A 57,671-nucleotide genomic window follows, 5' to 3' on the forward strand; every position below is an offset into this window, starting at 1 on the left:
ACACCGCAGTTTGAAGAATTAGAGGGTCTATATAAAAAATATCAGGATGAAGGCCTTGTTATTCTTGGCTTCCCATCAAATCAGTTTAAGCAAGAAGTTGCGACCGCTGAGGAAGCGGCATCACAATGTCGTTTGACATATGGGGTGACGTTCCCTATGCATGAAATAGTGAAGGTCAATGGGAAGGATGCACACCCTATTTTTGAGCATTTGACATCCCATTCAAAAGGCTTTCTCGGCAACAGTATAAAGTGGAATTTCACAAAATTCCTTGTGAGTCGTAATGGTGAAGTCGTTGGACGCTATGGATCAGCTGATAAACCAAGTAGCTTTGAGGATGATATTAAAAAAGTATTAGCATAAAAAAGATAGAGGAAGGATTCACGCACAAGTTTGTGTGTGAATCCTTTTTTTGCTCTGTGAAAGGTGGAGATGTCGATAAAATTCAGAAGTTGGGGGATAAAACGTGAAAGTTGGTAGATAAAATTCAAAAGTTGGGTGATAAATCCCAAAGGTGTTCCGATAAGACTCAAAAGTTGGATGACATTTTGTTAAAACGTATGTCATGTGGATCAGTTGATTGGAGTAGAGAAAAGTAAGAGGATTCACGCACAAGTTTGTGTGTGAATCTTTTTTTGCTCTTTGAAAGGTGGAGATGTCGATAAAATTCAGAAGTTGGGGGATAAAACATGAAAGTTAGTAGATAAAATTCAAAAGTTGGTAGATAAAATTCAAAAGTTGGTAGATAAAATTCAAAAGTTGGGTGATAAATCCCAAAAGTGTTCCGGTAAGACTCAAAAGTTGGATGACATTTTGTTAAAACGTATGTCATGTGGATAGGTTGATTTAAGGTTGTTGTAAGCTTGCGACAATTTTGTTGTAAGTTTGGGGTCGTATACTAAAGTCAGAAAGAAGAGGTGAGCGTTTATGACGCCATTATTAAAGGTACAAAATGTAGAAAAAACTTACGGCAAAGGCGCAAATACATTTACAGCGCTATCGAATATATCATTTGAAGTAGAAAAAGGAGAGTTTGTTGGTGTAATGGGGCCTTCAGGGGCTGGGAAATCGACGCTACTAAATGTGTTAGCGACAATTGATACACCGACGACTGGTGAAATCATTATTGGTGATACAAACTTAGCGCGCATGAAGGATGCAGAGTTAGCAGATTTTCGTCGCGACAATCTAGGTTTTATCTTCCAAGACTATAACTTACTCGATTCTCTAACAGTTCGTGAAAATATCGTACTGCCACTTGCGATTGCAAAAGTGCCAACAAAAGCAATTAACGCAAAGGTAGAACGCATAGCTACACTGTTTGGGATAAAAGAGTTACTCGATAAATACCCATACCAAATTTCTGGTGGACAAAAACAACGTACAGCATCATCACGTGCATTAGTTACAGAGCCGAAATTAATTTTTGCGGATGAGCCGACTGGTGCTCTTGATTCAAAATCAGCAACAGACTTACTTGAAAGTTTAAGTGATTTGAATAATTCTCAAGCGTCCACTATTATGATGGTTACGCATGATGCATTTGCAGCAAGCTTTTGCCAGCGCATTCTATTCATTCAGGATGGACAGCTTTCTAAGGAAATTCATCGTGGTACTCAAACGAGAAAGCAATTCTTCCAAGAGATTTTACAGGTGCTTGCTGGCATCGGAGGTGGAGTAAATGACGTTATTTAGTTTAGCGCGTAAAAATATTCAGCGTAATTTGTCGAACTACTTTTTATATATCGCTTCGATGGTTTTTAGTATCGTCATCTACTTTACGTTTGTAACATTAAAATATAATGATGATATTTTAGCCTCACAACAATTTTCACAGCAAATTAAAGGCTTGATGAGTGGATCATCTGTTGTGTTGTTATTCTTTATCGTCATCTTTATTGCGTATTCCAATTCGTTTTTTATGAAAAAACGAAAAAAGGAAGTAGCACTTTACTCGCTATTAGGTGTACGTAAGCAGAAAATCGGCTTAATGCTCTTTTTTGAGAATTTAGTGATCGGTTTTGTCTCTTTAGTACTAGGGATTGTTCTTGGATTCTTTATGTCACAAGGGTTATTAATGATTTTAGTACGTTTAATGGGCTTTGAGGTTGTAGGAAGTTTAACATTTTCCCCTGAGGCTCTAGTAAATACAACATGGATTTTTGCACTACTATTTTTATTCACATCTTTACAAGGCTATCGTGTCATCTATCAATTTAAATTGATTGACCTGTTCCATGCTGAGAAGCAAGGAGAGAAAATTCCACGTGCATCATTCATAGCAGCTATACTTGGGACAGCGTTACTTGCATTTGGTTATTATACAGCGTCTGAAGATATCTTTACGAGTAACATTTGGAGATTCTTCACAGTTCTAGGTACTCCACTTATGGTTATAGGTGTGACAATTGCAGGGACATATTTATTATTCCATAGTGTTAGCGTATTTGTGTTAACCGCGTTGAAAAAAGCAACTTCTTGGTCATGGAAAGGCTTGAATTTAATTGGTGTATCACAATTATTGTACCGTATTCGAGCAAATGCTAAATCTCTTTCAATCATCGCTATTTTAAGTGCGACAACGATCACAGCAGGTGGCGGCGTTTTCGGAATGTACTACAATGCGGAAGCCAGTGTACGTCAAGCGCTACCTAATACATTTATGTGGAAGGGCGATACGATAAAATTCTCTCAAGAAGACGTCTTATACAACGAATCGCTTTCTGTAAAAAATTTACGCGTGGATAATGAATTTTCGTTTTTTGAATATACATTATTAAAGGAATCTGACTATAATCGTCTAGCAAAATTGCAGGGGAAAGATGAACAACTGCACATTGCAAATGGTTCAACAGTTTTACTTGATGCAAGCTTCGATGAACGTTTTTCACATGATTTTACGGGTGAAGAATTTAAATTGGAGAACGGGGAATCATTCCATGTTGATAAAATGTATACAGAGAGTGTATTAAACTATGTTGGAGCTGGTACAGTCCTCGTTGTAAATGATAAAGTGTTCGCTGCAACAAATGCAGAAGGTGTTAAAATACAGGTAGTTGGTATGGATAATGACTTGAAGCAACAGGCTATTTCAAAGGAAATTTACAATCAACTATCTACTGAACAGCAAGAAGGGTTTTCAAGTGTTCCGCAAAGTTATGAGGCAGGTTTAGCTACTGTAGGATCACTATTATTTGTAGGAAGCTTTTTAGGATTAGTATTTTTAGCAGCGACAGGAAGTATTATTTACTTCAAAGTTTTAACCGAGGCAGAGGAAGATCAACCTAAATATGCAATTTTAAATAAAATCGGTGTTAACAAAAAACAAATATTAAAAACAGTCGCAGGGCAGGTTGCCGTTATTTTTAGTGCACCACTCGTTGTCGGCATCGTCCATAGTGCATTTGCGCTACTAGCCTTTTCACAGCTATTTAGTATGGATATAACTAAACCAGTAATACTGTGGATGATTGCGTATTCAGCAATTTACGGCATATATTATATCTTTACAGTTCGTTCATTCTATAAAATTATTAGACAGGGGAATTAATATGAAAAAGGTTTTCTTAGGTATAGGAGCATTGTTCTTATTGTTCGTAGCAGGACTTGTTGTTCTGATGACCGTTGATTTTAACCGTTTAAATAAAGAAGCATACTATGTTCATATCACTACTGATGGTGAAGTAAAGGAATATAAGTTAGATAGTGGAGAAATTATGAAATCGTATTGGTACGAGATACCTGCTTATGACGAAAACGGTAAAGAGCAAACATTAAAGTTTTCAGCTCAGAAAAATTTACGACACGATGCTTACATGAAGCTTTATGTAAAAAAAGAAACGGAAGTTACTTCATATGATGAAGTGAAATTCGACGAGCTACCTGCAAAAGTACAGGAGCTAATGAAGAAATAACAAGAAGGAGTAGTCCCTAGTATCGGGCTACTCCTTTTTTTCTTCTTGTAATTGAATGCTGACAGTTGTCCCTTGTTGTTCTTCAGAGGTAATATTTACAGTTCCTCCGTGCGCTTCAATAATATCTCTAGCAATAGCAGTACCTAACCCAGTACCATGTGTTTGCTCAGTATTTGTACCTCGATAATAGCGCTCAAAAATATGTTCAAGGTCTTCTGCAGCAATGCCGTTACCGTTATCAGAAATCGTAATAGAATGATCATCAACAAGAACATTGACTGCAACATCAGAAGGATTATGGAGCAATGCATTGTGTAAAAAATTCATCACCGCTCGTCGCATAAAGTGCTCGTCAATGTGATGCTTGATGACTTCTTTAGTTGCATTAAATTCAATATTAGCCTGCTCATATTGTGGAGTATTAAGTGTATCAATAACGATTTCGCGAATAAATTGCACCATATTTACCTCGGTTAAGCTTAGGGGAAGCTGCTGATGTCTTAATCGCATAGTTAAATTTAAATCATCCAATAAATCTTGCATATGCAATGATTGTTTTTCGATAATCTGAGCATATTCCGTTTGTTCATAAGGAGTTGATTTTCCATCATTCAGTAGCTCCGCATAACCACGAATTGAGGCAAGAGGTGTTTTCATATCGTGTGACACATTACTGATCCATTCCTCGCGCATCATCTCTAATCTTTTACGTTCCTGCTCATGTGCAGCAAGCTCTCTCGATACTTCATTTAAATTTTCAAAAACTGGTTTGTAAACACCACCAGGCATTTTACTAGGCATATGCTCACGATTCTTTAAATGACGAATACGTTCAATCATTGCATGTAGAGGTTTGGTCAACGTACGACCGAAAAGCCATCCAACTAGTGTAGCTACTAATAGGTCGGCAATAACAATGAATAATCCAAACTTGCCAATAAACTGTAATACTGATGAGCCAGAAAAATGCATGACTAATCTTGTAATACCACTACCCTTAATACCAATAAGATAACTAACATCATCTTTACTGCCTACATACACCGTAGTGTCACCATCAAACTCTTTATATTTATATACTTGAATTAAATCGATGGGTGCATAATGGGATTGAGCCTCATCTGGTGCAAAATGAGATTCAAGGACCTGACCATTAACATCAAGTAATTGAATCCAAGCATTTCGCTGATGTAAGTGTTGCAGCCCCTCTTCATTTACTGAAGGCGTACCATTATTAATTTCAATATACTTCTGGAAGTCCCGGACAAAGCTTTCCTCTGTAGTTGCCTGTACACCATCATAATCATTTGATAGTCGATAAGTGAGAAGCCCGACTAGAATGGCCGTATTGACGAAAATGACAATAATAACAATAGACAGCACAGACAGAAGGAATCTAGCTGTTAATTTCCATTTCATGCTTGCTCCTCTTTTGGAACGACAAATTTATAGCCAAGCCCTTTTACAGTTGTAATATACATAGGTTTTGATGCATCATTTTCAACCTTTTCACGCAGACGTCGAATATGCACCATAACAGTGTTGTCTGAGCCGAAAAAGTCCTCTCCCCATACACGTTCAAACAGAGTTTCTTTACTTAAAATTCGATTAGGATTGTTCATAAAGCAAGCCATCAAGCCGATTTCCTTCGCCGTTAGCTCTAATAAAATGCCGTCTTTATGTACTTCCGTTTCATCCCCATTAAGCAAGAATGGACCAACTTGAATCGATTTCGCGGAAGTTACTGGCGCTGCTTCCTGCGTTTGATAACCAGCTCTGCGAAGCTGTGCTTTCACACGATAGGCGACCTCTTTAGGACTAAAAGGTTTCGTAATATAATCGTCCCCTCCGATCGCAAGTCCTAAAATTTTATCAATTTCCTCATTTTTCGCTGACATGAAAAGCACCGGCACATGCGACACTTCTCGAATACGTCGACATAAATCGTAGCCCTCGCCATCAGGAAGCATCACATCAAGAAGTACAATATCGGGTTGTGTCTGTTGAAAGCTCGTCCAAGCTTCTTGAATGGAGCCAGCTGTATGAATTTGCTTATAACCTTCTTTTTGTAGGCTGACTTTTAGAAGGTTTGCTAAATCTGCCTCATCATCCACCACTAGAATAGTTGGTTCTTGCATTGTTCACACGTCCTTTCTTTTTTATTATTGTAAATCGTCATTAGAATTTTAAGAATAGTGTATAGCTAATAAGTTTTGCAGTAGCGCGATAAACAATTCCTTATTACCCTAAAAAGATTCTTCAATATAACGTGGAGTTGATTACCGTTCCGAATGAGCACTTGGACCAAAAGGATGTTGGTCACGAAGGCGTTATCACAGGAAGTGATGGTCTTAGCCTTCGTTCCTCTACTTACTCGCTCCAGGATCTCATTTGTGACACTGGTCGCCAAGTCTTCACTCCAATCAACTCATATAGATGGTACATGTTTTAACAAATTTCATCCCTGATTTTTTGTGATGAGTCCTAAAGAAGTTTGATCTAACTAATCAGAATAGAGTCGTGGGTGATAAATTTCCTTAAGAAGTGGCCATCTTAGCTTGGGATCTTCAAACAGATTGAAGTTCCTTATGTGACTCATTATAAATGAAACTTGCTTGAAAGAGGAGATTGAAACATTACTGAAGGTTTTTTAAGGAATCATTATTCTTCACAGAAATAGTTGAGAGTTTTAGTGACTGAGTTTCGATATAGTTAGTGAAGAAGCTTTTTCAAATAAACATAAAGGGGGCGAAATGGTGAGATGTACATCTAAAAACTTCATAAGCCGTTTACAAAACCAAAAAGAAGATGCGCTTGAGTATGTAATTGAACATTATTCTGGCTTCGTACATGCGATAGCATATAAAATTCTTTCCGGTATTAACAAAGATTCTATTGATGACTGTGTTAATGATGTATTACTAGCCATTTGGCAAAATGCAAAGCAATTTAAGGGCGAATCAGAGGATTTCAAAAAATGGATAGGGATGCTGACAAAATATAAAGCCATAGATTTATTCCGTAAGCTTGAAAAACAACAGCAAAGAGAAAAAGGAGACGAGGAGCTCTTGCAAAAGCCTGATATAAAAGATATACAGCAGGAGCTTTTGAAAAAGGAGCAACGAAATGATTTACTAATGGCTATTAGTCACTTGGAAAATATTGATCGAGATATTTTCATGATGAAGTATTATTTGCAATTAACGAATCCTGAGATAGCTGAAGCGCTGCATTTATCAAAAGCAGCCGTAGAAAACCGGCTTTATCGAGGGAAGAAGAAGCTAGCATCAACAATACAGTTGAAGGAGGCAATTATATGACTAAAAGTTATAAAGAGTGGCTGGATCTGGATGTGGATCAAATTGAACCAATCGAATTATCTGCACAGCGAAAAATGAACCTTAAACAAACGGTTTTAAAGAAGCAAGCAACAAGAAAGCGTATGCCAAAATGGGTGCGTCATATAGCAGCGGCAGCAATAATTGGCATCAGTATGGTAACTACCGTAAGTATTGCTTTTCCTACATTTGCTTCACAAATTCCGTTTATGAAAAACATTGCTAGCTATTTTGATAATAAAAATACTATGCTTGAGAATTTTGATAGTTATGCAACGGAAATTGGACAGGTTCATTCTAGTAATGGCTTATCTATGATGATAGAAAATGCTGTGTATGACGGTACATCACTGACAATTTCTTTTGCACTTGAAACAGATAAAGATTTAGGAGATTCTCCGTTTATAGAAGGAGATTTCATGGATATCAAAGGAGCTGTGGGTGGTGGAGGAAGTAGTCGACTTGAAAAGATAAGTGATAATAAATATGTAGGATTAGCAAATACAACACCTTATTTTGATAAAGAGGCACCAGATGAATTAGAAGTAACATGGAAACCAGAAGCTTTTCTAAACGTGAATAACGATACAAAAGTGGAAGGGGATTGGGCATTTAATTTTAAGGTCTCTAAGTTAGCAGGTGAGCTACAGCTAGTCAATGAAACTGTTTCAAACTATGATGTCACAGCTCGATTTACGGCCCTTGAAAAAAATGATATGTCTACTGTTATTAATTTTGATTATGAAGCAAACCCAGAAGTTATAAAAAAGTGGCCGGAAGTTACAGTTCAATTTGATGAACTACGAGATAATTTAGGCAATACGTATGTGGTAAATGGAAATGGTGCTTCAAGTCGCGACGGTGGTATTTCTTATAAATCAAGTGCTACTGTCCAGGCTATCAATCCAACTGCTACATCCATTACATTTGTTCCTGTTATTTATTTCTCCTTGGGCTCAGGAAAAGGCTCGGAATTAAAAGAGATGGATCCTGTGACAATCCCATTAAATTAACAGTACCCGTTGAAAACGTATGAAGATTGACCATGTGAAATTCGCACTAAGATATTAAATATCCACAAAATATAATAAAGATAGACGAAAGGGTTTTTGTGCCATCAAAAAGCACAAAGACCCTTTATTATTGTAAATTATCATTAAAATTTTAAATACATTTGTACGAGTCTGAGCTTTTTTATGTCAAATGGTTGAAAATGCTTAAAATAAACGGCATAATTTTCCATGTGATCAATAACCATTCTATTGGACTAAAATCATGCATTTAGTTATATAAAAAATACAATGAGAAAGACGGATTTCAATTTTTCCATACATACGATTAATGACATTTTCCTCGAAATGGCAGGAACTATCAAACTTGATGTCGAAATTAAGTTTTACAATCGACAAATCACTACAAAAATTTATATAAAGCATTAACAAAAATCCGTATACATAAAATAAAAAACAGGAGCGTGACGAAAGAAATGACAAGCGAATTGCAAATGCTAGAAAAAGAAGGAATACAAAGCGAAGATCTTGTACAGCAGGCGCAAGCCGTCGAAACATTATTCGTAAATGAGTTCATAGATGGTATTTTAGATCCACAACAGAAAATGCTTGGACCTGTCAAAGACGGTGGCACAATTATTGCTAATACGACGCCAGGCTGCTGGGGCCCGATGCTAACACCAACGATTCGTGGTGGGCATGAAGTAACAAAGCCTGTATTTGTAGAAGGGGCAGAGGTAGGAGACGCCATTGTTATTAAGATTAAATCAATCCAGGTAACATCAATAGCAACAGCATCTGGGCATGATGAGGCAATTTTGGATCGATTTATTGGGGACCCGTTCGTATCAGTAAAGTGTCCAGGCTGTGGTAAGCTTCATCCTAGTACAGTTGTCAAAGGGATAGGTCGGCAGGCCATTCGCTGTTCGACATGTGATACAGAAACATCACCTTTTAACATGACGAATGGTTATACTATGGCGTTAGATCATAAAGGTAATATTGGTGTGACTGTTGGGCGAGAAGGGGCTCGCCGTATTGCACTTGATGCTAAAAATTATATGCGTACACCTGAAAATTCTGTGCAAAATCCTGCGGTTGCATTAGCACCAAGTGATTTGATTGGTGTTATGGCAAGAATGCGACCTTTTTTAGGGCAGCTTGGAACGACACCTTCAAAGGCGATGCCAGACTCCCATAATGCTGGTGATTTTGGTTCGTTTTTAATCGGTGCGCCACATGAATATGCATTTACGCAGACTGAATTAGATACACATCGTACAGATGGCCATATGGATATAAGCCGTGTTCGTGAGGGGGCAACAATTATTTGTCCAGTAAAGGTTCCGGGCGGTGGTGTGTATATTGGTGATATGCACGCAATGCAGGGGGACGGAGAAATTGCAGGACATACAACGGATGTTGCTGGTATTGTTCAACTTCAGGTAAGTGTGTTAAAAAAAGTAGCTTTGGATGGCCCTGTTTTATTGCCAAATACAGAGGATTTACCTTATACGGCTAAACCTTTTACAAAGGAAGAAAAACGTCGTGCACGTGAGCTTGCTGAGGAATTCGGCGTGAAACAAGTGGAGGAAGTATTCCCTGTATCAATTGTTGGCTCCGGAACATCATTAAATGAAGCAACAACTAATGCTATAAGTCGTGCTGCAAGGCTTTTTGAGATGAGCGAGCCAGAGGTTATGAATCGAGCGACGATTACAGGCTCGATTGAAATCGGCCGTCATCCAGGAGTTGTAACAGCAACCTTCCAAGTACCTAAAACAGCACTGAAAAAAGCACGAATTTATAAGCCAGTGAAAAAACAATATGATTAAATGCATACCAAAAAGCCCGAAAAGAAAGCAAACTAGAAAATTTCTTAGTTTGCTTTTTTGTGTTATAGGTGAAAAAACTATTTTTGCATCTGCCGCTGCGCTTTCGATGCAGAAAAAAATCCGTCAATTTTGACGGGTTTTTTTTGTAACTATTTTGTTGGTTGCTCGTCTACTGTTGTGAGAATGCTTTTTCTCGATTGTATTGGTGAATGATGTATAGCTTTTTTAGTTGTACGTACTATGGCGCTAGCTTTGGGTTGGCGTAGGCAATGAGCTATTTGTGACAATACGAATGGGCTACCAACTTATGAATGATTGTCCAAAGGGCTCATTTGCTGCTCTCCTTTTAAACAGCAAATTTAATCTTTCCCATCTTGAGGTATTTGACCTTTAGATGGCTTTTTTTATGCGTTGTAGTTAAAGTTTTCGATTTTACGCGAATATTTTTGTTGTCATTTCTTTTATCCATATCACGATTTCTTTAGCATATGTTGGATAAGATTTGTTATATTGAAGAAAGAGTGATTAAACTTTTAGGCAAGTATTTTACATGATAGGGGAAGATCTTTGTTGGTTGAATTTGATGGGGGGCTCCAGTAGCATGCTGTTGGATTGTGATGAGCGGTTATTCATGACATATAAACAAAGTGGTGAAAAGGGTGCTGAAAAGTTACTTTCGAAATGGTTAGAAGCAGAGATTGATTCACCAGTAGACCCGAAAATTCTAGGTACTGCACTTTCACCGAGTTTATTTTTAGTGAATGAGGAAACAGCGATGAATATTGCGTTTTCAACTGCACGAAAATATTGGGGTCGTGTAACGACAGATATGCAAACTTTTTTTAATAACCATGGTTTGGATACTAAATTTGTTAATGAACGTCTCAATGCCTTTTTTTATACGCAAAAAGGCAAGGAGACCTTTTTTGAGCAGCTTTTTGCACAGCATACAATGGACTTAGAGCGATTAATCTGGCTAATTTTCGGGAAACGAATGCAAATTACAATGCCAGTTAACGAACTACAAACTATATTTTTATATAAATTTGAAAATGAATATTTTGTGCATATGATTTATAAAGAAGAAGCCCAATTTTGGCATTGGCTTTTCATAAAAAAAGTTTATTCACTATTTATCCACAAACCATTAGAACAATTCACATTTATCCATGAAATGATGGGGCATATTGAGCAATCCACAAGAAAAACCTGTGTACATGTGGATAACTTTGTGAATAATTACAGAGAAACTCTTGATAAGTGTATAACTTATGTGGATAACAGTAATTCTACTTGCTTGGCTAAAAAACAGTTACATCTTTACCAAATTGTAACGTACTATCGTTTATCGCAAGGGGATTATCGTTGTGTTAAAGCGCTAATTACTTCCTTTGAAGCGGATTGGCGTTATTCAATGTATGCACTGACAGAGAAAGAAAAAGTTCTCATTGCCTATCTTCTGTTTCATATAGCACATCAGGAGCAGAATCCTGAAACTGTTATTCACTACGGAGAGTATTTATTAGAAGATGAACGACTTAATAATTACGCGATAGAGATTTTGTTGGAGTATAAGGACTTATTGCCGAATCGTAAGCCAACACCTCCGGCCATTATTAAAAATTATGAACTTAATTTTTTAGAAAACTTGTATGCAGTATTGCTTGATCATTATGTAAAAATGGGGCGTTATCAAGAAGGGCTCCTGCTTTTAAAGGAACATGTACTAGCATCCAATAAAAAAATACATGCCTCTTTAGTACAGGGGAACTATAGTAATGAGCAATTTATTGCGATTGAGGCATCAGTTCAGCAGGATATTGCTCTCCATGTGAATAACTCATTACAGCATATTGGCTTGTCTGTGGAAGAATGGCGCCGACATTATCGTCAGCTAGAAACGCCTTGCTATTTGGTAGCACAGAGCGCATCCTTGCATATGCTCAATATTTTAAAAGTTTTATTTGTGACGGAACAGTATGAGCTGTTTGAAAAATTAATGGAAATTTATAAAAAATATTTACTTATTGATGACCATTTTGAAAAGCTACGAGTCTTTATAAGTGCATATGTTTAACTTACTCCAGCGGGTGTACAAACATCCGTACCTGTCGCTACGCTTTCGGCACAAAAAACATCCGCTAAAATAGAGGAACTCAGTCTAAGAACGCCACGTCCTGTGGCAATTTATCTGTGCGAAAGCAGTAGCAACATGGTTGTATCTGTGCGAAAGCGAAGCGACAGCAACAACAACAACAGCACACGACGGAGTGACCAACATCTTGCCGAGGCATAATTGATTAGAAATAAAAAAAGTGTCTAATGTGTTTTTTTATAACATTAGACACCTTTTTTATTTCGTGTAGTTGGCCTACGATATTATTCTAAAACCCCTTTGTCCTTTAAGTCAGCAATTTGCTCGACACTATAGCCGAGTGAAGACAACACTTCTTCATTATGTTCTCCAAGCTTGGCACCGACATGCTTGTACTGAGGCTTAACACCGTCAAACTTAAAAGCAGATGCAATTTGTTTTTGCGTAGTACCGTCGCTTTTGGGAATATCAACAATCATATCACGAGCCCTAAGCTGAGGATGCTCGCATGCTTCTGGGAAAGTTAATACTGGTTCGACACATCCCTCGAAATCCTCGTTAAATACTTCAAGCCATTCTTCGTAAGTCTTCGATAAAAATGCATCATGGACAGCTTCTTTAAAACGAATTTGTGTGTAGTATGAATCATTAAAAGTATTATCAATGAGCTCAGGAATATCAAGCGCTTCACAGAGTAATCTGCGGAATTGAGGCTCAAGACTTCCTACCGAGAAAAATCGGCCGTCCTTTGTTTTGTAAAAGTCATAGTAGCTACCACCATTTAAAATTTCTTGCTCAGGCTGAGGTACACGACCACCGCCAATATAGGCAGATCCATACATAGCATTGAGTGAAAATACAGCATCGGTCATGCTTATATCAATATATTGTCCTTCACCTGTTTTTTCACGATGTAAAGCAGCAGCGAGTACTCCGATTGCTGAATGCATCGTGCCCCCAGCCATATCAGCAAGCTGAATACCCATTGAGACAGGTTTTTTATCTTTATGACGTGAATAATCAAGTATGCCTGCTAATGATAAATAGTTATTGTCATGTCCCGGCCGATTGCTATATGGTCCAGTTTGTCCATAGCCTGTAATAGCACAATAAATAACCTTAGGATTTACTTCTTTTAGAGCTTCATAGCCGATGCCAAGTCGTTGCATGACACCAGGCCGAAATCCTTCGATAATTATGTCGTACTCTTTCACGAGTGACTTAACAATTTCTATAGCTTCAGGCGATTTTAAATTTAATGTTAATGACTTTTTAGAACGATTCAAATGTTGATGAATATACGCCTCATGATCATCGTCGTAAGGAGGCATAATACGTGTTAAATCTACGCGCTTTGATGATTCAACGTGAATAACTTCGGCACCAAGATCAGCAAATATCATTGTCGCCATTGGTCCCGGTAGTAATGCAGAAAAATCGAGAATTTTTAACCCCTTTAAAATACCCAAATCTCCCAACCCCTTTTTGTGTAGGCTACATTGTATTCAAGAATGCATTGTAGCGCTTTTCTCATAATCCCCATTTTGTGAAAAGCATGTATCACCACTGTATTAATACAGGGTGGTGATAAATTATCAGTATTATAACAGAAGAATTGATGGCTTGACTATGTTAAATTTTATTATAAAATATTTAGTTGAAAAATTATATGTCAGAATAACAATAAAAGTAAAAAAATTCAGAATGTATGGATATCTCCATAATAAGGGGGCGTTTTCGTTCCGATTGGTCCAAACCAATCAATTAATAAAATATACGTTTTAATAAATTTCACTCTCATTTTTTGGAATTGGAGAGAATGGAAATTCTTTATCAAATTTCAGACTGTGATAAAGTTAAAAAAATCTCTATGCAATAGATTTCTGCATAGAGATTTTTGTGTATATTGGTTATCGTCAATCAACTTCAATCATTCAAATTACTTCGAATAAAAGTTAACTGTATAATAGGGTGCACCGTTATCCTTAAAGCAGACACCGACAAAAATATGTGTAAATTCTTTTCTTAAAATATTTATACGATGTCCTTTTGAATTCATCAATGCTTCGTGGGCAAATATACTATTGGTTTGACCTTGTGCTATATTTTCGCCATACCAATAGTGATTAACTCTACCAGCAGTGAGGCGGTCATTGGAATGATTACCCTTATGATCTTCATGACTAAAAAATTGGTGTGTAATCATATTGCTACTATGCTGCCGAGCAATAGGGTTACATCTTTTATCATAAATGAGTGGTTGCAATCCTTCTGTAATCCGCTCATGGTTAATAAGATCAACCATTAAATCTTCAAGTCCTGTTCGTAGTTCATTGGAAGGCTTACCATAATAACCACGTTTACTTAATTCAGTTTTGGCATTAATCCAAATAATAGAACGAACAATATTGTTTTTGTGTAAATCATAGAAAAAAGTAACATAGTGATCAGCTATCAAATAGGTCCCGTGTGTAGTATTACCGTCGCAATCATTGTAATCGAGCAAATAGCCTGTATTTTGATAGTGAATAGCTCTAAGTGGAACACCGTATTTTCTATTCACATCTATTCGAGTAGCACCGATAGGAATACCAAATACGCTATGCCCAGTGCGTGTTTCATAACCTCCGACCTCGTTGGAATTATGCCTTCCTACGAGGGAAAATTGGGAGTAGTCCATCTCTACTCGGTGCCATTTCATTTTATATTCACTTTGAAAGCTGGATAGTGACAAAGTTTTTTGTGTATTTGTTATTTTTGTACGAGCTGACTTATTTGAATGGAGAGCAGTATTCGTCCATAGAGCCATACTAAAACCAACCATTATTGGAGCTACTTTACGTAACAACATATTTAAACCCTCTTCTAATAATAAATTTATAATAAAAATCTATCAAAATAATAAAAGTTCTATAGATATAAAATACTATATTTTTGTCTCGTTAACGATGCTAAAATCCTGGAACTTTCCCTACTATATGGCTTGCCATCTAAACGTGGGTTGATTTCCGTTCCGGTTGGGCGCTTTGCCGCTGACGCTTCGCTTTCGCGCAGATAAAACATTTGTTGTTGCTGTCGCTACGCTTTCGCACAGATAAAAAAATTGTTGCTGAGGGCGTCCGATGAGCCGCTTGGGCCAACAGATGTTTTTTGCGCGAAAGCGTAGTGCTAACGTAGCGGCAGCAAAAGGGTTTCGTTCTGTGCGAAAGCGTAGTGCAACGAAGCGACAGCAACAGCACCGATGTTGGTCACGAAGGCGTTATCACAGAACGTGATGGTTTTAGCCTTCGTTCCTCAATTTGCTGATCCCCAAGGAGTCGCCCAGCCGACACTCCAATCAACTTATATACAAGGTAAATTTTTCTCTCGAATTTTTATGCTGAGTCTACTATATTGCTTTTGTTATAAGAGGGCCATGAAAGTACTATTTTTACAAATACTTTTCTCTCATTAAAAGAAATTTTCTTAATAAGGAATTTTTTTGTGTTTTAATAGAATAATAGAGGAAATTATAAACTAGGGGTAAAAGATAGAAAATGAAGCCAAATCAAATAAAGTTAAAGTATTTAATCATGGGTGTTGCCATGGCTGCTTTTTTCTTAACAGGAATCGGTAGTATTTGGAATGGTTACCGTATGAATGTTGACTCGATTAAAGAAAATACGCTTGAAACGAATCGAGTATATGCACAAAAATTAGCAACAACCGCAAGTTCCTATCTTGAAGAAGCTTTTCAGACTTTAGGATATAGTGCCAGTACGATAAAGACGAAAATGTATGATGAAAATGCATTGATTCAGGAAACTGAGCGTTTGAAAAAGCAAAATAACATGTTTAACTCTGTACTTATTACAAATGCAGAAGGTCATGTATTATCTATTTCACCACCATCTGAGGAGGTTCAAGGTAAAGTATTAACTTCAGTTGGAGCGAAAGAGGCTTTATCTAAAAGGGAACCTCTTGTCTCAAAGCCTTATAAGGGAATTACAGGGCGTCTCCTTATTTTTATATCGTATCCTATATTTTCAGGGACAAATGAATATTTAGGAATGGTAGCTGGGACAATTTATTTAAAGGAACGAAATGTTTTTAATGAATTACTCGGAGAGCATTATTATCATGATGGTTCATATGTGTACGTAGTTGATTCAGATGGGCGCGTTATCTATCATCAGGACCCAAGTCGGATCAATGATAGCGTTATTGATAATGAAGTTGTTCAAGCAGTGGTTTCTGGAAAAAGCGGGGCTCAGCAAGTAAAGAATACTAAAGGAGTTGAAATGCTTGCGGGTTATAGCGCTGTACCTTTAGCAAGCTGGGGAGTAGTTGCTCAAAGACCGTTAAAGGTAGCATTGGCTCCTTCATTTGATAGAGTACAGGATGTAGCTATAAAATCCATTCCGCTTATGCTAATTTCGGTTTTTATTGTCCTTTGGATGGCAGCACGTATAGCTAATCCCTTACAGCAATTAGCTACTTTAACAGAGGAGAGCATGGAATCGAAAAATGTAGAAGGCTTGAAATCTGTACGTAGTTGGTATTTTGAAGCGCACTATCTAAAAAGTGCACTCATTCGGAGTTTAACATTTTTACAGGGCCAGGTGTCCTATTTTAAAGATCAATCTACAACAGATCCGTTAACGGGTGTAACTAATCGTCGCACAATGGATGCGATGCTAGCTGAGTGGCTTGAGAACGATTTGCCACATGCCCTAATTTTACTTGATTTAGACCATTTTAAAAGTGTCAATGATACGTATGGGCATGCAGTAGGTGATAAGGTATTACAATTTTTAGCTCAAAATATGAAAGCAGTCGCTCGTGAGGGAGATGTTTGCTGTCGATACGGTGGTGAGGAATTTGTGATGTTATTGCCAACCACTACTGCTGAGGAAGCGGCACAGGTGGCTGAACAACTCCGCGATATGTTGGCACATACTACAAGTCCTTGTGGTCGCCCAGTTACATTATCAGCAGGAGTTGCAGTGTATCCACAAATGGCTGACACGACAGAAAAGTTAATTGAAGCAGCGGATGATGCGCTGTATCTTGCAAAACAAGCTGGACGGAATCGAGTCATGGTAGCAGAGCAAGAAAATAAATTAAAAAATATTTTAAAATAAGCATACATTTCTAATTTTTGGGGTACATGATTAATGGAACGATCATTTGGGCAAGCTACGTTTAAGTCATTCCCCATATGACTTGTATTTCCTGTTCAAATGATACGTAAACTCGGGACACATCTCTCGATCGACTTGACAAGATGTAAGGTTATCCCCCTTTCCCTTATGACATCGCAAGTACGACTAGATGTACGCCTATATATCGTTAAGGCCAAGTAAGCACCGATGCTCCTTGGCTTTTTTATATGGGGATAAAAACTGAAATTGTTCCGATAAAAGCCAAAATTGTTCCGATAAAATGATATTTTGTTCCGATAAATCTTCAAAGTATACATATAAAAATGAATTCATCACAATAACGTTCCGACCGAGTCGCTTCGTTGTTGCTGTCGCTTCGCTTTCGCACAGAAAACATCCGCTGCGCTCCAGGGTCTAATATCCCCAATGAGTCGCCTAGTCTTCACTCCTAACTTTGATAACAAACTTTTTATTACCGATTTTTGTTAACGATTTTCTTCCAGAATTTTAGAATTATCTATGAAGGTTCACTATATACCTGTCGATATAAAGGGTATGATGAAAATGATATTTTGAACGTATCAAATACATAGATGAAAGGAAGAGTGGAATGGATAAAACAAAAGTCCAAAAAGTGAATAAAGCACTTATAGCAACTGTGTTTGCTACTAGTGGGATTGCTGTTGTAGTGCCACCACCACAAAAAGCAGCTGCTGCGGCTAATTCACCATTCACGGATATTGACCAATATTCAAGCCATTACGACAATATTTTAAAATTATACTCACAAGGTGCGATTAGTGGGTATGCAGATAAAACCTTTCGGCCAGATCAAAATGTAACACGTGGTCAAGCAGCAAAAATGCTGGCAACTGTTTTAAACTTAGATTTAAAAAATGTACAAGATCCATACTTTAAAGATGTCCCAAAAAGCAGTGAATACTACAAGTATATAGCCGCATTACAAAATGCAGGAATCATGGGTGGGTATTCAAATGGTACATTTATGCCTAATGAAGTAATTACGCGTGGGCAATTAGCGAAAATTTTAGTGCTTGGCTTTAAGTTTGAAGTAGCATCTAATTACAACCATAGTTTCACAGATGTAACTAGCCAAACAAGCAACGCTATTTATATTCAAACTTTAGTAGATTTAAAGATTACAGAAGGGACAACACCTGTCACTTTCTCACCATATAATGCGGTAACACGTGGACAAATTGCATCCTTTATTGTGCGTTCACAAGAGAAAAAGGGCAATGCCACATCTTTCAAAATTACAGGTGTTGAAGACGATTATGTCTACATAAATGGTGAGCCTTACTCAGTACCGAAAAGTCTCTCGCATATTTTTAGCGAAGATAATGCCGCGGTATTAAAAGGTGCACTTATTGAAGGGGATCTTTCAGGCAAAACCATTCGCTCTGTTTCGAAGCTAACGTTGAACGCTAGCGGGACAAGCTCAAGATTTCTAGAGTTTGATGGTAATCATGGGTCCTTTGGTGCGACAATCGTTGTCAATGGGAACTATATTGAATTTTCAAATGTTACATTAACTGGCACAATGCTTGTTAATGAAACAGTACGTCCACCTTTACAATTAGGCGTTTCCTACTATAAGCCATTATCGCTTGGCCCTATAGCAAGCACAAATACGGCATTTATCAATTGGTCTAATCCAGATAATCCAACTGATGAAGGCTCGTCATCATCCAATAACGGTCCGACAACAGATCTTCAAAATTGGACAGATCAGAATTCCGACAAGAATCCTGATAAAAACAAACCATTTGTGAACTGGTCTAAAGATAAAGTGACGATGAAAAATGTTGAAAAACATATTGAATTTTATAACAGCACTGTATCACGCCTAGTTGTCTCTCAAAGTGGTACAAAAATCGAAACAAATATGAAGCTACCACGTGTAGACATCATCGGGAATGTCCGTGAATTTGAGATTCAAGGTAATATCGGCACACTGAATCTTGATACAGAAACAAAGCTGACAATTTACGGCGATGGCAATATCGACTGGATTAACTACAATAGCTATACAGATTTAGAGCTATATCTAGATGGTCGTGTAGGTGTTCTGTATGTTGATAATGTATACGGTTGGGTTGATATTGGAGATTACACGTATGTTGACAAAGTGATTATACCGAAGGGCGAGGGACCGAATAATATCTTCGACGACTTCTTAGAGGATAAAGATAATATTGGCAATATTGTAGATGAAGACGGTAAACCAGTCGATAAAGACGATATCGATAATCAAAAACCAGCTGATAAAACAAAACCTTTAATCGACATTACGAATGTAACAGTTCTAAATGGTAGTGATGTTCAGGTAGACTTCACTTCAGATAAAGTTGGAACTTACTACTATATTGTTCGTGAAAAAGGCGCTGAAGCACCAACGAAAAAAGAAATGGTGAATCGTATTTCTACTGACAATGCGGCAAATGGAACAGGCGCAGCGGTGAATGGCAAAAACACTATTAAAATCACTAATTTAGGTGAGAAAAAAGAGTATGTCGTTTATGTGATGGTTGTTGACGGGGCGAAAAATGTTTCGGATATTAAATCACAATCATTCCAAATGAAAGATGGAACACCGCCAGTTGTTAAATCTTTAACAGTTACACCTTTACATGGTGGTAAACGTGCAGAGTTTACATTTACAGCGAGTGAACCAGGAGACTATTACTACTATGTACGTAAAAAGACAACTGCAGCTGATCCAACAACAGCAGATATTGTTGCTAAACCAACAGGTAAGGGCAAGGCAGTCGCAGGGAAACTTGGAATTACTGAAATTCTAACAGGCTTAGAAGCTGAAACAGAGTATCAACTTTATGTAGTGATGAAGGATGATTCAGGCAACTATTCAAAAGATCCTGCTGCAGTGAAGGAATTTAAAACGGGGGAACTTGATAATATCAATCCATACGTTGAAAAGACAAAGCTTGAACCTGCCGCTGGAAAGGAAAATCAATTCTACATTTATTTAAATGAAGCATTAGACCCTGAAAGCGCACGAAATGTAAATAACTACGATTTATCAGGAACAGTTATCGTCAATATGACAGGACAGAAAAAAATTAAACCTTCTGCTGTAGAATATAAAGAAGGCGATAAAAAAGTATTATTAACCATTCCATCAGAAACAGGTTTTGTTTATGGAGATACATTACGTGTAACAGTATTACCTGGTGTTAAGGATTTAGCAGACAATGAATTTGAAAATGCCAATACTGTTGAACCTGGTAAAACTGTTCGGAACTTTGCAGAATATGTGCATGAAAATTATGTTCCACCAAAGATTCTAGAATTAAACGTTATTGGGAAGCCAGATCAAGATGAAAAATATAAACGAGCTGAGGTAGAATTTAAGCCAAATAAAGCAGGGACGTATTATTACATGGTGTTACCTGATACAGTCGAAGACAATGGAGAAACAAAAACATTTGAGCAATATTTAAAAGATAAAGGTATCACGGAGAGAGATTTCTATAATGAATTTGCGAATGAATCATCATTAAAATCAGGGTACTTCCAAATAGGTGGAAAAGATATATATATTGAAATTGGTTCTGGTCCGGCCGACTTAGAAGCTGATACAAAGAAATTCCCGATTGTTATTGATAAAGATAAACTAAATCCATTTATAAGCTATTCGGTTCATATGATATTAAAAGACCGTGGCGGCGAACTTTCTAAAATAACTTCTAAAGAAATATTTGGGGACTCAAGAGCACCATTAGTTACCGAGATAGCAGTGAAGTCTGGTACTACTAAAGGTTATGATGATACGAAAGCCACTGTAAGTTTCAGTACAGATGAGACAACAAAGCTTCATTACTGGTTCGTACCAAAGAAAAACGCTGATGGAACAGATAATCCAGATGCAAAGTTAACTATTAACACGGCAGCAGAAAGAAAAACATTAGAAGACAAACTGAAATCAAGTCCTTCAGTCACAAAAAGTGGAAAAGGTGCGTCTGGAACTTTAGATATGCCAGGAGTTACTTTAACACCACATACCGAATATGTTGTTTATTTAGGTGCACAGGATACGTATGGTAACTTTACTGTGTATAAAGCCAATGAAGACGGAGACAATCACGATGAAACAAATGCTGGTTGGATGAAACAAGACTTCTATTCCGATGGCACACCACCACGTTTCGAAATGACAGTTGATAAAGAAAAGAAACGTAATATTGTATATCGTAATCCAGATGATACGTTTACGATTACATTCAGTGAAGCCATCATGCGTGATGAAAATGGCGATTCTTCAATTAAAGATCTAAGTTTATTAACAATTACAGACGAAGATAACAAAGATATTACCTCACAATATCAATTTGTTAAGTATACACAGGGTACAGCAACAACAGAGGAAAGTCAGTTAATTATTAAACCAACTGCCTCAGGTACGGCGGATAAAACATTTACCGTTAAGATGAAAGATGAAGCACGTGATTTCATTTTCAATGATAAAGGTAATAAGTTTGATATAGCTGACTTCGGTAAGTATGTATATCAAGGTAAAGATGCATATAACACGATGAGTTATGCTAACTTAACAGGAAATATTGGCGGCGTACCAGCAGAATATAATTCAACAACAATGGATGTTTCTGTAAACATTCTAACACTGCTTGAATTAAACCAAGAATACTTCTATGCGGTTACTGCTGCGAATAAAACAACATTAGACCCACAATTAATATTAGATAGTGTTAAAAATAATAAACCAGCCGATAATGGAATATTATCATTTGGTAAAGGATCAGTAAAAAAAGCAGCAGATGGTAGTGCAATTTTACCTCTTGTAGCTAATCCATCAACTGATCCAGGGATTAAGAATGTGTTTAAAACGGGTCAAAGAGTATTCTTATTCACAAAAGATCAATATGGAAATATTGTTTGGGCTTATCAAAAAGAGACAAATGGTACAGGCCATACCCCACAACAATATGTGGAAATTCAGTATTCACCTAAACCATAAAAAAGAAGCAAAGCTAGAGAATTCTTATGTTGAATTCCCTAGCTTTTTTTCATCAAATATTAACAACTACAACGCAGTATACCCACCATCCACAGTAAACACGCCTCCTGTAACAAAAGAAGAAGCCTCTGAAGCTAGGTATAACGCTATTCCACCTAATTCATCTGGTGTCCCAGGTCTGCCCATAGGGGTTAGGTTCATCCAAGTATCAATCATATCTCCACCTTGTTCAAAATAGGGCTTTGTCAGCCAGAAGCGGAATTTAAAAAAATAATGCTTAAAAATTCTAAGGTCAATCTCTTACTAGTAAATCACACTAAATTTGATAAAGCAGCATTTTTAAAGCTATTTGATTTTAGTGATATCGATGTTCTTGTAACAGATAAAAAACCATCCGCTGAATGGATAGAGAGACTGAAAGCAAATAATGTACAGCTAATTTATTGAATCACTAATATTGATTAAATAAAACGAATTCTATCATCAATCCAGATGTGAGAAGTAAGACTTCATAGTAAGCCATCATCAAAAGTTAATGTTCTTTAATTTTGGAGTGCCTGCTCAGCTTGCCATTTTTTCAATAAAGAGCTGGCCGAATAATTTATAGAATTACTAATAAAACATACAGTACCCAAAAGAGACGTCTCAAAATCAATTGAGATGTCTCTTTTTATGTTTAGAAGAAAATAAAATCCGTTATACCGCATTATTATCCGTCTATTGGTAGAGAAGTAGGACTAAAAAAATTAAGATAACTATATTTCTAAGTGAGAAAAATTATCAAAAAGGAGATCTTAGATAAACATATTAAATAGTTTCTTTAATTTAAGAGTCATAGGCATTCATTAATGAAAGGGGAATAAAAATGAAAAATTTTTGGGCATTTGTTATGACTGGAATGCTATTAATCGTTACAACTACGGGATTTGCCCGTATGGCTTACGGAATTGTATTACCTTTTATGCAGGAAGGGCTGTTATTAACTACATCACAGTCAGGTTTATTAGGTACGATGCTCTTTTTAGGTTATTTACTTACGGTAGGTCTGTCTGGAATGCTGACGATGCGTATTGGGGCGAAAAACGTGCTGTTGGTAGGTGGAGGCTTAGTTATTGCGGGTTTAGGAGGTCTTATTTTTAGCCCGAACTTTTGGTGGGCTGCTATAGCTTTATTTTTAGCTGGTGCTGGTAGTGCTCTCGTCTATACACCACTACTATCAATAGCAGTTATCTCATTCCCAAAGAAGAGAGGGACAGTGATGGGGTTACTAATGAGTGGTGCGGGAGTAGGGATGTTATTGTCTGGATTAATCGTGCCCTTTATGCTTCAGCATTTTCCTGAGCTTGGCTGGCGAGGAGTGTGGTTAGTATTTGAAATAATCACAATCATAGTCGTATTAGTGGCATTTTTTGTGATAAAGGCACCACACTCGGCAGAAAAGAGTTCTGTACAAGAAAAAACTAAAGTCTGGAGAAGTAAAGAGCTATACCTCATAGCTGGAATTTATTTTGCCGTTGGACTTGTTTATCTTATTCCGAATTTATATCAAACAAGCTATATGAGAGACATCGGGCTTTCTAATGCAGTGGCAGGCTCAATTTATGCTGTTGCAGGGATCGTTTCTATTGGTGGTGCGCCATTATGGGGAATGCTAGCGGATAAGATAGGCGTAAAAAAAGCATTAATGGCAGCGTTGCTTTTATCAATTGTTGGAGATGTTTTTCCAATGCTATTTCCTAATGTAGTTGGATTTATCGTGTCTGCTATTATATGGGGCTCGTCGCTTGGAGGTGTCCTTGTGCTCATTCAAATGAAGGCAAGCCAGGAGGTATCGGCAAAATATGTGGCATCAGCGATTGGCTTTATTTCTATCTTTTATGCTATCGGTCAAATGATTGGGCCTGGACTTGCAGGATGGCTTATAGAATATGCTGGGGGATATGTTACTGCTTATGGTTTTGGAGCTACTATCTTCTTTTTGTGTTTACTGCTATCAATGGCACTTACAACTAAAGAAGAATAGCTAAATCGCAGTTCATTTGCTATACTTTGGTTATAATTGATAATCATTCTCAATAAACTGAAGGGTGGTGATGAACACGTTGAATACTAATTTCCATGATAATTTTAATGAATTTTTTCATGCATTGGAAATATCAAAGGTACATGAATGCCCGTTTGTATTCCAACCAAATATGCAGGAAGGAGCTATACATCGTTTTATTCCCCGTCGAGATTTAGAAGTGGTTATATCTGATTACTCATTTTATCGAGAGCACCAAATGCAAATAGTTACAAAACAGCCTATGGTTGAGCTTAGTCTTTGCTTACAAGGTAATAGAGGTGTTTACATCTCAGGCTCAGAATATGAAATTTCTTCAGGAACATGCTCGCTTCAATTTATAGAGCAGGTGGGGGCAAATTTTATGTTTCATAAAAACCAATCCTATCAAATGGTTGGAATTGGTATTCCGGTTTCAACTTTTAATCATTTTATGAGTGAAACTAGTAAAACTAGTGAGGAATCCCAAAATTTCTCTAAAATTCTTGGTGGGAAACGATATAGACTCTTTCAAGAGAGAATTAACGCATCTTCCTTAATTATTGTTCAGCAAATGTTAGATGCTATAGCAGGTAAGAACATGACCAATTTAGAGCTAGAATGTCGAGCATTACAGCTATTATCAATGACATTTCGTTCTCAACTAGTTGATAATTCTCTTAGCCCTGTTATGTTTTCAAAAAGTGATAGAACCAAAATACAGCAAGCTCAATCAATTATTACAGAGCGTATGTCTAATCCTCCTACACTTATTGAACTATCACGTTTAGTTGGTTTAAACGATTACAAATTAAAAAAGGGATTTAAAGAGATGTTCGGAAAAACAGTGTTTGGATATTTACGAGAAAAAAGGTTAGAGAAGGCATTTCTTTTATTACAAGAGGGAACTATGAATGTAACAGACATTGCGAATGCAGTGGGATATTCTAATCCTAGCTATTTTGCGGAGATTTTTAAAGAGAGATTTGGAATTAATCCTAGAGAAATATTAAGAAACCTTAGTCGAATGTAGCGTCCTAGATTATAAAAACACCTTAAATTGAGTAAATCAATTTAAGGTGTTTATTATGGGAATAGCCTTTCCATTTATAGTTTCTTGCTCTATCGTTTTATGAAAAATTAAGCCCTTATGTGGTGTAAATACGTATGTGATACCAAATAAGGGATATTTGGTTTAAGACCATCCATCATCACACCCAACCAAACGCTCGAGCAATTGTTGCTGTTAGCCATGTTACGCCAATGGCAATAACCGTTGGAATTAAAAACGACATAAATGTCCACTTTGCACTTTTTGTTTCTTTATAAATATTGACTAAAGTCGTTCCACAAGGGAAGTGTAGCAGTGAGAATAACATCATATTTAAAGCTGTTAGCCAAGTCCAGCCTTGGTCGATAAACACTTGTTTTAGCTTCGATAAATCCTCGATTTCTAGCATAGCTCCTTGCGATAAATACGCCATAATTAGGATAGGGATAACAATTTCATTGGCTGGCAGCCCAAGAATAAATGCAGCCATAATAAAACCATCCATACCAAGAGCGTGACCAAACGGCTCTAAAAAGTTAACAAAATGCATTAGAATACTCGTATCACCAACGTAAATATTGGCGAATACCCAAGTCAAAATAGAGGCAGGCGCTGCAACGATAACCGCTCTTTTTAATACATTCCATGCTTTATCAATACTTGCTCTTAAAATTGTATCCCAGAACTTTGGTTTTCGGAATGGTGGAAGCTCTAATGTGTAATGGGTTGGTACACCCTTTAAAGCTGTTTTAGAAAGGACCCATGAAACAGATAATGTTACAACGACGCCCAACATAACAAATCCTATTAAAATGGCCGATGTTACAAGTGTACTTGTTGCACCTGAAAAACCAGTTACCATAAATAAGGATGCTAATAAAATAAGTGTTGGCCATCTCCCATTACAAGGAACAAAATTGTTCGTTAAAATGGCTAACATTCGTTCACGAGGGGATTCTATAATTCTCGTTGACAGAATAGCAGCAGCATTACAGCCAAAGCCCATTGCCATTGTTAATGATTGTTTTCCGTGTCCACCTGCTCGTTTAAATAAACGGTCCATATTAAATGCTACACGTGGTAGATAACCGTAGTTTTCTAATAGGGCAAACATAGGGAAGAATATAGCCATTGGAGGTAGCATAACACTAATAACCCAACCGGTACCTCTAAATAGCCCAAGAATTAAAATACCGTGTAGCCATTCTGGTGCGTGCATTGCTTCAAAAAGAATGCTTAGCTTACCTTCTAGATAGCCGAATAAGTTTGCTAACATATCTGATGGTACGTTTGCGCCAGCAATAGTAATGTAAAAGACAGTCCCAAGTAAGATAAGCATAATAGGGAATCCCCAAATGCGGGATGTGAAAATTTCATCTAATTTATCAGATCTGTACATTGCAGGTTGCTGCGATACTACTTTTTTACATAAAGATTTGCTTTTAGTATAAATATCACTAACGATTTCATCTCGAATATCCTCATTCGAAACCTCGTTCACTTCAGCTAAAATACCCTTAAGTGAATTATGATTTAACACTGACTGGGACTCCATTCGTTCTCACCTCGTGCTGTTTATTATTCTTATGATTTTGCAGTTTTAAGATCAATTCCTCATCACCATCAAGTAAGCGAAGGGCAACCCATCTCGATGGATATTTTTCATCAAAATAACCTTCTAATTTCGATTCTATCTTTGTAATGGCTTCCTCTATATCTTTCGAGTATTTCATGCGATACGGAGTTGTCACAATTGTCCCATTCACCAGTTGATTTAATGTATCCAGCAATCGATTAATGCCTTTTTTATTTCTTGCCGATATTTTTACAACTGGGACTCCTAGTTCACGAGCTAATCTCTTTTCATCAATTCGGATACCTTTTTTCTCCGCTTCATCAATTAAATTGATACAAATGATGACATTATCAGTCATTTCTAAAACTTGGAGCGCAAGATTTAAATTTCTCTCTAATGATGTTGCATCAAGCACAACAATCGTTGCATCCGGTTGGTCAAAAACAATATGGTCTCTTGCTACTTCTTCATCTGCTGAATTGGAAAATAGAGAATAGGTCCCGGGTAAATCCACGAGTACATATTGCTGTCCTTTGTGTTCAAAAGATCCTTCTGCATGAACAACCGTTTTCCCTGGCCAGTTCCCAGTATGTTGCTTCAATCCTGTTAATGTATTAAACAATGTACTTTTACCAGTATTTGGATTTCCTGCTAAAGCTATTCTATTTACGCTCATTTTGTATTCCCCCTAACAATTTCGCCTAAAATCATAGAGCTTTCATCATTACGTAATGCAATCGTCGTATTACTTACGCGATAAGCAACAGGGTCGCCTAAAGGACTTTTACGAAGAACAGAGATTTCTGCTTCTTTCACAAAGCCTAAATCTAATAATCTTCTTCTAAGAGGACCCTTAATATTAATTTCTTTTATTAAAAAGCAATCTCCAAATGAGCATTCAGAAAGTGGTTTCAATGTTTTTTCCATACGCATTTTTTATTCCTCTCTATAATAATATTTCCCGAACTTCATATTGTTTCTCTAAGGAAACTTTATTAATGATTATCCCCGTTTTATGACAATTGTCAATAGTTTTCTGATTTTTTTTTGAAAGAACGCGATAAAAGAGCGTTCTTATGAAGGGAATGAAAGCGCATTGCCTAATCAGTTGTTGGACCAAGAAATGTTGATAAAGGGGGCTGTTTGAAATACCAAGTAGAGCAAAGTTGTTGGTGTAATGATATGAAAAGGTCCTCTTTATGATGTATTAATATAAGAGGGATTTCGTTACAGGTGCCCATTGAATTTTTGAAAGAAGAGGTTGACTGTGAAGAAGCAAAAGCAGAGCAGAAAAAATCATAACCCTCCGCAAGTAATAAAATTGGCAGAGGGCTATGATTTTTTTACTGAAGATCATTAGTGGATTACTATCTAACAATTTGGAATGAACCAGATGTCTTTGTTTGAATGAAATGACGATTTCCTTCTACTGTGTAATCAGCAGGTTCTTGTTCGCCAAAGTCATAGGTACGAACGATGGAGGCATTCGGTGATAGGCTATTGATAATGATTTCCATATCCGCCTCGAATTCAACTGGTTTTTTATTTAATGTTGCCTGGAATGTGATACGATTCAAATTTCGTGTAATTTGAATTTCCATAACACCAGTATCCTCATTAAGAAGAGTTCCTAGTGGTGGAATAATAACAGTCATATTGGATTTTGTTGTTAAAACGAAGCGCTCTGTACTATTTTCTGAGTCTGCAACGTTTATTTTTGCTGTATAGGTATTTTTGTTTCTAGTCATAGCAGTGATCTTACCAGGTACGGCTGTCGTATCCGATAAAACTGGAGTTTTAGTCCCGTTTCCTTTAGTCGGTAGATCATATTTTCCATTTACAAAGTCTACTAAAGTCCAAACGTTTGGCACAAGCTGCTGTTGCACAGGTGTTAAAGCTTCGAAGGCTGTTTTCACTGCCTGTACATCTTGGGCAGTGGACGTTTTAGGCGATAAATCGGCAATGGCATTTTCTACTTCCTTAGCTGCCGCCTTATCCTTTACAACAAGCTGTTCAGCATCTAACAACATCTTTTCGACACCAGCAGGTAATGAGACGTTTGTATGTCTGCGTAGTGCATTAAGCTCAGCTCTAGCATCAGCTACATCTTGATGAAAGGTAATGCGAGAAGAGTTTAATAATTGGATTTTATTGACCACTTTATCGATAGATGTGTTTGGTGAAATATAGGATGTCAATATTCTTTGTGATTCCGCACTTACAAAGGTCTTTTGCGCTGCATTTAACGTATTGTACCAATCTTTCGTTTCCATAACATTTTGGTAGTAATTAACGGAAGTCGATTCCACCGATGCCAATTTCTCTTCAATTTGATCAGCAAGCTTACGATACGCTACTTTCGTCTGTTTATGATTGGACAGCGTTGAATAATTCGTCACGTACTGTTGTTCCGTTGCAGTCAACTCATCGTATGCTTTGCTAGCTGTCTCTAAATTTGCTTGGAATGAAGCGGTTGTATCATTAATATTCGAAATAAGTCGAACAACATTCGAAACCTTAGAGTTGTAGTAATAAGTATTATCGTATATGTAAGCAGTTTTTACCTGTCCTGTAATATCAGCAGCCGATGCTGACATAGTAGGTGCAGCATAGATTAGTGAAGGGGCCGCAACTAGGGCGAGGAAGGCTAGTTTTCTTTTGTTTTTCATAATACGGGAAACCTCCTAATTGGTTTTTTCATAAGTGTCATAGTAATTCATCGGGATTTTTGTCCTAGATGAAATCTTTGATTGCCTTGAGAATATCCTAATATATGTTGATCAATTTCGCCTTGGCGTAATTGAGTCCGGATTTTGAATCGTGCCCGCACAATTCACTCCTTTCAAAATCCGTGACATCCGCCGGAAACTTTAGGCCAACATGATGTTTTTTGTGAGAAAGCGCAGTGCAACGTAGCGTCAGCATGATGTTGGTCACTCAGTCGTTGCCACAGGACGTGGCGTTCTTAGACTGAGTTCTTCTATTTTCAGCAGGTGTTTGGGCACTTATTGAAATGGAACTACATCCGATTCATACCACAACTTTTGAGGTGGGGACTTCTGCTGAGTAAGATAAACCAATTTTATCATATATTAGGATTCTTTTATGTATATTTTGAGTGAATAGGTAGATAGGTAGTACATTTTTTTAAAACAATTTGTGTCTTATGTACTTATGGGAATATGAAGGGTAAGAGATCGCGCTTTTCAATAGAGATGGATAAGATGGATAGAATCGCAAGAATGGTGGGTAGAACCCGCAAAGTGATGGATAGAATCGTAAGAATGATGGATAGAACTGCAAAACTTCAAGATAGAATCCCGAAACTAACGGTTAGAACCCTCATACAAAGGATAGATTTTGTTATAATGATCCTAAGAAGGAGCGGGGGTGTTTGATTTGCAACAAAACTGGCAGAAGGTAGTTGTTGAAAAACTAGCATCAGCTGTTAATCCAGCCTTTGTTATTGTTTTTGGTTCTTATGCGCGGGGTTCGGCACGTGAAGATAGTGATTTAGATATAGCGTATTATGCAAATAAGCCTCTCTCGGGTTATGAACGTTTTCTATTAGCCGGAGAAATTGCACATGCTTGTAATATTGATGTTGATTTAGTCGATATGAAGACGGTTGATACAGTGTTTGCAGCACAAATTTTTTCAAGTGGTATGGTCATTGATTGCCAAGATGAAAACGCCTTTGTTAAAGAACGAATGAGGGCTCTATCAATGTATGTGACGTTAAATGAACAACGTGCGGGAATTCTGAAGGCAATTGAAGAGAGGGGTAGTGTCTATGGTGAATAATGATGTTATTCTAAATAAGATTGCTACAATTGAACGCTGTGTGAACCGTGTCAACGAGGTGTATGGTGGTAATCCTGAAAATTTGCAAGATTTTACGAAGCAGGACAGTATCGTTTTGAATATTCAACGTGCGTGTGAAGCTAGTATTGATTTGGCAATGCATATTGTTAGTGATTTAAAGCTTGGTTTACCTAAAACGAGTAGAGAAGCATTCAAGTTTCTTGAGGAAAATAACATTATAGACCATGCATTAGCAAAAACATTAATAAATATGATTGGGTTCCGAAATATTGCTGTGCGCGATTATCAAGCAATCGAATTAAATATACTCCAAGCAATTATTGAGAATCATTTAGGTGATTTTAAAACCTATGCAGAGGCAATATTGCTTATATAAAAGAAACAACAGGCTATAGGGATCTAGCCTGTTGTTTTTTAATTTGTAGAACGGATAGAACCCGATGATCCTACCCTTATTTAGGAATTGGGAAAGAGATGGTCGTGCCTTGTCCAATCACACTTTCGATCGTTAATTGCGCGCCAAATAATTGCTTTAGGCGTTGTTCAGTATTAACGAGACCGATACTTGCTTTCTTTTTAGGGTCAGTGTTATCGAAGCCAACGCCATTATCGGAAATGGAGATTGTAAAGTACTCGTCGACCTCTATAATGCGAATTGTGATGGTTCCTCCTTGTTGTTTAGGTAAAATCCCATGCTGGATGGCGTTTTCAACCAGTGTTTGAATCGACAGTGGTGGGACGGATAGCTCTATTATTTCAGGGATGTCCCATTCTACTTGAACTCTATTGCCAAAGCGTATTTGCTCTATGGCTATGTAGGAGCGGACCAGCTTTAATTCATAGTTAAGAGGCACAACTAAGTCAGCATTTTGGAAATCAAAGCTCATCTGTAAATAATCACTAAAAGCAAGCAGTAATTCCTCCATTTGCTCATCGTCTACTCCGTGTAGAGAAATAATAGAGTTAAGTGTGTTAAAGAAAAAGTGGGGCTGAATCTGAGCTTGTAGCCATGCTGCTTCGATGCGTAGACGTTCTTCACTGGATTGCTTAACACGAACGAGTGCATGGACCCTTGATTTAAGCTCCACATATTCCACTGGTTTCTTTACATAATCATTTGCACCACTTAAAAAAGCAAGCTGTATATCCTCTCTTTGCTGACGAGCTGTTAAGAAAAGAATAGGTAGCTCGGAAATAGAGAATCGCTCACGAATCCGTTTTGCTAAATCATAGCCTGACATATACGGCATCATAATATCAGAAATGACTAAATCAAAGCTGCTTTCCTGTAGTTTTTTTAGAGCCTCTGCACCACTTATTGCCGTTTCAATTTCGTATGGCTCCGTTGACAGCACATTAACAAGCACCTGTAAGTTCACAGCGTCATCATCAACAATTAAAACACGCGAATGACTTGTCACAAGGGACCCTTGTTCAGTAGCTGCAGTAATTTCACCTTCAATCATAGAAAGGTTGTTTAATAATGAAACGTATTTAGAAAGAGAAGCATCATGTTCAGCGTTTAAGTCGGCTTCATCCACCGCCAAGTCTTTAGCTATCGGTAATGAGAAAGTAAACGTAGAGCCTTTGCCAACAGTGGATGACAGCGACATTGTGCCTCCATGTAAGGTAACGAGTTCTTGGCAGATACTTAATCCTAGACCAAGTCCACCACCGATAGATGTCATACTTGAATCAACTTGCTCATAGGGCTCAAATATTTTTTCTTGCATGTCCTTTTCAATGCCAATCCCTGTATCCGTAATAGAAATATATAGTTTTTTGCCGACCACTTCGGCATCGAAAGTAATAGAACCTTTTTCGGTAAATTTAATAGCATTATGAAGTAAGTTCGTAAAAATTTGAATAAGCCGAGTCTCGTCTGCCAACACAGGTGGTAAATCTTTAGGGATGTCTATTATTACCTCTACAGGTTTACCTTTTAACATAAAAAGAAATATATTGCTTACACCGCTTGCTAGATTATAAGCATTAATCGGCTTTAGCTGAAGACGAATAGTTTTTTCCTTTAAATTTACTAAATCAAGTAAATCATCTAGCATATAGGACATATGATTACCGATTGTTAGCAAAAGCTTTAAATCGTCATTATTTTTTTCAGCGAGTTGATGATCCTGCTTCACTAAGAGTGTTTGTGCAATACTCATCATGCCGTGCAGTGGATTGCGAAGCTCATGTGAGGTATTTGCAAGAAAATCATCCTTTGTATTTATCTCTTTTTGCAGCTTCACGGAAAGCTTTTCAGTTTGCTGCGTTGTTTGGAAATAACGAGTAATCCAAAATGCTGATAAGGCATTGATAGCAATCAATATATCGAATGGGTAATTTTTCTGGCCAAATGAGAAAAATAACGAATTATTTACAACCGCAGCACCCATTAATAATAAAAATGTTACTCCGTTGTCTCCTTTAATTACTATAATTAGCATGAAAATGGTTATAATAATAGGTGAAACAATAAGGAGTATTATGAAAATAATTTTAGTACTAACAATATACTCGATAGGAGCTATGACAATAAACAGTAAGTATGCAGCTAATAGTATTGGAATAACATTTAATATTTTGGGTTTGGAATACTCCTTGACCAGATCGCGTAAAAATAAAAAGAGAAATAGCATGGTACTAATATAAAAGAAGTAATATATTTTATTCGCCCAAATCCAGTTAATGGGCATGTAAATATATAAAATTCTATTGCTTGAAGCAAGAATAGTTATACATGTCGAAATAATGTGCATTGTGAAGTAAATAAGTGAGTTACTTCGAATTCCTATCGCATAAAGTAAAATCGTGAAAAGTAAGTAAATTATAAACACTAGACAAACTACAATTTGCGTTGTAAATGAAAAAAACTTGGATTGTTCCATAGACTGTAAATCGCCAAAAATTATTTCTTTTGTAAAACCACCTTGTGCATAGCGATTTGTTTGGAAGCCTTGTATGATGATCTCACTCTCACTGGAATCTAGTGTAAAATAATAGGTGATAGGTCTACCGATGGGGGCAGTTTTTTCATTATCTAATGTCATGTCTCCTAGACCACCAATAAGCTGTCCATCAACATAAAGCTCATATGGTGACAGTCCTTCGGGTATAGTAATGCCATATAGTTGAGGCTTTTTGTGATCTTTCAAAATAGTTAAGCGATAAGAACCAAAATGAATGTTTTTTCCGTTGTTAAAGTATTGATCCCAAGATTCTGGTAAAGCGGAATAAATTTCATGATCATTCTGTTCAGATGGTTTTTGGTTTTTTGAAACGAGTAGGGTATTTGGGTAAAACGCCCATTCACCCTGTAGTTTTCTTTGAAAATCTTTACTAGTTTCAATACCTCTTAAATCGATAGTCCCTTGTTTCGCAACTAATCCTTCTGGGACATTAATGAAATCCATCCAGGCGAATCGCAGTAATGTAAGCAAGGTAAAGAATATACTAGCAATCAGGAAAATTTTTATTTTTTTTGAAAGAGTTTTTGTTTTTATCATAGATGATATTTTTCGACAGATTCTCAAAAACTCCTTCAAAAGTAACATTTTTTATCAAAATTAATATAAATGAACGATATTAATATATGACTAGCTTTTTAGGAGGGGATGTTATGAGAATTGTAATAGTCGATGATGAATATTTGCCATTAATGAGACTAAAAACCTTAATTGAAAAAAGTAGTATCCCGGAAATTGACATAGTTGGAGATTATACAGATTCTTTAGAAGCGATTGCTCAAATACAAAGTTTACAACCTGATGTTGTATTTTTAGATATAGTAATGCCTAATATGGATGGACTTGCGCTCGGGGAAAAAATTCAAGAACTATTGCCAAACGTAGAAATTGTTTTTACTACAGGATTTGACCAATATGCTATAGATGCTTTCAATTTGCATGCTATAGATTATTTATTAAAGCCTGTGCAAAAGCCTCGTTTGCATAAAGCATTGGAACGATTACAACGGATTATCGAAAAAAATCCACCAATTCCAACTAAGAAAAAAACGATTCAGCTATTAGGGGGCCTGAAGGTAGTTACGCCTGATGGTAATACACAATTAATGAAATGGCGTACATCGAAAGCAAAAGGATTGTTTACTTATATGCTTAGCCATCGCAATGAAATGATTTATCGAGACACCATTTTGGAGTTGTTTTGGCCAGAATCCGATATAGATAAGGCCTCCAAGCAGCTATATACAGCTATTTACACCGTCCGACAAACTTTAAAAAATTATGGACTAGATGGTGTGAAGATCTCTAGTCCATTACTAAATTCAGGCTATAGAGTATTGCTAGAAAATGTGGTAATTGATGTAGAGCAATGGCTAACTCAATTAAAATCTTTGCCTCCACTTGATCAGGGAACGATAGAGGAGTATGAGTGTGTATTCCAAGCTTATACAGGCGATTATTTAGGTGATGACGGTTATATATGGTCAGAAAGTGAAAAAGAGCGACTAAGACGATTGTGGTTGCGCCATGCTCAACAATTAAGTGAGTTCTATATAAAAAATAAAGACTATCAAGCTGCTGTGAAGGTGCAAGAAAAAGTTCAATTATTTTCACCTGATGAGGAAGAAAGCTATTTCACCTTGATGAAGCTCTATGATTTACTGAACAACGTTGCTGCAGTAGAGGAGCAATATTGGCTATTAAAAAAAATGCTGCAGGAGCAATTAGCGATGGAGCCTAGAGAGGAAATTGAAGAATGGTATAAAGACTGGAGAAAAATGAGTATGATTTCGCCGGTAGATATTTTGGGTTGAGATTTGATTTTATATGAGATTGAAGAACCATATTATATTTAATAGGACAACTTAATTTTATTCATACAATAGTTGTTTTTCCTCAACATGAAAGGACTCGGCATTGTGCCAAGTCCTTTCAATTTTTATTGTTTACCTGAACGTTGGACATCTTTATAGATTTTGATGGCCCTGTCTAAACTGTTAATAGCATCTGTCACCTCGTACGAAGATGCATAGGAGTTATTAACAACAGATTGGGCGTAATCAACTGCTTTTTCTAGGTCCTGTTTTTCTCGTGCTGTTGTCCACCTTTCATAATAGGGGATATCAGAGCCATCTCCATTCGCAGAAACTTTTACGTACTGAACAGAATTAATGAGTGACTTTAGCCAAGATTTATCAACGTAATTCCCATAATTCGCACCTGATTTATAATTACCCCTATATGTTGAAATGGCATTATATAAGTAACTATATGCATACGAAATATCTGATTGAGACGAAGAGCTATTATTTGCAGTACTTTGTGCGTATGAAACAGCAGAAACTAGAGCGTCTTTTTCACTTTGCGTCGTCCAAATTACATTGGAGGATAGTTCAGATCCATTCACAGAAACGGTTACATACTGAACAGAGTTAATAAGTGATAAAAGGTCAGATCGATCGGCATTGTATTGATAAGTACCATATTTTTGAGCGCTCTTATAAACAGTGATAGCGTAGTTTAAATTGCTAATAGCATTGGTGATATCAGACTGCGTTGCATAGCTATTATTTACAACGTACTGAGCCGATGAAACGGCAGAGGTAAGAGCATCCTTCTCACTTTGCGTCGTCCAAGGTACATATGATGCTATATCATTACCATTGTTCCAAGAAACCGTTACATACTGAATAGAATTAATCGTTGATTGTAATGAAGACTTATCGCTATAACCATATTTTGTTCCATTTTTTTGCACAGCTTGATAAACGGTTAATGCAATTCTGTATTGTGTAATAGCATTGTTTACTTGTTCCTGAGAGGCGTTGGAATTATTAGCTACTGCTCTTGCGCTGCTTAAGGCATATTCGAATGCTGTACGTTCAGCCTGCGTCGTCCATCTTTCAGTTGTTAAAACGTCATATCCATTAACGGATACGGCAACGTACGGAGGTATAGCTACTAAATTACTAAGCTCATTTTTATTCACCACAGGTAATATCACAGAGGCTTTTTTATCATCCACCTGCACCTTGTTAATTAGGTGTCCTGAATCTAATGCCACCTTTGCCCCGTGTTTGACGATCACTTGTTCAATTTTACCTTCTCCGTAAAGGCTAAAATCATTCTCAACATCGATTGTAAGCTTATCAACATTGGCTGTAACTTCAAATGCTGCAACTTTACCAACTACATCGATTTTTGAAATAGCTTTGTCAGAAGTCACATTTACTTTAGTGCGCTCCAAGTTAATGTTTGGAGATTTAATATCTTTTAGGGAAACATTTAACCAATTAATATTTCTAGTCAATAAAGGCTTAAAAGTAATTGTATCCCCAATAGCAACGCTATCAATTGTAATGGCCTTCTTCACAAGATTAGTTACAATAAGCTTATCTTTAATGTTTACATTTTGAACCTTTACATAATCCGCATTTACAGTTAGGCTTCCTTCAATTTGTGCGTCACCACCATCAAAATATACCGCTTTATTGTTTGTGCCAGCTTTAGTTAATGTTAGCTCTGTAACGCTCGTGATTTCGCCATTTTTTACTACAATTGTAGCTTGGGCATTCTTCAATGCAGTGCTATTAGCTGTTTTAAAGAGAGGTTTCAGCGACTGACTAATTTTAAATTGGCCATTGGATGTAAGTACTTTCTCTTTAGTGACGTTGTTAATGGTAACAGTTTGCCCCTTTGTTTTGGCCGCAGCTACCTGCCCATCCATTTGAATTGAGTGGTTTAAAGGTGAATCATTTGAAGCGGCATCTGCAGTTGACATTGGTGATACTAGGGTTGCTGTAATAGCAGTTGCCATAAAAGTCGTTAATACTTTATTCTTCATTTTAGTCACTCCGATCATCGTATTTAATGGATAATATATCATATATTTCTCTAATTTAGTACATGAAGGGTATATTTTACTATTTATTATACTTAAATGAAATGTAGTCCCTTTTTCTGTATCGTTCGTTTTTAAGAATCCTTAATTATTTCAGAAAATCTGAAAGTGAAGTGCGGTTTTTTTGCGCGAAACTTGGTAATTTGGTGCGGAAATCACGCTCATTTCAAGCGCTATAACGTTCCGAAAGATAACTTTTACCATCTATTAAAGACACTGTATTAGTTCAGTGTGTTCAGAAAAAATGCCTTGATATGAGCGGTGAGTTGATTTTGAAGTACATTGACCAAGCATAAAAACAGCACTACTATAGGAGAGGGAAGGGGGACATCACTATGGTGTATCTCGGTATGATATTTTTTCAAATTGTAGCTCCGATTTTAGTGCTTCTAGTACTTGGCGCAGTTTTACAAAAGAAATTTCGCTTTAATTTAAAGGCGTTATCCCAACTTATTACATATTGTTTCATGCCAGCAGCTGTTTTTGTGAATTTATATGAAACGAGTATAGAGCTGTCTGTACTTGGGGAAGTTGCGTTATTTATCCTACTCTTTATCGGAAGCCAAATGGTGCTTAGTCACTTTCTAGCAAAGGGACTCGGTTTAGTAAAAACAGAGGCGGCAGTGTTTAAAAATAGTGTTGTCCTAATTAATTCAGGTAACTATGGTATTCCAGTGGCACAGATGATTTTTGTGACCCAGCCGATTGGAGTAGCAATTCAGGTCATTCTTGTAATATTTCAAAATATGACGACCTACACTTATGGCTTGTATAATTTAATCTCTTCAACAAAATCGAGCATGTCTATTGTGAAAGATTTCCTCAAAATGCCTATTATTCATGCACTTATTATTGGTGTGGCAATGAACTATTTTAATATTGCTATTCCACAGTTTGTAAGAATTCCGATAGATCATGTGGCAGATGGCTTTATCGCTGTAGCATTAATAACTTTAGGGGCACAACTATCACAGCTTGAAATCAAATCCATGTTCAATAAGATGGTATTCATTAGCTGTTTTACACGACTAGTCATAGGGCCAACCGTAGCATTGCTCATCATTTTTGCGCTTGGTCTTGACGGTGTCGTGGCACAATCACTTTTTATAGCTAGTTCGTTCCCGACGTCGCGAAATAGCTCAAGTTTGGCATTAGAATATGACGTAGAATCGGCAACTGCTGCACAAACAGTTTTATTTTCAACGATTGTAAGCTGTATTACAGTGACAATCGTGATTTATGTAGCGGAACTGTTGTTTACCTAACTGCTAGGTGCTCATTTGATTGCCCATAGTTGATAAAAACTGAAATTGTTCTGATAAATGTTAAAATTGTTCCGATAAAACAAGATAATATTCCGATAAAAGTTAAAATTGTTCCGATAAAATGAGATTTTGTTCCGATAAATCTTCAAAGTATATGAATTCATCGAATAACGTGAAGTTGAATTCCGTTCCGGCTGTGCGCTTTCCTGGGGGCGTCCGATGAGCCGCTTCGCTTCGCTGCAGGGTCTCGGGCCAGCACGATGCTGGTCACGAAGGCGTTATCACAGGACGTGATGGTTTTAGCCTTCGTTCCTCTATTGCTGATCCCCGAGGAGTCGCCCAGCCTCCACTCCAATCAACTAATATACATGGCACAAGTTTTAATGAATACCATCGACAACTTTTAATGATAAGCCAAAAATAATTCAAATGAAGCTTCCATCTATTAGCAATATCTGCTACACTATCATCAAACTTAATAGCATTAACTAGGGGAGTCTGATGAGTCAGGCTGAGAGGGAAACGCATAGAGGTTTCTTGACCCTTTGGACCTGATCTGGCTCATACCAGCGTGGGAAAGTTAACCATTATTGCACTCAATGTTATTTGCAATAACTATACCTTTACATTCTTAGCCGGATCCAAAATTTTTTGGATTCGGCTTTTGTCTTTGTTTGGGTGAGCTAGATTCGGTCCTTATATAAATGTAAAAGGGAGCGAAGTAGTTTATGACAACAGTTAGCGACAAGAATATTACGATTATGTCTAGTTTTGAAGGAAGTAAAAAAGTTTACGTAGAAGGATCTCAATCAGATATTTTAGTGCCAATGCGTGAAATTGCTCTAAGTCCAACGACTGGAAGCTTTGGTGAAGAGGAAAATGCGCCAGTACGTGTTTATGATACGAGCGGCCCGTACACTGATCCTGCGTATAAGGTGGATATTACGAAAGGATTGCCAGCTTTATGTAGTGCATGGATCAAAGAACGCGGTGATGTTGAAGAATACGAAGGTCGTACTATCAAGCCAGAAGATAATGGATTCCGTAAAGCTGATGATCCGCGAATGAATGAAAATGTTTTTCCGGAATTATCTAGAAAGCCTTTACGCGCGAAGAAAGGTAAAAATGTAACACAGCTTCACTATGCACGAAAGGGAATTATTACTCCAGAAATGGAATTTGTAGCGATACGTGAAAATATGGACCCAGAATTTGTGCGCTCAGAGATCGCGGCAGGACGTGCTATTTTGCCATCTAATATTAATCACCCTGAGGCAGAGCCGATGATTATTGGACGCAACTTCCACGTAAAAATTAACGCCAATATTGGCAATTCAGCAGTGTCATCCTCTATTGCAGAAGAGGTAGAAAAAATGACGTGGGCTACACGCTGGGGTGCTGATAACATTATGGATTTATCTACTGGTAAGCATATTCATACGACACGTGAATGGATTATCCGTAATGCCGCGGTGCCAGTAGGAACGGTGCCGATTTATCAAGCGCTAGAAAAAGTAAATGGTGTGGCAGAGGATTTAACGTGGGAAGTGTATCGTGATACGTTAATCGAACAGGCTGAGCAAGGTGTTGATTACTTCACGATTCATGCAGGGGTATTACTGCGCTATGTGCCATTAACGGCTAATCGTGTAACAGGCATAGTGTCTCGTGGAGGCTCGATTATGGCGCAGTGGTGTTTATATCACCATCAAGAGAGCTTTTTATATACTCATTTTGAAGAAATCTGTGAAATTATGAAAACCTATGATGTAGCCTTCTCTTTAGGTGATGGTTTACGTCCGGGTTCTATAGCAGATGCAAATGATGAGGCTCAATTTGCGGAGCTAGAGACGCTAGGGGAATTAACGCAAATTGCCTGGAAGCATGATGTACAAGTGATGGTAGAAGGACCGGGACATGTACCAATGCATCTTATTAAAGAAAATATGGATAAGCAGTTAGAGGTGTGTAAGGAAGCACCTTTCTATACTTTAGGGCCGTTAACAACAGATATTGCTCCTGGCTATGACCATATTACATCGGCTATTGGTGCTGCGATGATCGGTTGGTATGGTACGGCAATGCTATGTTATGTGACGCCTAAAGAGCATCTCGGCTTACCAAATCGTGAGGACGTTCGTGTAGGGGTTATTACGTATAAAATTGCTGCACACGCGGCAGATTTAGCGAAAGGGCATCCGGGAGCACAGCAGCGTGACGATGCACTATCTAAGGCACGATTTGAATTCCGCTGGCGCGATCAATTCAATCTTTCGTTAGATCCAGAGCGTGCAGTCGAATACCACGATGAAACGTTGCCTGCAGAAGGAGCGAAAACTGCGCACTTCTGTTCAATGTGTGGACCTAAGTTTTGTAGTATGAGAATCTCACAAGATATTCGTAATTATGCAAAAGATCAAGATTTAAATACGACTGAAGCAATCCATAAAGGAATGCAAGAGAAAGCTGAGGAATTTAAAAAGGCAGGCAGTCAAATTTATCAATAATTAGCGAAGAGGGCTTGTGTCTATCAAATTAGGCACAAGCCTTATTTTAGGTTCATCGGACGCCATTGGGAAAGCGTCCAGTCGGAACGGAAATCAACCACACATTATGGTGATGAGCCCTCGTTCTATAAAAAAGCTCCATGTGAAGTTGCCCTTCACATGGAGTAAAAAGTTGGATTTGGATATCAATAATAAGTGGAAAAATCAATTATGCCTCAGCAAATGTTTGTTTGCTGAAATAAGTTAAACGTTTGTTGCTTGTTTTTCGTATGGGTTTGAAAGATCCATACCTTCCAATGAAAGACCCATAGCTTTTGCTATACCTTCACCATATGCTGGATCAGCTAAATAGCAGTGCAGGATATGACGACGTTTGATGAACTCTTCAACTGGTGCCATATCATTAGCAGTATTTTCGAATAGGCGTTGTTGCTCTTCGGCAGTCATTAGGCGGAATAATTTACCCGGCTGCTCGAAGTAGTTGCTGTCGTCTTCACGGAAGTCGTGGATACCGGCATTACCGTCAATACGTAATTCAGGCTCTTTATAGTCTAAATTATGCTCCCATTCACCATAGCTATTTGGTTCATAGCCCAAAGTTGAACCAAGATTGCCATCGAAACGCATAGCACCGTCGCGGTGGAACGTACGGAATGGACATTTTGGTGCATTTACAGGAAGTGCGTAGTGGTTCACACCTAAACGGTAGCGTTGTGCATCTGCATACGCAAAGATACGAGCTTGTAACATTTTGTCTGGCGAGAAGCTAATACCAGGGATAATGTTAGATGGTGCAAAGGCAGCTTGCTCAACTTCCGCAAAGTAGTTGTCCGCATTTTTGTTTAACTCGAATTCACCCACAGGAATTAATGGGAAGTCTTTTTTATACCATACTTTTGTTAAATCAAATGGGTTATATGGTAACTCACGAGCTTGTTCCTCTGTCATTACTTGAATGTACATTTTCCATTTAGGGAAATCGCCTTTTTCAATTGCCTCATATAGATCGCGTTGTGAAGATTCGCGGTCGTTACTGATTACTTCAGCAGCCTCAGCACCAGTGAAGTTTTTAATGTCTTGCTCTGTACGGAAGTGGAATTTAACCCATACGCGCTCATTTTCAGCATTAATAAAGCTATAAGTGTGAGAACCGAAACCATGCATATTGCGGTATCCAGTCGGAATACCACGGTCAGACATAACAATTGTTACTTGGTGAAGCGCCTCTGGTAATGAAGTCCAGAAATCCCAGTTTGAATTAGCGTTTTTCATATTTGTGCGTGGGTCGCGTTTTACCACGTGGTTTAAATCTGTGAAGTGTAAAGGATCACGGAAGAAGAATACAGGTGTGTTGTTACCAACTAAATCCCAGTTACCTTCTTCAGTATAGAACTTAAGTGCGAAGCCACGAATATCGCGCTCAGCATCCGCTGCACCACGCTCACCTGCAACTGTTGAGAAGCGTGCAAACATCTCAGTCTTTTTTCCAACTTCTGAGAAGATTTTTGCTTTTGTATATTTAGTAATATCATGCGTTACAGTGAGAGTACCGAATGCACCTGAACCTTTAGCGTGCATACGACGTTCAGGAATAACTTCACGGTTGAAGTTCGCTAATTTTTCAATTAGCCATACATCCTGAAGTAATAGAGGACCACGAGGACCTGCTGACATAGAATCGTGGTTGCTTACTACTGGAGCACCACCTGCTGTTGTAAAACGACGGCTACGATTATTTTCATTTGTCATATTAGTTTACCTCCTAAGAAAAATTGTGAGTCAAACTCTTCATCAATAACTATAACAAACGCAAACTAGAATTGCTAGTAAATTATAATCATTATTGTTAAAGAATTTTTATAGTAATATATAAATTATAAATATATGCTAGACTTAAAAGGATTATGATTAACCTTTACCACTAATTTAGGTTTTTTAAACATTTTCGAGAATTACTTAAAAATAAGTTATGAAGAAGAGGGAGCTTAAGAATAAAAGAAATTAAAATGAACTCCTTTGTTTATTTATTCTTATTGAAAATAGGGTATGATAATTGAAAATAATACTTGATTGCAGTGAAGGCTTGGCCACCTCTTGATAATCAGATATCGATGTGATCTCGCGAAGATAAAGCCTTCATCTCCGCTACGCTTACGCACAAGTTCCCAGTTGGAACAAAATCAACTCCATGTTACTTAATGAAACTTTAAGCTTTTCGATAACGATGAGGAGTAATTCCGATGTGTTGTTTGAAAATTTTAATGAAGTAATTCGAATCATCAAAACCATTTAAATAGGCAATTTCACTAATAGCAAAATCCGTTTCTACAAGCATTTTTGTGGCATTTTGAATTCGGACCTGCTGAAGGTAGCGTTTCAATGGCAAGCCTTGCTTCTTTGAAAAAATCGTACTTAAATAATTAGGACTAATCCCTAATTTATGAGCAACGTAAGGTAAAGATAACCCGCTATCCTGAAATTGTTGGTCGATAATTTCTATGGCCAGTTCTACATAGTCAGCCCTTTTTTCCATTCGTGCCTCGCGAGCTAATTCAATTAATCTTTGTGTAAATGATATGATGCCATTTAGAATGGTATAAAATATTGGATATTCAATAATTAAATGAAAAAGCTGACGATAATTTTGCTCAATTGCAGCTTTCTCATGTAATTTATACTTCAGCATAAAGCGCCTAATTTGCGCCAAAACACTCGTTAGATGAATACGTAAATCATCTTGCTTGTAATAAATTCCTTCATTAGATAGTCGATATAAAAATGTTTTGACGGCTTCGATATTCCCGTCCTCTAAGCTACTTATTAGCAATTGCTGCTCTTCAGGTGTTAGTAATGGATCGAATGGCTGTGTCTCCAATTGTTTGCTCGCATAAAAAATATGCCCATAGCCTTCGTAAAAGCTTTGATGAAGTGCGCGTTTCGTTAAGGTATACATATTCTTCATGGTGGTCGACTCTCCATCATAAACTCCGATATTTAAAGAACTATTATTTGTTAATCGCCATTCCTTCATTAATGTACGAACATCCTTCTCTAAATCATTTGTTTGGAATAAACATACGATTTTTTCCGATAAAGGATAAATCCTCATACTAGAATAAATAGGCGTTTGCTGAAGCCAGTTGTATAGTCTGTTAAACATTTCGGAATGCTCAGGCTCGATCATTGCGAAATGTGTATTTGACTCTAGGGAACTTGTTTTACTATCTAAAAATAGTTGATAGTAAAAGGATTCATCTGTAGTTTCTTGATACGCTGCTTCTGCTTTTGGTGTCCGAAGGGAAATCGCAGTGAGCTTTTGCTTTAATACTTCTAAATCAATTGGTTTGACGAAAAGATGTGCGACCTGTAGATCGATTGCTTTTAATGCATTTTTAAACAATGGCTCTGTCGTCATAGCTAATATAGTCCCTGAATGTTTTTGTAAAGCACGATAAAGCGCAGTTAAACGATTATTTGAGAATAGGTCGATATTGAGTAGTATCACCTCAGGCTCGAATTGCTGGATACTTTGAAGTGCCTCATTAATAGTTGTACCTATTTCAATAGTTACATCTCCGGGAAAATATGTATGTAAAAACCAACGAATACCTGAGAGATCAGTGGAGTCCCTGTCAATAAGTAACAATTTCATAACTGTAATCCCCTTAAAATTATCTAGTTTCGTAAAAAAGTACTGTTATATTATTAAAATAACAAAAATTCTGAAATAATTCATGTTTTCTCTTTTAAAATTCCCTATTTTCTGAAAAAGGTAGTTAGTACAATGTAGTTAGTGTAATTGTTATTTATCTTTTATAGTGATCGCGAAATTGATTAAAAGCATTTTTACATAGCTTTAAGGGAACAGGGGGATGTCAGTATGAAGTCTATTATCGAGCTCGATGGCAAGACATTAACAAGACAGCAAATAGGGGGAATTGTAAATGGCCTTGCTACGGTTGCGCTATCTGCAGACAGTGTGGAGCGTATCCGTTTAAGTAGGGAGCGAATTGAAAAACGCTTAGCTGAGGGCCAAACCATTTATGGTGTGAATACAGGCTTTGGAAAGCTAAGTAATATAAAGATTGAAGAGGAAGACATTGAGCTTTTACAGTTGAATTTATTACGCTCAGATGCAACAGGTGTTGGTGTACCGTTCCCGACAGATGTTGTACGTGCCATGATGGTTTTACGTGCCAATGCTCTAGCGCGTGGTTTTTCAGGTATTCGTCTGGAAACCGTGCAACTGTTATTGGATTTGATCAATAAGGGCGTACATCCGATTGTACCGTCTCAAGGTTCAGTTGGAGCAAGCGGAGATTTAGCGCCGTTGTCACATTTGGCTTTAGTGCTAGTAGGTGAAGGTAAGGCGGAGTTTAATGGAGAGGTTATGAGCGGCAGTGCGGCGTTACAGCAAGCTGGGCTAACGCCTGTCCGACTACAAGCTAAGGAAGGGCTAGCGCTTGTTAATGGTACACAAGCAATGACAGGTATTGGGGTTTTAACAGTGAACGAGGCAGAGCGTATTGGGCTAGCGGCAGATATGGCAGCAAGTTTAACGCTGGAGTCACTGAAGGGTATTACTTCCGCATTTGATCCATCGCTTTTGGCGGTAAGACCACACCCGGAATTAGAGCTTGTTGGTGGACGAATCCGTAAGTGGCTTGATGGAAGTAAACGTGTGACAAAGCAAGGTGAAATCCGCATGCAGGATGCCTATTCACTACGTTGCATTCCGCAAGTACATGGTGCTTCATGGCAGTCATTTTTCTATGCGGAGGACCGTGTGCAAATTGAAATGAATGCAACGACAGATAATCCGATTGTTTTAGAAAATGGAGAAGTATTGTCTGGTGGGCATTTCCACGGTCAACCAATTGCATTAGCCATGGACTTTTTAAAAGTTGGTGTATGTGAGTGGGCTAATATTTCAGAGAGACGTACAGAACGCATGGTAAATCCGCAGCTTAACGAAGGTTTGCCACCATTTTTAGCGACAAATCCTGGTATTGAATGTGGACTAATGATCGCTCAATATACAGCAGCTTCTATCGTATCTGAAAACAAAGTATTGGCACATCCTTCAAGCGTAGATTCTATACCGACATCAGGTAACCAAGAGGATCATGTGAGCATGGGTACAACATCGGCCCGCCAAGTACGTCAAATTGTACATAATGCGGCTCGTGTCATTGCGATAGAAATGATTTGTGCATCGCAGGCTATTCATTTAGATAAGGCAGAAGATCAATTATCTCCAACAACTCGAAAGTATTTAGAAAAAGTGCGTGAATTTTGTCCGCCGCTGTTAGCGGATCAACCAATCGGCGATGAAATTGAAGCGCTTGCACAGTATTTGTTAACGAGTGATGTTCTATTAAATGAGTATAAGTAAGTTTTAAGGCAATAGCTTCCTAGAGAAAATCCAAAAAATCCTTTAACTAGTTTTGATGACCTAGAGATTTCTTTCAGAAAAAGCACTTACATCGGGGAGGGAGTAGTATGGAATTTCATCAGCGAGAACTGGAGCGAGATTCGCAGTTTCGAATCTCCTCCGCTATTAAGATGTTTATCTGTAGTGTAATCGGAATATTCAGTTTCTTTGTATCTTTTGAATGGCGAGGTAAGGATTCCATTTTAATTGATCACATCGTGAGTTTTATTCGCACCGAAGCACCACTACTTGTAACTGCATATGTACTCATAATGCTTGTAGGTGGAGCGATTCATCCATTCATGACAAAGAAATGGAATAAGTCGACAGTCAATATTGTGATGTCAATCTTTAAAGTGGGCGGTATGATTGCGGGGATTTTGTTGATTTTCAATATAGCGCCTGCATGGTTAGCGGATGAAAGTATTGGTCCGTATTTACTAGAAAAGCTTGTTAAACCAGTGGGCATATTAATTCCGATAGGGTCTTTGTTTCTAGCACTTCTAGTTAGCTATGGATTGCTTGAATACATCGGTGTTTTAGCACAGCCGTTTATGAAACCTGTTTTTAAAACATCAGGACGTTCAGCGGTGGATGCAGTAGCTTCATTTGTCGGGAGTTATTCGGTTGGATTGCTGTTAACAAACCGTCTTTATACGGAAGGTCGCTACACAGCGAAGGAGGCTGTGATTATTGGAACAGGCTTCTCGACTGTATCTGTAACGTTTATGGTTGTCATTGCCGGTACGTTGGATATGATGCAGCATTGGAATGCATTTTTCTGGGTGTCACTCGTTGTAACATTTTTGGTCACTGCCTTAACAGTGCGCATTTATCCAATTCGTACAATGAAGGATGAATACTACGAGGGCGCGACGCCGCAACCAGAAAAGATTGTGAAGAAGGGGCGTTTTAAAGAGGCGTGGCGTCAAGCGATGGAGGCAATAGAGCAAAATCCACCTATGTCTAAAATCTTATGGGCGAATCTAAAAGATGGCTTCATTATGACGATGGGGGTTATGCCATCGATTCTATCAGTTGGTCTTTTAGGACTTGTGCTTGCAACATATACACCAATTTTTGATTGGCTTTCGTATATTTTTGTACCATTCACATATGTACTACAAATTCCAGAACCATTTTTAGCTGCGAAAGCGCTATCATTATCGTTAGCAGAAATATTTTTACCAGCACTTGTTGTCACACAAGCAGCACTTGTGACGAAATTTATTGTGGCAGTTGTATCAATTTCAGCAATTTTGTTCTTTTCGGCTGTGATACCACTTATTTTATCAACTGAAATTCCAGTGACATTGCGCCAAATTATAATCATTTGGTTTGAACGTGTCGTATTAACGTTAATCATCGTAACACCAATAGCATTTTTACTATTTTAAAGGAGCGTGTTTTTAATGGTAGTTAAAACAAATATTCGTGCACCACGTGGGAATGAATTATCTTGTAAAGGTTGGACACAAGAAGCTGCAATGCGTATGTTAATGAACAATCTAGATCCTGAAGTAGCAGAAAATCCAGATGAGCTAATCGTCTATGGTGGGATCGGTAAGGCAGCGCGTAATTGGGAAAGTTATGAGCAAATTATTGCGTCATTAAAAGAATTAGAGAATGATGAAACACTTCTTATTCAATCAGGAAAACCGGTAGCTGTATTCCGTACGCATGAACATGCGCCGCGTGTATTAATTGCGAATTCTAATTTAGTACCAGCATGGGCAAATTGGGAGCATTTCTATGAGTTAGAGGACCGCGATTTAATGATGTACGGTCAAATGACGGCTGGTAGCTGGATTTATATTGGCGCACAAGGCATTTTACAAGGAACGTATTTATCATTCGTAGAGGCTGGTAAAAAAGTATTTGGCACAGCAGATTTAGGCGGTAAATTCATCCTTACAGGTGGTATGGGTGGTATGAGTGGTGCTCAGCCTTTAGCTGGGAAAATGGCTGGCGCTGTCATTTTAGTAGTAGAAGTAGAACGTGCTCGAATTGAACGTAAAATAAAAGAAGGCTACTGTGATTACCTTGTAGAGACGGTAGATGAAGCTATTGAATTGGTTAATAAACTACGTGACAAAAAAGAGCCTGCGTCAATTGGTCTTGTTGGCAACTGTGCAGATGTTAATCGTGAGCTATTGAACCGAGGAATTATCCCTGATTTTGTTACTGACCAAACATCTGCCCATGATCCAATCAATGGCTATGTTCCAAATGGTATGACGTTTGAGGAAGCACTTGAACTGCGTAAAAGTGACGTAAAAACATATGAGCGAAGAGCAAAAGAGACGATGGCTGAGCATGTTCGTACAATGCTTGAATTCCAACAAGCAGGTGCAGAAGTATTTGATTACGGTAATAATATTCGTGCCTATGCGAAAGAGATGGGTGTAACGAATGCCTTTGATTTCCCTGGTTTTGTTCCGGCGTATATTCGTCCTTTATTCTGTGAGGGGAAAGGTCCATTCCGTTGGGCTGCGCTTTCGGGTGACCCTGAGGACATTTATAAAACAGATGCACTTGCCAAAGAAATGTTTGCTGAAGATGAAGGTCTTGTGAATTGGATTGATATGGCGCAAAAAATGGTTAAATGGCAGGGGTTACCGGCACGAATTTGCTGGTTAGGCTATGGTGATCGTCATCGTTTTGCATTGAAAGTTAATGAAATGGTTGCCAATGGTGAGCTTTCAGGACCGATTGTCTTTGGTCGAGATCATCTAGACTCAGGTTCAGTTGCATCGCCAAATCGTGAAACAGAGGGTATGATGGACGGCTCTGACGCAGTATCAGATTGGCCAATTCTAAATGCACTTGTTAATACAGCAAGTGGTGCCAGTTGGGTAAGTGTGCATCACGGTGGTGGTGTAGGTATGGGTTATTCTCAGCATGCTGGCCAAGTGCTAGTAGCGGATGGTTCTGAGCTAGCCGCAGAGAAGATTGCACGAGTGTTAATTTCGGATCCAGGAATGGGTGTTGTGCGTCACGCAGATGCGGGTTATGAAATTGCTATTAATACAGCAAAGAACAAAGGTGTGCGTATACCAATGTTAAAGGATGATGCGAAGTGACAATTTTAATCAAAAACGCCAATGAAGTGATCACGTTAAAAAGTGCCGTACAAGGTCCTCGTACAAAGGAACAAATGCGTGACATCGCAGTAGTGGAAAATGGCAGTGTTTTAATGGAGGGCAATAGCATTATAGCGGTAGGGTCAATTGCACAACTAGAAGCGGATTTCCCTGATCGAGTAAAGGTGGCTGAGGTTATTGACGCCTCGGGTAAGATTGTTATGCCGGGTCTCGTCGATTGTCATACGCATTTAGTTCATGGCGGTACACGTGAGCAGGAGTTTAATATGCGACTCAATGGTGCCACATACATGGAAATTATGAATGCGGGTGGCGGGATTCATGCCACAACAAACCGGACACGAGAAACTAGCTTTGGTGATTTATATGGAAAAACGATGAATCATTTAGATGTGTTTTTAAAGCATGGTGTTACAACGGTGGAGGCAAAATCAGGCTATGGTTTAGATTGGGAAACTGAAAAGAAACAGCTTGAGGTAGCTAAGGAATTACAAGCTACACATGACATTGATGTCGTTAGTACCTTTATGGGGGCGCATGCGGTGCCGCGTGACTTTAAGGGACGTGAGGATGAATTTGTCGATGTAGTCATTCATGACATGCTGCCGAAAGTAGCTGAGCTAAACCTTGCCGAATTCAATGATGTATTTTGTGAAAAAGGTGTATTTACGCCAGAGCAATCACGACGCATTTTAGAGGCCGGGAAAGCGTTAGGGTTAACACCGAAAATTCATGCAGATGAAATTGAGCCTTATGAGGGAGCAGAGCTTGCTGCGGAAGTAGGGGCAATTTCGGCGGAGCATTTACTAGTCACTTCTGATGAGGGTATACAAAAAATGGCTGAAGCCGGCACGATTGCTGTATTGCTACCTGGAACAGCATTCTTCCTACGCGCGCCATTTGCAAGGGGACGCCTAATGATCGATGAAGGGGTACCTGTAGCTATTTCAACTGACTTTAACCCTGGCTCATCCCCAACGATGAGTCTGCCATTTATCATGAATTTAGCTTGTATGCATATGGGGATGACATTAGAGGAAGTGTTAACGGCGACAACCGTTAATGCAGCGTATGCACTTAACCGCGGACATCAAATTGGCTCCCTTGAAGCGGGCAAACAAGCTGACGTCATTATATTGGATGTTGCCAATTACAAGCAATTACAATATTTTTATGGCATGAATCATACGAATACTGTCATTAAAAATGGGCGAGTTGTCGTACAGGATGGAATTCTTTTGAAAAATCAACTAGTAAATTAAATAATATGAAAGGCATAAACAAGGCAGAAATGCTTTGTTTATGCTTTTTTTATGGAAAGCTGTTCTTCTTACTCTTTTTAAAAAAGAGTTGAAATTGTTAATTGGAAAAGTTATCATGTTATTAAATAGTAATTCGGGAATTACAAATTACATGTGTTGATTTATAGAAAACTAAATGGGGTAGTGATCAAATCTAGGAGTTGTATAAAGTCGTCGCATCACGCTTTATCGCAAAACATTGAATTAAAGGAGTTTTATTAAAATGACAAAATATCGTTCACAAGAAGAAGTTCTGGCGAATTATGATTCTTCTAAATATATAACACCTGATGGGTATACGTCAGATATCGCAATTTTTACAATAACATCAGAAAAAGTAGAGGAAAAAGCACCTCCGATGATGACGCTTAAAATCATGTTGATTAAACGGGCTGAAAAAGATCATGAAGGAAATCCAAATATCGAAGGTGGGAAATGGGCGCTTCCAGGTGGATTTGTAGATGCGACAAAAAGGGAAACTGCCTATATGGCTGCAAAAAGAGAATTGAAAGAGGAAACGAATGTAGATGGTCTACACGTTAAGCACTTCGGTGTCTACGATGACATAGATCGTGATCCTCGAGGTTGGATGATTTCAAATGCTTTTTATGCAATCGTTCCTGAAGTGTACATTGACCAGCGTCAAGCCAATGACGATGCAGCAGAAGTAGAGCTATACGATATAAATGAAGTGTTCGAACTCGAATTAGCCTTTGATCATCGAAAAATTATTTCAGACGCTTTAGCATTTATTAAGAAAGATATGATACAAACAACGGTTGCTAAAAACTTTTTACCAGAAGAATTTACGTTATCTGAGCTACAGAGGGTTTTATTGACAGTGGGAGATGATCCACGCATTTCAAATGATTCTGTGTTCTTTACAAAAGCACCCAAGTTACCTTTTATTGAAAAAGTATTGGATGAAGAAAGTAAACCGAAGAAAACAAAAAGGAATTCGTTTAGACCGTCGCAATTATATACTTTTAATGACTTCGAAATCGTAGAGTCAATTTATCATTAGGAAAGCACTTGTCTTTCCTGATAATTTTTCAATATAGTAATTTGTAATTATGCAATTACTAATTAAAAAAGTGGAGTGATGGAAATATGCCAAAACGTGCATTGATTAATATTGATTATACAGTGGATTTTGTAGCACCAGATGGAGCTTTAACTTGCGGAAAACCGGGGCAACTATTGGAAGAGGTAAATATACAATTAACAAAGGAATTTATCTCAAACGGTGATTTTCTAGTTTTTGCCATTGATGTTCATGAAAAAGATGATAGCTATCATCCGGAAGCAAAGCTTTTTCCTCCTCATAATATAAGAGGTACAAAGGGGAGGGAACTATATGGTTCCTTAAAAGAACTATATGAAGAAAATAAAGAGTTAGATCATGTCTACTACTTGGATAAAACAAGATATTCTGCTTTTGCAGGTACGGATTTAGAGATGAAATTGCGCGAAAGAGGCATTGCTGAACTGCATTTAATAGGTGTATGTACGGATATTTGCATTCTTCATACAGCGGTAGATGCCTATAATAAAGGATTTAACATAGTTATTCATAAAAATGCAGTGACATCTTTTAATCAAGCAGGGCATGAGTGGGCGTTAGGACATTTCGAGCATTCTCTCGGAGCTACTATTATGTAAATGGAGGAAGATGAAATGAAATATGCAGATGATAGTTTAATGTTGCACACAGACTTATATCAAATAAATATGGTAGAAACTTACTGGAATGATAGTACTCAAAATAGAACAGCGGTTTTTGAACTGTACTTTCGACAGCTTCCGTTCGGTAATGGCTATGCGATATTCGCAGGCTTAAAAAAGATAATGGAGTTTATCAAAAACTTTGGTTTTTCTAATAGTGATATTCAATATTTACGCGAGGAAGGAAAATACTCAGAGGAATTTCTTAAATACCTTCAAAGTCTAAAATTTACAGGCACTATTTCTGCAATGAAGGAAGGTGAACTGGTATTTGCAAATGAACCTATTTTACGAATTGAAGCCCCGTTGGCAGAAGCTCAATTAATGGAGACACCTTTATTGAATATCGTTAATTACCAAACTCTTATTGCAACGAAGGCTTCACGCATTAAACAAGTGATTGGAAAGGATGTAGCGATGGAATTTGGTACTCGTCGAGCGCATGAATTTGATGCAGCGATTTGGGGAACTCGTGCAGCGTATATTGGTGGATTTTCTGCAACTAGCAATGTCAGAGCTGGAAAATTATTTGGCATCCCTGTCTCAGGTACTCATGCGCATGCCATGATACAGGCATATCGTGACGAATACACTGCATTTACAAAGTATGCAAATACGCATAAAGATTGCGTTTTTTTAGTAGATACGTATGATACGTTGCGTTCAGGTGTTCCTAACGCAATTCGGGTCGCGAAGGAATTTGGAGATAAAATCAATTTTGTAGGAATCCGGCTGGACAGTGGAGACTTAGCGTATCTGTCAAAAAGAGCAAGGGAAATGTTAGATGAAGCTGGCTTCACTGAAGCGGAAATTATAGCATCTAATGATTTGGATGAATACACGATTATAAATTTGAAGTCACAAGGGGCTAAAATTGATACATGGGGAATCGGAACTAAGCTTATTACAGCCTACGATCAAGCGGCGCTTGGGGGCGTATACAAATTAGTATCTATTGAAGATGAAACCGGGAAAATGGTCGATACCATCAAAATTTCCGGAAATCCTGAAAAAGTAACGACCCCAGGCCGCAAGCGTATCTATCGAATTATTAATACAGACAATGGTCATGCTGAAGGGGATTATATTGCATTGGACTACGAAAACCCACAGGAGGAAAAACGCTTGAAAATGTTTCACCCTGTTCATACTTATATCAGTAAATTTGTGACGAATTTTACAGCGAAAGAATTACATCAAGACATTGTTGTAAATGGTTCTATTCTTTACAAAGAACCAACACTTCAAGAAATTCAAGCATATGTAGAAGAAAATTTACATCTACTATGGAGTGAGTATAAACGAACAATGAATCCAGAAGAGTATCCGGTCGATTTAAGTCAAGCGTGCTGGGATAACAAAATGACAAGAATTAAAGAAATTAAAGAAAAAGTCACGAAGATGATGAATGGGAGAAACTAATAGAGACGAGGAATGGAGGGGTAGGGAATGGCGAAAATAGGGATTTACGGATCATCCTTTGATCCAATTACAAATGTTCATCTTTGGACCGCGAGCACAGTCGCACATCGTTGCAAATTAGATAAAGTAATTTTTTTACCTTGTTCAAATAAACGAAAGGACAAGGAAATAACAACGGAGAATTCTCATCGATGGAATATGCTACAGCTGGCTATTGCAAAGGATGAGCGTTTTATTGCAGATTCATATGAAATGGAGCAAGAAGGCTGGAACATTTACACATATGATACGATGAAATATTTTAGAGAACAACACCCAATGATGAAATTCATTTTATTATGGGAGCCGATTTATTAGTTGATATTGGAGCAGGATTGTGGAAAAAGGGAGAAGCGTTAGTAGCTGAGAATAAATTTATTATAATGGCAAGGCATGGAATCGATATGTTATCAACAATTAGTCGCTCTCCGATATTGAGGAATCATGATGATGGAAGATTCCATTTGATTGACAAAGGCTTAGCGATGGAAATTAGCTCTACCTATATTCGAGAAGAATTCGCAATGGGTGGTGAACCAAAATATCTACTGCCTGGCGCTTGTTATGACTATATTAAAGAGCATAACCTTTATCAAAAATAATCTAGGTAAGGCCGATACACGATAGTAGAGCCTGGAGTGAGCAAATAGGGGAACGAAGGCTAAATGCATCACGTCCTGTGATAACGCCTTCGTGACCAACATCTGTGCTGCTGCCGCTACGTTAGCACTACGCTTTCGCGCAAAAAACATCTGTTGGCCCAAGCGGCTCATCGGACGCCCCCGGGAAGCTTTGCTCTGTGCGAAAACGAAGCGTCAGCAACAAATATTTTCTGTAGCGAAAGCGAAGCGTCAGCTACAAATGTTTTCTGTAGCGAAAGCGAAGCGTCAGCTACAAAGCACCCAGCCGGAACGGAAATCAACCTCGCGCTATGGTGAGGAGTCTTTTATTTTGTAAAGATGGTGAACTTTCTCATATATCGTTTTGGGTAAGATATAATGAATCTAAATGGTAAACGTGCAAGGTGCTGCAATTACAAAAGGTTGTATGTATCACCTAGCACAATGATTAATGTTAGAAAGGAATTCATAGATGTGCAGCTTACATTAACATTTCTTATTTTAGGAGCTACAATTTTTGCATTTGTGACGAATAAAGTACGAGCAGATCTCGTTGCGATTGTGTCACTTTTAGCATTTGTCATTACAGATATTTTAACACCAGCAGAGGCACTAGCTGGTTTTTCGAACTCTGTAGTTTTAATGATTGCGGGGTTATTTGTTGTGGGCGCAGGAATTTTGCGAACTGGACTTGCAGGGATGGCAGGACGATTATTGTTGAAATGGTCAGGTGATAGTGAGCTGAAATTATTTGTGTTATTGCTCATTATTGTAGGGACGGTAGGTGCCTTTATGAGTAACACAGGTACTGTAGCTTTAATGATGCCGATCGTTGTTAGTATTGCGATTAGTATGAAGGAAAGTCCGTCAAAATTCTTGCTACCACTTTCTTATGTCGCGAGTCTTTCAGGGCTTATGACTTTAATTGCTTCACCAACAAATTTAATTGTCAGTCAGTTATTAGTAGATCGTGGCTATAATAAGCTTGGATTTTTCGAAGTGACGCCCATCGGTATTGTAGGGATGATTGTTGGTATTACCTATTTAGTACTTGTGCGAAATAAACTATTACCAAATGATAAGAACCGTTCACAAACAAAAGCTGACTATAAACTATCTCCGAAGAAAATTATTAAGCAATATGATTTAAATAATCATTTGTTTAAAGTGTTTGTGCCCGAGGGTTCGCCGATTATTGATGCAACATTAGCAGAATTAAAGCTTCCGGCCAAATATACGCTTTGTATGATGAAAATTCACCGCCGATCTCAAGAAGGCATTAATTTTTTACCGATGACTTATCAGGAAATGGCAGGTCCGACAAGCGTGATACATGCCAAAGATGAATTGTATGTCCAAGGTGAGGAAGAGAATATTCGTCGTTTTGCTGCAGATTATAGTCTAGAGATGCAGGAACTGGCTGAAGGAGAGGCTGATGATTTAGTATCGAAGCATCTTGGTATTGCTGAGGTATTATTAACGCCAAATTCCAGCTTTATTAATAAGACTGTTAGCGCCCTAGGCTTCCGAGAAAAATATAATCTAAATATAATTGGCATTAATCGTAGAGGTGGCTATAAACTTCAGGATATGGTGACACATAAATTGAAATTTGGAGATGCCATTTTAGTACAAGGTGCTTGGGATGAGATTTTATTACTGGCAAGGGAAACGCAGGATGTCGTTGTTGTGGGTCAGCCAAAGGAGCATGCGAGTGTAGCTGCAGCCACGGGGAAAGCAGGTATTGCTGGTGTCATTATGCTTTTAATGATTGTGTTAATGGCTTTTGAAATTTTCCCTGCTGTTATTTCCGTTATGATTGGTGCCGTATTGATGATATTAACAGGTTGTTTGCGTAATATGGAAGATGCGTATAGCAATATGAATTTTGAAAGTATTGTGCTTGTAGCTGCAATGCTTCCAATGGCGACTGCATTGGAGAAAACAGGTGGTATGGTTATTTTATCCGATGGTATCATTAATGCACTTGGAGATTATGGACCGTATGGAGTACTAGTTGGCGTATATATTTTAACAGTTATTTTTGGACAGTTTATTAGTAATACGGCGACGGCTGTCTTGTTCGCGCCAATTGCTATGAATGCCGCGATTGCAATGGAGGCAAGTCCAACGACATTTATGATTGCTGTTGCTGTAGCAGCAAGTATGGCGTTTGTTACTCCGATTGCTTCCCCAACAAATGCGCTAGTTATGACTGCTGGCGGTTATAAGTTTATGGACTTTGTGAAGATTGGAATTCCACTACAGATTATTATGTTTATTGCTATGATGCTGGCAATCCCATTTTTCTTTCCATTTTAAAAACTCGGTTTCTATACCGAGTTTTTTTGTTGATTTTTTATGGAATCTATTAATTTCTTATTGAAGATTATGATAAAATTCTATTTTAGATACCAATAAAAAGTTAAATTGACTTGAGAAGAAGAGTCTAATGATAATTTTTTTCGTAAGTATATAAATAGGAAGTTTTTCGATGAAATGAAAAAGTATTAATTTTTATTAGAAAAAGTGTTG

General features: G+C 37.8%; 38 protein-coding genes, 2 pseudogenes and 1 riboswitch (1 of these 41 only partly in view). Of the genes and pseudogenes, 27 read left to right on the forward strand and 13 right to left on the reverse strand.

The window, feature by feature from the left end; genetic code table 11:
* From ACMZ42_RS15880 to ACMZ42_RS15895, 4 genes are all read left to right on the forward strand, one after another.
* Positions 1-363 carry the 3' portion of a glutathione peroxidase gene (locus ACMZ42_RS15880; RefSeq protein WP_415731983.1) on the forward strand. The gene continues 111 nt to the left of window position 1, outside the view, so the window shows 363 of its 474 coding nt (coding positions 112-474); its start codon lies off the left edge, out of view; it ends in the stop codon at positions 361-363.
* A 564-nt stretch (positions 364-927) separates the two neighbouring features.
* Positions 928-1,695, forward strand: a complete 768-nt coding sequence (locus tag ACMZ42_RS15885; protein ID WP_132363565.1) for an ABC transporter ATP-binding protein — start codon at positions 928-930, stop codon at positions 1,693-1,695.
* Positions 1,682-3,550 (forward strand): ABC transporter permease, encoded by a 1,869-nt coding sequence (locus ACMZ42_RS15890; RefSeq protein WP_370079618.1) that lies wholly within the window; start codon positions 1,682-1,684, stop codon positions 3,548-3,550. Before ACMZ42_RS15885 ends, ACMZ42_RS15890 begins: the two co-directional genes overlap by 14 nt.
* Position 3,551: 1 nt before the next feature.
* Positions 3,552-3,914 (forward strand): YxeA family protein, encoded by a 363-nt coding sequence (locus ACMZ42_RS15895; RefSeq protein ID WP_370079620.1) that lies wholly within the window; start codon positions 3,552-3,554, stop codon positions 3,912-3,914.
* A 27-nt stretch (positions 3,915-3,941) separates the two neighbouring features.
* On the opposite strand, the gene ACMZ42_RS15900 is transcribed toward ACMZ42_RS15895, so the two are convergent.
* Together ACMZ42_RS15900 and ACMZ42_RS15905 are read right to left on the reverse strand one after the other, a co-directional pair.
* Positions 3,942-5,333 carry a sensor histidine kinase gene (locus tag ACMZ42_RS15900; RefSeq protein ID WP_415731984.1) on the reverse strand — a complete coding sequence of 464 codons (1,392 nt, stop codon included), beginning with the start codon at positions 5,331-5,333 and terminating at the stop codon, positions 3,942-3,944.
* Positions 5,330-6,052, reverse strand: a complete 723-nt coding sequence (locus ACMZ42_RS15905; RefSeq protein WP_370079624.1) for a response regulator transcription factor — start codon at positions 6,050-6,052, stop codon at positions 5,330-5,332. Before ACMZ42_RS15905 ends, ACMZ42_RS15900 begins: the two co-directional genes overlap by 4 nt.
* Before the next feature lie 615 nt (positions 6,053-6,667).
* On the opposite strand from ACMZ42_RS15905, the gene ACMZ42_RS15910 reads away from it, so the two are divergent.
* The 4 genes from ACMZ42_RS15910 to ACMZ42_RS15925 all read left to right on the forward strand — a co-directional run bounded on the left by ACMZ42_RS15910 (position 6,668) and on the right by ACMZ42_RS15925 (position 12,174).
* The gene (locus tag ACMZ42_RS15910; protein ID WP_370079626.1) at positions 6,668-7,234 is read left to right on the forward strand and encodes a sigma-70 family RNA polymerase sigma factor; all 567 of its coding nucleotides are present in this window, start codon (positions 6,668-6,670) and stop codon (positions 7,232-7,234) included.
* Complete coding sequence (locus ACMZ42_RS15915) at positions 7,231-8,265, forward strand: DUF4179 domain-containing protein (protein WP_370079628.1); 1,035 nt, start codon at positions 7,231-7,233, stop codon at positions 8,263-8,265. Before ACMZ42_RS15910 ends, ACMZ42_RS15915 begins: the two co-directional genes overlap by 4 nt.
* 491 nt (positions 8,266-8,756) lie before the next feature.
* Positions 8,757-10,097 (forward strand): acetamidase/formamidase family protein, encoded by a 1,341-nt coding sequence (locus ACMZ42_RS15920; RefSeq protein ID WP_370079695.1) that lies wholly within the window; start codon positions 8,757-8,759, stop codon positions 10,095-10,097.
* A gap of 631 nt (positions 10,098-10,728) precedes the next feature.
* Complete coding sequence (locus tag ACMZ42_RS15925) at positions 10,729-12,174, forward strand: hypothetical protein (RefSeq protein WP_415731985.1); 1,446 nt, start codon at positions 10,729-10,731, stop codon at positions 12,172-12,174.
* A 302-nt stretch (positions 12,175-12,476) separates the two neighbouring features.
* On the opposite strand, the gene ACMZ42_RS15930 is transcribed toward ACMZ42_RS15925, so the two are convergent.
* Together ACMZ42_RS15930 and ACMZ42_RS15935 are read right to left on the reverse strand one after the other, a co-directional pair.
* Positions 12,477-13,661 carry a CaiB/BaiF CoA transferase family protein gene (locus tag ACMZ42_RS15930; protein WP_370079631.1) on the reverse strand — a complete coding sequence of 395 codons (1,185 nt, stop codon included), beginning with the start codon at positions 13,659-13,661 and terminating at the stop codon, positions 12,477-12,479.
* A gap of 470 nt (positions 13,662-14,131) precedes the next feature.
* Positions 14,132-15,043 (reverse strand): CAP-associated domain-containing protein, encoded by a 912-nt coding sequence (locus ACMZ42_RS15935; protein ID WP_415731986.1) that lies wholly within the window; start codon positions 15,041-15,043, stop codon positions 14,132-14,134.
* 685 nt (positions 15,044-15,728) lie between these two features.
* On the opposite strand from ACMZ42_RS15935, the gene ACMZ42_RS15940 reads away from it, so the two are divergent.
* Both ACMZ42_RS15940 and ACMZ42_RS15945 read left to right on the forward strand, forming a co-directional pair.
* Complete coding sequence (locus ACMZ42_RS15940; RefSeq protein ID WP_415731987.1) at positions 15,729-17,315, forward strand: diguanylate cyclase; 1,587 nt, start codon at positions 15,729-15,731, stop codon at positions 17,313-17,315.
* 631 nt (positions 17,316-17,946) lie between these two features.
* Positions 17,947-22,356, forward strand: a complete 4,410-nt coding sequence (locus ACMZ42_RS15945; RefSeq protein WP_415731988.1) for an S-layer homology domain-containing protein — start codon at positions 17,947-17,949, stop codon at positions 22,354-22,356.
* Positions 22,357-22,422: 66 nt separating this feature from the next.
* Here the strand turns inward: ACMZ42_RS15945 and ACMZ42_RS15950 are convergent.
* Positions 22,423-22,605 (reverse strand): annotated as a pseudogene (locus ACMZ42_RS15950) (SDR family oxidoreductase); the annotation flags it as partial.
* Here ACMZ42_RS15950 and ACMZ42_RS15955 point away from each other — a divergent pair.
* The 3 genes from ACMZ42_RS15955 to ACMZ42_RS15965 all read left to right on the forward strand — a co-directional run bounded on the left by ACMZ42_RS15955 (position 22,582) and on the right by ACMZ42_RS15965 (position 25,430).
* Positions 22,582-22,803 (forward strand): hypothetical protein, encoded by a 222-nt coding sequence (locus tag ACMZ42_RS15955; protein WP_415731989.1) that lies wholly within the window; start codon positions 22,582-22,584, stop codon positions 22,801-22,803. The pseudogene ACMZ42_RS15950 and the gene ACMZ42_RS15955 sit on opposite strands and share 24 nt — an antisense overlap.
* Positions 22,804-23,215: 412 nt before the next feature.
* Positions 23,216-24,379 carry an MFS transporter gene (locus ACMZ42_RS15960; protein ID WP_415732007.1) on the forward strand — a complete coding sequence of 388 codons (1,164 nt, stop codon included), beginning with the start codon at positions 23,216-23,218 and terminating at the stop codon, positions 24,377-24,379.
* 70 nt (positions 24,380-24,449) lie between these two features.
* Positions 24,450-25,430 carry a helix-turn-helix transcriptional regulator gene (locus ACMZ42_RS15965; RefSeq protein ID WP_415731990.1) on the forward strand — a complete coding sequence of 327 codons (981 nt, stop codon included), beginning with the start codon at positions 24,450-24,452 and terminating at the stop codon, positions 25,428-25,430.
* A 178-nt stretch (positions 25,431-25,608) separates the two neighbouring features.
* Here the strand turns inward: ACMZ42_RS15965 and ACMZ42_RS15970 are convergent, their stop codons facing one another.
* The 4 genes from ACMZ42_RS15970 to ACMZ42_RS15985 all read right to left on the reverse strand — a co-directional run bounded on the left by ACMZ42_RS15970 (position 25,609) and on the right by ACMZ42_RS15985 (position 29,693).
* Entirely contained in the window at positions 25,609-27,003 is a 1,395-nt protein-coding gene (locus tag ACMZ42_RS15970; protein ID WP_415731991.1) for a nucleoside recognition domain-containing protein, read from the reverse strand.
* Positions 26,975-27,700 carry a FeoB small GTPase domain-containing protein gene (locus ACMZ42_RS15975; RefSeq protein WP_370079655.1) on the reverse strand — a complete coding sequence of 242 codons (726 nt, stop codon included), beginning with the start codon at positions 27,698-27,700 and terminating at the stop codon, positions 26,975-26,977. The genes ACMZ42_RS15970 and ACMZ42_RS15975 overlap by 29 nt, the downstream gene beginning before the upstream one ends.
* Positions 27,697-27,957 (reverse strand): FeoA family protein, encoded by a 261-nt coding sequence (locus tag ACMZ42_RS15980; protein WP_370079657.1) that lies wholly within the window; start codon positions 27,955-27,957, stop codon positions 27,697-27,699. Before ACMZ42_RS15980 ends, ACMZ42_RS15975 begins: the two co-directional genes overlap by 4 nt.
* A 434-nt stretch (positions 27,958-28,391) precedes the next feature.
* Positions 28,392-29,693 (reverse strand): hypothetical protein, encoded by a 1,302-nt coding sequence (locus ACMZ42_RS15985; protein ID WP_415731992.1) that lies wholly within the window; start codon positions 29,691-29,693, stop codon positions 28,392-28,394.
* Positions 29,694-30,414: 721 nt separating this feature from the next.
* Between ACMZ42_RS15985 and mntA the strand changes: the two genes are divergently transcribed.
* Both mntA and hepT read left to right on the forward strand, forming a co-directional pair.
* Entirely contained in the window at positions 30,415-30,828 is a 414-nt protein-coding gene (gene mntA, locus ACMZ42_RS15990; RefSeq protein WP_370079663.1) for a type VII toxin-antitoxin system MntA family adenylyltransferase antitoxin, read from the forward strand.
* Positions 30,821-31,225: a type VII toxin-antitoxin system HepT family RNase toxin gene (gene hepT, locus ACMZ42_RS15995; protein WP_415732008.1), complete on the forward strand. Its 405-nt coding sequence runs from the start codon at positions 30,821-30,823 to the stop codon at positions 31,223-31,225. Before mntA ends, hepT begins: the two co-directional genes overlap by 8 nt.
* A 76-nt stretch (positions 31,226-31,301) precedes the next feature.
* Here the strand turns inward: hepT and ACMZ42_RS16000 are convergent, their stop codons facing one another.
* The gene (locus ACMZ42_RS16000) at positions 31,302-34,265 is read right to left on the reverse strand and encodes an ATP-binding protein (protein WP_415731993.1); all 2,964 of its coding nucleotides are present in this window, start codon (positions 34,263-34,265) and stop codon (positions 31,302-31,304) included.
* Positions 34,266-34,471: 206 nt separating this feature from the next.
* On the opposite strand from ACMZ42_RS16000, the gene ACMZ42_RS16005 reads away from it, so the two are divergent.
* On the forward strand, positions 34,472-35,632 hold the full coding sequence (locus ACMZ42_RS16005) for a response regulator (protein WP_370079667.1): 1,161 nt from the start codon (positions 34,472-34,474) through the stop codon (positions 35,630-35,632).
* Positions 35,633-35,757: 125 nt separating this feature from the next.
* Here the strand turns inward: ACMZ42_RS16005 and ACMZ42_RS16010 are convergent, their stop codons facing one another.
* Complete coding sequence (locus ACMZ42_RS16010; RefSeq protein ID WP_415731994.1) at positions 35,758-37,662, reverse strand: S-layer protein; 1,905 nt, start codon at positions 37,660-37,662, stop codon at positions 35,758-35,760.
* A gap of 392 nt (positions 37,663-38,054) precedes the next feature.
* Between ACMZ42_RS16010 and ACMZ42_RS16015 the strand changes: the two genes are divergently transcribed.
* Together ACMZ42_RS16015 and thiC are read left to right on the forward strand one after the other, a co-directional pair.
* Positions 38,055-38,984: an AEC family transporter gene (locus tag ACMZ42_RS16015; protein WP_415731995.1), complete on the forward strand. Its 930-nt coding sequence runs from the start codon at positions 38,055-38,057 to the stop codon at positions 38,982-38,984.
* A gap of 480 nt (positions 38,985-39,464) precedes the next feature.
* A riboswitch (TPP riboswitch) is annotated at positions 39,465-39,579 on the forward strand.
* Positions 39,580-39,712: 133 nt separating this feature from the next.
* Positions 39,713-41,491 (forward strand): phosphomethylpyrimidine synthase ThiC, encoded by a 1,779-nt coding sequence (gene thiC, locus ACMZ42_RS16020; protein WP_415731996.1) that lies wholly within the window; start codon positions 39,713-39,715, stop codon positions 41,489-41,491.
* 243 nt (positions 41,492-41,734) lie between these two features.
* Here thiC and ACMZ42_RS16025 read toward each other — a convergent pair whose 3' ends face one another.
* Both ACMZ42_RS16025 and ACMZ42_RS16030 read right to left on the reverse strand, forming a co-directional pair.
* The gene (locus ACMZ42_RS16025) at positions 41,735-43,240 is read right to left on the reverse strand and encodes a catalase (RefSeq protein WP_415731997.1); all 1,506 of its coding nucleotides are present in this window, start codon (positions 43,238-43,240) and stop codon (positions 41,735-41,737) included.
* 457 nt (positions 43,241-43,697) lie between these two features.
* Positions 43,698-45,143 (reverse strand): helix-turn-helix domain-containing protein, encoded by a 1,446-nt coding sequence (locus ACMZ42_RS16030; RefSeq protein ID WP_415731998.1) that lies wholly within the window; start codon positions 45,141-45,143, stop codon positions 43,698-43,700.
* Between the two features lie 228 nt (positions 45,144-45,371).
* Here ACMZ42_RS16030 and hutH point away from each other — a divergent pair, with 228 nt between their 5' ends.
* The 9 genes and pseudogenes from hutH to ACMZ42_RS16075 all read left to right on the forward strand — a co-directional run bounded on the left by hutH (position 45,372) and on the right by ACMZ42_RS16075 (position 57,458).
* On the forward strand, positions 45,372-46,886 hold the full coding sequence (gene hutH, locus ACMZ42_RS16035) for a histidine ammonia-lyase (protein ID WP_415731999.1): 1,515 nt from the start codon (positions 45,372-45,374) through the stop codon (positions 46,884-46,886).
* Positions 46,887-46,993: 107 nt separating this feature from the next.
* Positions 46,994-48,322: a YjiH family protein gene (locus tag ACMZ42_RS16040; RefSeq protein WP_415732000.1), complete on the forward strand. Its 1,329-nt coding sequence runs from the start codon at positions 46,994-46,996 to the stop codon at positions 48,320-48,322.
* A gap of 15 nt (positions 48,323-48,337) precedes the next feature.
* A complete protein-coding gene (gene hutU, locus ACMZ42_RS16045; protein WP_415732001.1) occupies positions 48,338-50,008 on the forward strand; it encodes a urocanate hydratase in 1,671 nt (556 codons plus the stop codon).
* A complete protein-coding gene (gene hutI, locus ACMZ42_RS16050) occupies positions 50,005-51,291 on the forward strand; it encodes an imidazolonepropionase (protein ID WP_415732002.1) in 1,287 nt (428 codons plus the stop codon). Before hutU ends, hutI begins: the two co-directional genes overlap by 4 nt.
* Positions 51,292-51,553: 262 nt before the next feature.
* Positions 51,554-52,354: an NUDIX domain-containing protein gene (locus ACMZ42_RS16055; protein WP_415732003.1), complete on the forward strand. Its 801-nt coding sequence runs from the start codon at positions 51,554-51,556 to the stop codon at positions 52,352-52,354.
* An 86-nt stretch (positions 52,355-52,440) separates the two neighbouring features.
* Positions 52,441-52,992: a cysteine hydrolase family protein gene (locus tag ACMZ42_RS16060; protein ID WP_415732004.1), complete on the forward strand. Its 552-nt coding sequence runs from the start codon at positions 52,441-52,443 to the stop codon at positions 52,990-52,992.
* 15 nt (positions 52,993-53,007) lie between these two features.
* Complete coding sequence (locus tag ACMZ42_RS16065) at positions 53,008-54,477, forward strand: nicotinate phosphoribosyltransferase (protein ID WP_415732005.1); 1,470 nt, start codon at positions 53,008-53,010, stop codon at positions 54,475-54,477.
* Positions 54,478-54,504: 27 nt separating this feature from the next.
* Positions 54,505-55,118, forward strand: a pseudogene (gene nadD, locus ACMZ42_RS16070) (nicotinate-nucleotide adenylyltransferase).
* Between the two features lie 486 nt (positions 55,119-55,604).
* Positions 55,605-57,458, forward strand: coding sequence for an SLC13 family permease (locus ACMZ42_RS16075; protein ID WP_415732009.1), 1,854 nt, complete (start codon positions 55,605-55,607; stop codon positions 57,456-57,458).
* Positions 57,459-57,671: the final 213 nt, after the last annotated feature.

It is taken from the genome of Lysinibacillus sp. NPDC056185 (genome assembly GCF_047737915.1).
Classification (GTDB): Bacteria; Bacillota; Bacilli; order Bacillales_A; family Planococcaceae; genus Lysinibacillus.

What these genes read in the sequence shown, in the direction of transcription:
- ACMZ42_RS15885 (WP_132363565.1), top strand. Translation starts at nt 928, where the DNA reads ATGACGCCATTATTAAAGGTACAAAATGTAGAAAAAACTTACGGCAAA.
- ACMZ42_RS15890 (WP_370079618.1), top strand. Translation starts at nt 1,682, where the DNA reads ATGACGTTATTTAGTTTAGCGCGTAAAAATATTCAGCGTAATTTGTCG.
- ACMZ42_RS15895 (WP_370079620.1), top strand. Translation starts at nt 3,552, where the DNA reads ATGAAAAAGGTTTTCTTAGGTATAGGAGCATTGTTCTTATTGTTCGTA.
- ACMZ42_RS15900 (WP_415731984.1), bottom strand. Translation starts at nt 5,333, where the DNA reads ATGAAATGGAAATTAACAGCTAGATTCCTTCTGTCTGTGCTGTCTATT.
- ACMZ42_RS15905 (WP_370079624.1), bottom strand. Translation starts at nt 6,052, where the DNA reads ATGCAAGAACCAACTATTCTAGTGGTGGATGATGAGGCAGATTTAGCA.
- ACMZ42_RS15910 (WP_370079626.1), top strand. Translation starts at nt 6,668, where the DNA reads ATGGTGAGATGTACATCTAAAAACTTCATAAGCCGTTTACAAAACCAA.
- ACMZ42_RS15915 (WP_370079628.1), top strand. Translation starts at nt 7,231, where the DNA reads ATGACTAAAAGTTATAAAGAGTGGCTGGATCTGGATGTGGATCAAATT.
- ACMZ42_RS15920 (WP_370079695.1), top strand. Translation starts at nt 8,757, where the DNA reads ATGCTAGAAAAAGAAGGAATACAAAGCGAAGATCTTGTACAGCAGGCG.
- ACMZ42_RS15925 (WP_415731985.1), top strand. Translation starts at nt 10,729, where the DNA reads ATGACATATAAACAAAGTGGTGAAAAGGGTGCTGAAAAGTTACTTTCG.
- ACMZ42_RS15935 (WP_415731986.1), bottom strand. Translation starts at nt 15,043, where the DNA reads ATGTTGTTACGTAAAGTAGCTCCAATAATGGTTGGTTTTAGTATGGCT.
- ACMZ42_RS15940 (WP_415731987.1), top strand. Translation starts at nt 15,729, where the DNA reads ATGAAGCCAAATCAAATAAAGTTAAAGTATTTAATCATGGGTGTTGCC.
- ACMZ42_RS15945 (WP_415731988.1), top strand. Translation starts at nt 17,947, where the DNA reads ATGGATAAAACAAAAGTCCAAAAAGTGAATAAAGCACTTATAGCAACT.
- ACMZ42_RS15965 (WP_415731990.1), top strand. Translation starts at nt 24,450, where the DNA reads ATGAACACGTTGAATACTAATTTCCATGATAATTTTAATGAATTTTTT.
- ACMZ42_RS15970 (WP_415731991.1), bottom strand. Translation starts at nt 27,003, where the DNA reads ATGGAGTCCCAGTCAGTGTTAAATCATAATTCACTTAAGGGTATTTTA.
- ACMZ42_RS15975 (WP_370079655.1), bottom strand. Translation starts at nt 27,700, where the DNA reads ATGAGCGTAAATAGAATAGCTTTAGCAGGAAATCCAAATACTGGTAAA.
- ACMZ42_RS15980 (WP_370079657.1), bottom strand. Translation starts at nt 27,957, where the DNA reads ATGCGTATGGAAAAAACATTGAAACCACTTTCTGAATGCTCATTTGGA.
- ACMZ42_RS15985 (WP_415731992.1), bottom strand. Translation starts at nt 29,693, where the DNA reads ATGAAAAACAAAAGAAAACTAGCCTTCCTCGCCCTAGTTGCGGCCCCT.
- ACMZ42_RS16000 (WP_415731993.1), bottom strand. Translation starts at nt 34,265, where the DNA reads ATGGATTTCATTAATGTCCCAGAAGGATTAGTTGCGAAACAAGGGACT.
- ACMZ42_RS16005 (WP_370079667.1), top strand. Translation starts at nt 34,472, where the DNA reads ATGAGAATTGTAATAGTCGATGATGAATATTTGCCATTAATGAGACTA.
- ACMZ42_RS16010 (WP_415731994.1), bottom strand. Translation starts at nt 37,662, where the DNA reads ATGAAGAATAAAGTATTAACGACTTTTATGGCAACTGCTATTACAGCA.
- ACMZ42_RS16015 (WP_415731995.1), top strand. Translation starts at nt 38,055, where the DNA reads ATGGTGTATCTCGGTATGATATTTTTTCAAATTGTAGCTCCGATTTTA.
- thiC (WP_415731996.1), top strand. Translation starts at nt 39,713, where the DNA reads ATGACAACAGTTAGCGACAAGAATATTACGATTATGTCTAGTTTTGAA.
- ACMZ42_RS16025 (WP_415731997.1), bottom strand. Translation starts at nt 43,240, where the DNA reads ATGACAAATGAAAATAATCGTAGCCGTCGTTTTACAACAGCAGGTGGT.
- ACMZ42_RS16030 (WP_415731998.1), bottom strand. Translation starts at nt 45,143, where the DNA reads ATGAAATTGTTACTTATTGACAGGGACTCCACTGATCTCTCAGGTATT.
- hutH (WP_415731999.1), top strand. Translation starts at nt 45,372, where the DNA reads ATGAAGTCTATTATCGAGCTCGATGGCAAGACATTAACAAGACAGCAA.
- ACMZ42_RS16040 (WP_415732000.1), top strand. Translation starts at nt 46,994, where the DNA reads ATGGAATTTCATCAGCGAGAACTGGAGCGAGATTCGCAGTTTCGAATC.
- hutU (WP_415732001.1), top strand. Translation starts at nt 48,338, where the DNA reads ATGGTAGTTAAAACAAATATTCGTGCACCACGTGGGAATGAATTATCT.
- ACMZ42_RS16055 (WP_415732003.1), top strand. Translation starts at nt 51,554, where the DNA reads ATGACAAAATATCGTTCACAAGAAGAAGTTCTGGCGAATTATGATTCT.
- ACMZ42_RS16060 (WP_415732004.1), top strand. Translation starts at nt 52,441, where the DNA reads ATGCCAAAACGTGCATTGATTAATATTGATTATACAGTGGATTTTGTA.
- ACMZ42_RS16065 (WP_415732005.1), top strand. Translation starts at nt 53,008, where the DNA reads ATGAAATATGCAGATGATAGTTTAATGTTGCACACAGACTTATATCAA.